Origin of the sequence: Lentibacillus songyuanensis (genome assembly GCF_039548255.1) — a bacterium.
GTDB lineage: Bacteria > Bacillota > Bacilli > Bacillales > Amphibacillaceae > Lentibacillus_C > Lentibacillus_C songyuanensis.
In genome coordinates this window covers 346029-403699 of the sequence record NZ_JBCLVH010000001.1, presented here as the reverse complement: position 1 = coordinate 403699, position 57671 = coordinate 346029, and the positions used below count along the sequence as shown (strand labels likewise).

Below are 57671 nucleotides of genomic sequence, written 5' to 3'. Positions count from 1 at the left end.
TTGTAACCAGCGGTCTGCTTATCTTAAGTGGCATTATTATGCTGGTCGCCTGGTATCGGAGCGAGTATGCAGGGAAACAGGCGCATCGTCGCTTGTCTTCGCATCATAGCTAATATGGATTTTTGCTCCGAACTTTTCATGAGGTGGGCGGGCTCTCTTCCGACCTGACGATGTTCTCTCCCGACTTCGGGGTGCTCTCTCCCGACCCCACAATAGCAATAGACAAAAACGGACACGTCTCAACAGCGTGTCCGTTTTTTTGTTTATAGTTGGCATTTACTATTTTTGTTTGTAATTTGCTTGGTGTTCCTTAAATTCTTTGTCCGAACAATAGACGTAATGACCAGGTGCGATCTCACGCATCGTTACTTCGTCATCCGCTGTATAGTTATGTTCCTCCGGATTATATGTTTGACGCACACGGGTACGTTCATATTCCGGATCGGGTAGTGGAATTGCGGAGAGCAGTGATTGTGTATAGGGATGCATTGGGTTACGATACAAATCCTCGGCAGGTGCAAGCTCCACTAACTTTCCAAAATACATAACGCCAATTCGATCGCTGATATATTTCACCATCGATAAATCATGGGCAATAAACAAGTAAGTTAACTGCTTTTCCTTTTGCAGCTTCTTTAACAAATTGACTACTTGTGCTTGAATGGAAACATCCAAAGCTGATATTGGTTCATCCGCAATGATAAACTCAGGTTCAACGGCTAATGCCCGGGCAATTCCTATACGCTGGCGCTGTCCACCGGAGAATTCATGTGGGTAACGATTAGCATGCTCACGATTGAGCCCGACTGTCTCCAATAGTGAATAGACTTTTTCCATCCGGTCTTTTGATGATTTAGCAAGACCATGAATGTCAATTCCTTCAGCAATAATATCTGTTACCTTCATCCTGGGGTTTAACGACGCGTAAGGATCTTGGAAAATCATCTGCATTTTCCGATGAAGTTCTTTTAATTGGGATTTGGACTTTTTTTCATGGACATTATCTCCACGGTACAAGACTTCCCCACCGGTTGCCTGATATAAGCGAATGATGGATCTCCCAGTGGTAGACTTTCCACAACCGGACTCCCCAACAAGCCCTAATGTTTCCCCTTTATAAATATCAAACGTAATGCCGTCTACTGCGCGAACTTCTTTTGGTTTTCCAATATTAAAATACTGCTTTAGTTTTTTTACTTCCAGCAGCTTTTCCGCTTCCGCCATGTTACTTTTCCCCTTTCCCAGAACCGGCTTGTTTCGCTTGGAACTTAGCCATTCGCTCTTTTACAGCGAGCGGCGGTTCCACTTTCGGCGCATCAGGGTGCAGCAGCCATGTTGCAGCATAATGCGTATCAGAAACTTTAAACATTGGCGGTTCTTCTTCTAAATCAATTTTCATGGCATAAGGGTTTCTGGCAGCAAACGCATCTCCCTTTGGCGGATTTAACAAATCGGGTGGTGTTCCCGGAATAACATACAATTCTTCATCATCCGTATCCAGGCTTGGCATCGAGCTGATTAACCCCCATGTATACGGGTGCTGCGGATTGTAATATATTTCATCCACTGTTCCAATTTCCACGATTTTTCCGCCATACATAACCGCTACACGGTCAGCCACATTAGCCACCACACCCAAGTCATGCGTGATGAAAATGATCGATGTCTCAATTTGTTGCTGCAATTCTTTCATCAAGTCCAATATTTGACCTTGAATGGTTACATCCAAAGCAGTTGTTGGCTCATCGGCAATCAGCACTTTTGGCGCACATGCAAGCGCGATCGCAATAACCACCCGTTGCCGCATTCCTCCTGAAAATTGGTGCGGATATTGTTTTAGACGAATTTCCGGTTTCGGAATACCAACCAATTCCAGCAGTTTGAGAGCCCGCTCCTTTGCTTTATGTTTGCTTAATTTCTGGTGCTTTAATAAAGGTTCCATGATCTGCTTGCCAATGGTCATCGTTGGGTTTAAGGAAGTCATCGGATCTTGGAAAATCATCGAAATGTCTTTTCCACGAATTTTTTGCATTTGTCTTTCCGATGCTTTGGCAAGATCCGCATCATTAAACATAATTTTGCCAGCTTTTATTTCCGAATTACCTGGTGGCAATAAGCGCATAATCGACTTCGTTGTTACCGATTTACCGGATCCGGACTCCCCTACAATAGCAAGTGTTTCTCCTTCATACAGGTCGAAGTCTACACCACGAATGGCCTGTACCTCCCCTGCGAAGGTGTGGAACGATATATTAAGGTCTGTTACTTCCAATAATTTTTTCACATTGTTTCACCTCACTACTTATTAGTCTCGCATTTTAGGGTCAAATGCATCACGGAGTCCATCTCCAATTAAATTACAAGTTATTAGTATAATACAGATCACAATACACGGGATAATCATTAAATGAGGTAAAAATTGAAACGTCTCGTACCCATCTTCAATTAATGTACCCAATGATGCTCTTGGCGGTTGCAGTCCAATCCCGATAAAGCTAAGAAACGCTTCGAAAAAGATCGCACTCGGAATTGTAAACATCGTATTGATAATAATAACGCCAGATAAATTGGGTAATAAATGTTTGCCTAGCAAACGATTATTCTTTGCGCCAAGCGTTCGCGATGCAAGGATATACTCCTGATCCTTCAGCTTTAATACTTGTCCACGAACAACCCGGGCCATACCAATCCAGCCGGTAATAACCATGGCTATCGTAATGGACAAAATTCCAGGTTTTAAAATTAACAGCATCAAAATAACAACGATTAGGTTCGGTATACCAGAAAGTACCTCCAATATCCGTTGCATCACGTTATCCACTCGTCCGCCTTTAAAACCGGAAACCAGTCCGTAAACGACACCAATTGCCATATCGATCAAAGCCGCTAAAAGAGCAATATATAATGATACTCTTGTGCCCAGCCATGTTCTGGTAAATAAGTCACGTCCCAGACTATCTGTTCCAAACCAGTAATTCTCTTCCACATTTTGTTGTTCATACACATCGGTCTTTACGCCGCCAATCTCCTGCGTACCATCAAAACCAAGCCACTCTAAACCGGAAACCTTTGGCGGAAGATTCGCTTTCGTTACATCCTGGGCATATCCATCATATGGCGACAAATGTGGACCAATAATCGCCATGAGCACGATCAGAGCCAACACAACTATACTGACTAATGCACCTTTATTTTTCCGAATACGCAACCAGGCATCTTTGGTAAAAGAAAGCTGCGGCTTTGCAATTTTTTCACTGCTAACATTATCCTTAGGAGCGGGCGCAAATCTATCTTTTTGTATTTCTGTCATTTTTTATCCCCTCCAGCCAGGCGAATCCTTGGATCAATAATTCCGTATAATATATCAATGACTAAGATAATCACAGTCAACAAGAAAGCAAAGAGTATCGTTGTTCCCATGATAATCGGAAAATCATTGGTTTGAATCGACTTAACAAATTGTTCACCAATTCCCGGGACGGCGAAAATTTGTTCAACCACCATGGACCCTGTCATCAGGCTAACAGCCATAGGCCCCAGTACAGTTATCAGAGGAATTAGCGCGTTGCGGATGGCATGTTTGAAGGATACTTCCATTCTAGAATTCCCTTTTGCCTTTGCTAATGTAATATAGTCTGATCCTAACACTTCTATTAACTCTGTTCGCATAAAACGGGCTGCAGTCGCAACAGGAAATATTGCTAATGCAATGGTGGGCATGATCGATGAAGTAAATCCATCCCAGGCTGCAACCGGCAACCACCCCAGCTTAACCCCAATGTAGTACTGCATCACCGCGGCAAATACAAAGGATGGAATCGATTTACCCAATACAGCCAGAAATGTACTTCCATAGTCAATCCACGTATTCTGAAACATAGCAGCCAACATTCCTAGTAATAAACCAACTAAAGTTCCGACAACCATTGCTTGAAATCCCAGTTCCAATGATGGTCCTACGCGATTCATCAAAAGCTGGGTAACTGGTTGATTGTCAAACTGAAATGATACACCAAGATCACCTTTTACAATGTTGACCATATAATTGGCATATTGAACAGGAACAGGCTTGTCCAACCCGTATTTCTCATTTAAAATAATGCGTTGGTCTTCAGACAGCTTTTCTTCATTTTGAAATGGGGTACCAGGCAAAAACTTCATCAAAAAGAATGTTGCAGAGGCTATTATAAACAACGTAATAATCAAGAAGACTACCCGTTTCATAAGATACTTTGCCATCCTGTTTCCTCCTAAATGCGAATAAAAATATAAATTTTCTAATTAAAATCTCTTAAACAAGGGGAAAGAGAGTATTTGTGTAAAATACCCTCTTCTCCAAGTACTTGTTGCCTATCATGTTTTATTTACTTTTCAATTGTAACGTTTTTCAGCGAATAATCAGGACCAAATAGATGCTCTTCCAATCCTTTTACATATGGCTTGATAAGTGTCAAGCGTCCACGCTGATAGATAGGAGCAACAACGGTATCTTCTTGAACCAATAATTTCTCTGCTTCAAGCATTGTTTCCCAGCGTTTTTCAGGATCATTTGCATATTTAACTTTGGCATCATCAATTAATTGATCATATTTATCGCTGGAATAACCAGTATTGTTGTTTGTTCCATCGGTAACATACAAATCAAGGAATGTCATTGGGTCCAAATAGTCTGGTCCCCAGCCATGCATAACAATATCATAGTCCTGATCTGTTGTCTTCTTCAAACGGTTTTTAAATGGCACGTTTTGCAAGCTAAGTTTCAGACCATCAAGATTTGTTTCTAACTGATTTTTGAAGTACTCAGACGTTGTTTTAGCATTCTCTGTATCATCACTCAAGTAGTCAAGTTCAAGTGAATCAACACCTAATTCTTTCAAGCCTTTTTCCCAGTATTCTTTTGCTTTATCTACATCATAACCAATTAAGTCGCCACTTTGTTCGCGGAAATCTTCACCTGATTCAGGATCATTCGCTAAACCTCGTGGCACATAACCATCACTAGGAACGGAACCATTTGCCAGTACCTGATCCGTATACGCTTTTTTATCAAATGCCATTGCTAATGCTTTACGGATATTTTTGTTTGCTAATGGTGTATCTTCGCCATCACGTTTTTGGTTGAATTTCAGATACCAAGAGCTACCTTCTTCAAATGTGGAAGCATTTTCATCGTTTGCATATTGTTTCGCATACTCCGCACTCAATGCAGCTGTACGATCTGCTTTGTCTGTTTCAAATAAGTTAACTGCTGTACTTGGCTTTTTCGAAACCTGTACGTTTACTTGATCCAAGCTTACATTATCTTTATCGTAATACTCATCATTTTTCATATATTTCCAATCTAAACCAGAACCATCCCAATCAGTAAGTACAAACGGGCCATTTGCCAGCATGTTTTCACTGTTTGTTCCGAAGTCATCGCCTTTTTCCTCAACGAATTTTTCGTTTAATGGCAGGTACGTACCAAACGCCAGTAAGGAATTGAGGTAATCAACCGGCTGTTCAAGAGTTACCTTTAATGTATGCTCATCAACCGCTTCTGCCGCTAATTCATCTGGCTTTTTATCACCATTCATAATTTCAGTAGCGTTTTCAATAATTCCAGAGAACATGTATGCATATTCTGATCCAGTATCCGGATCTAATGCGCGTTGCCAAGCATAAACGAAATCATCTGCTGTTACAGGATCACCGTTAGACCATTTCGCATCATCACGCAATTTAAATGTATATTCCTTGCCATCTTCACTTACATCTGGTTCACCATCAGCAATTGCTGGAACCGGATTATCATCCTTATCTAAAATATAAAGACCTTCCATTGTCTGTCCAAATACGATAAAGCTGGCAGCATCTGTCGCTAACGCCGGATCACCAGTTGGGATCTCTGCTGTTTCAATCATATTAAAGACTTGTTCTTCTGAAGATGCGCTATTATCAGAATCCTTTTTGTCACCTTTATCATCTTTGTCGCTTGAGTCTGAACCGCTACAGGCAGATAGTGCCACAGCCACGGCAAGGACAAACGCAATAAAGAGATAATATTTTGACTTTTTCATTCCCCGACCACCCTTTTTTATTTTAATAGTTTTACAATCTTTATTATACAATATTATTTTAAAATGTAAATTGTTTTTTTAAATAATACATGCTATTTTCAACTTTTTTTAGATAATTTGCATTATCTATTTTAGTAAAAACCCTGTTGTTTTGCGGGTTGAGGAGAGGTGAGGTAACCCGAGTCTTTTTACCTAAATTACCAATTTACTAACTATAATAGAAACCATATATTTGTAGCAAACATGTCGGGAAAAGGATTAAATTACATATAAAATCACATGAACAAGTCGATTTCTTTATCGGGCATGCTATAATAAATAGGAAATAATGAGTGAAAAATGAACCTATTAAAGGACGTTGATCGACATGCTAAAAAGACTTTTACCCTGGCTTGTGATATCCCAGTTACTTATTCTGCTACTCTGTCTAACTGTTTATAAACAAATTAGTCTGCTTTCCTACACCAATGTTTCTTTCGTCATTGGCGCCCTGCTGATCCTCGTTTCTTTAGCGGGCTACGTGACAAAAGGCCGTTTTTTTGATATCGTCTTTTTCAGCTTCCAGCATTTTTTCAGCAGCATGGATGATAAAGACCGCCGACCGTTATCAGAACTCGTACCACAAAGCTACTTTTTCCCGTTTCTGACTGGTATCATAAGCCTATTACTTATGCTCTGCACATTGATGTTATACATCTTCTAATGCCATACGTCGGTGTTGACAGGTTGATCGTATGCCCAGAAATGCAATACTTTTCTTAACGACGATTACTTTTTCCCATACCAATGCTCATCCTACATGCATGAGCCTTGAAATGCCTAAGCAGATATGCTACAACTGGTAAAGGCTTATACTATAGAAAGAAAGTGATTATCGTGGGTATTGTCGTTATCGATGTTTGTGACGGAAATGCAATCACCACATTAGATATAGAAGGAATCATTGAGTCCGAATTTCCTGAGGTCTCGGTCATCATTAGTGAGTGTCTGCTGCACTGCGGACTTTGCCGTGTCCGTCCATATGCGCTTGTCAATGGGAAAAAAGTTTATGGGAAAACGCCGGAGGAATGTTTGGATAAGATAAGAGAAGCAATAAAAAGAGAGCTGGCCGTTTATTATTAACGGCCGGCTCTCTTTTATCCTTTATACACAACAACATCCATCTCCACCCGAACATCTTTCGGCAAACGACTAACCTCCACGCATGCTCGTGCCGGGTATGGCTGTTCTAAATAGCTGCCATAGATTTCATTCACCGTAGCAAAGTCATCCATAGATGCTAAATAGATGGTGAATTTAACGACTTGTGAAAAACCAGTTCCTGCTTCCGTTAAAATTGCCTGCAGGTTTTTCAGCACCTGCCCGGTTTGATGCTCAATCCCTTGTTCTACTTCCCCTGTTGCCGGGTTAATTGGAATTTGACCGGATACATAGACAAAATCTCCTGCCTCAATTGCTTGTGAATATGGCCCAATTGCCTCTGGTGCGTTTGCTGTATAAATTGCTTTTCCCATTCTATTGCCTCCCCAACTTTTTGATGTTTATTATTTCATCTTATCATTTCACAAGGATATTTTGTATCATTCTTCCAGCGATTCTTTATATTTCATCACATCACGAACATAATAAATATCCCCATAACAGGCATGATATTGTTTCGCCTCTTCCCGCAAACAGGTATAATTCGATTTATCCGATGCATCTTTGTACATTTTTTTCGAAAAGGCAATCGCCGCTTCCTGGGAATAAGAACCTTTTTCATCCTTCACATAATCTATGAATCCTCTGCCAAAATTATACGATTGGACAGCTAGTTCCACATCCCCTTCTGCAGCATCAATCGTTTTTGAAAAATAATAAACACCCTGTTTGATCGATAGCTCGGGATCATCAATGCAGCCAATTTTGCCACAATAGCTTTCGGAGGATTGCATCGGATCCTTTCCGCGGCCACCTGACTCTTGCATCATCATCGCCAATAATACATCGGTATAATCGATCACGCCATATTTTTCAGCATACTTATCCACAAGCGGTTCATATGCAACCACTTGTTCACTAATCAAGGAACGATCAATGTGAAAATTTGTATCATGGTGTTTGATAGAGGCAATCGAAATAGCTACAAAGATACTACATAACACAATAAAAATACCAAATGCCTGCTTGATGGCCCTTTTCTGCTTTCGTTTCATGTTCGTTCGCCTTTCCTATATTAATAGTTTCATGGAATATGAACACCTTATCCACAGGTATATTCTATATTTTGTATTTACTTTTAGCAAACCCTACAAAATAAGCTTTTATGCACAAGTTTATCCACAGCTGGGGATAAATGTCTAACTCTTCGCTCTTTTTTTGAACAACTCTTTGTTCCGCCATTTCCCATGACGGTAATATAAATAGGCAAAAACACTGCTGATGATAAAGCTTGAGCCCATACCGATAGCAATGCCGAGTTCGCCAAACAGGCTTGCAAAAAGCGCGGATAAAGGATAGCGCAGAATCCAAAATGAAATAATGTTTAGCACAAGCACTTGATACATCGCACCTGAAGCACGCACAATCCCATTAAGAATAAAATTTATCCCCAAAAATGGATAGCACAAAGCAACGATTTGCAAATAGGTTGTGCCAAAGCGGACCGCTTCCTCATCCTGAATAAATAACTGCATGCCAAATGAAGCTAAAAAGAAAACTGCTATTCCAATCGCCAGCATTACCGAAAAGTTATACAGGACGCCAAATTTAGCAATATTACGTACCCTTGGCCAATTCTTCACGCCAATATTTTGGCCAGCCATACTATTTACCGACGTTCCCAATGCATGCGCCGGAAGCATAAGCAAGCTATCCAATCGTTGTGCTGCACTAAACCCTGCTACGACATCTTCTCCAAACCTGGTCACAACACTCATGATGGCTGCTGACCCTGCCGAGATAACGGCCATTTGCAAGCCAGAAGGAATTCCCAGATTTAAAATCAACCCGACCTCCTGCCTGTTTGGCATTGTTGGCAGACGAAACGGTGCCAGCTTGCGATACAGCACGTAGCTAAGACCATAGACAAACGCTAATCCTTGTGAGGCCACTGTTGCAAATGCGGCACCTTCTACTCCCCAGTGAAACACCGCGATAAAGATCGGATCCAGAAAAATATTCAATATCACGGCAAGCAATACAAAGCGTAATGGCGTCTTGCTGTCTCCCAGCGATCGCAGTACCGTACTTATGAAATTGTAGCCAAATAAAAATAAAATACCAAGGAAATTAATCCGTAAATATGCTGCTGCATCGGTCAACATACCCTCCGGCGTCCCCAATAGATTTAATAACGGATTTGCAAGCAGAAAGCCCACTATGCCCAGAATAACCGCCATGCATAGAAGCACAACCACAAAGGCATTTAAATATCGCTTCAGCCCCTCTATACTATCACGGCCTTTTTGCTGTGAAAGAATGGTTAATGCCGCGTTATTTAATCCAATCACAAACGATAACACCGTGAATATAATCGTACTGGAAACCGCCACAGATCCCAGCGCACGCGCTCCAAGCAAATTCCCGACCCATAAGCTATCCGCAAATTGGTAAGAGGTCTGCAATAGATTCGCCAGCATAATCGGACCGGAAAATGCAATAAGCTGTTTCAATATATTTCCCCGGGTGAAGTCATGCTGCTGTTTATTCATAACCTACTCCCTTTCTATCCATGCCTTATTTTATCATGTATAACGATAGATTTCCCTTCATACATTTAATCGAAAAGCAGCAGTACGTTATTTTAAAAAGAATATTAAAAATAGTTACAATTATATGGTACAATATAATCAAATGAGGATAAGGGAGATGGTTGATATGATGCAAACCCCGTTATTAGTAGGTCCTATGCTTGAACATGCTGAAAAGTTTTTCGCAAAGAAACAGGTCATTTCGCAAACCCATGATAAAATCCATACACTGACATATGCCGATATTGGTAAACGAACCCGTCAACTAATGAGTGTATTGGACGAACTAGGTATTCAAAAAGGGGACCGCGTCGGCACCTTAGCTTGGAACCATCACCGACACTTGGAAATTTACTTTGCAGCACCGGGGACGGGAGCCGTATTGCACACCATCAACATTCGCCTTTCACCGGAACATATTGTCCATATCATTAATCACGCCGAAGATAAAATTCTCTTTATCGACGAAGACATCCTGCCACTCGTGGAAAAAATTCAAAACCATTTAAAGACTGTAGAAGCATTCGTTGTAATGACAGACAAATCAGATCTTCCAGAATCAGCACTTCAGCCCCTATACTCCTATGAAGAGATACTTCATACAGGGGATCCCACCCGTGAATTTGCACGTGATATCGATGAAAATGACCCGGCAGGAATGTGTTATACATCAGCAACTACCGGTACACCCAAAGGCGTTATGTATTCACACCGTGGTCTTGTATTACACAGTCTCGCCTTAGGACTGGCTGACACCCAAGGAGTATCTGAATCAGACATATTTATGGCGGTTGTTCCACAGTTCCATGCTAATGCTTGGGGGGCGCCATTCGCCTGCACCTGGTTTGGTACGACCCAGGTCTTCCCAGGGCCACAATTTACACCAAAACGGCTTGCTGAGTTCATTGAACGCTACCGTGTAACCGTTACCGCTGGCGTTCCAACTATTTGGCTTGGATTAATGAAAGAATTAGAAAATGGCAATTATGACACATCCAGTCTGCGCGCCATATTATGCGGGGGATCAGCTGCCCCCGCTGGGTTGATTGATGCATTTGAAACAAAACATAAAATCCCATTCTATCACGCATACGGCGCAACTGAAACGACACCGTTAGCTACATTTTCCCGTCTGAAAAGCTATCAGGATAATTTGACACGAGAAGAGAAATTAAATGAGCGCTCCCGACAAGGCATTCTGGTTCCAGGGTTAGAAATGAAAGTCATGGGTGATCATGGCGAAGTTGCTTGGAACGATACGGAAATGGGCGAATTATACCTGCGTGGTCCATGGATTGCCAGTGAGTATTATAAAGATGAAAGGAGTGAAGGCGCTTTTGTAGATGGCTGGTTCCATACCGGCGATGTTGTTACAGTTGATCAAGAGGGCACGATCAAAATTGTGGACCGGACAAAGGATTTGATCAAGAGCGGTGGTGAATGGATCTCCTCGCTCGATCTGGAAAATGCACTCATGGCACACGATGCAGTCTTTGAAGCAAGTGTTGTTGCGATACCAGATGAACAATGGCAAGAGCGTCCAGTTGCATGTGTGGTATTACATGAAGGCTATACAGAAACAATCGGAAAGGATGAATTAATTGAATTTTTACGGCCGCAATTTGCCAAGTGGTGGTTACCGGATGACGTGCTGTTTTTTGACGAAATTCCTAAAACATCGGTAGGAAAGTTTCTTAAACAACGGTTACGTGAACAGGTAAAAGAGCGGTATCATTTACAAGAATAACTATTCTCAGTGCCAGGTACCGCAATAAGCGGCTGCCTGGCGCTACCCATTATTCTACTTCTTTCACGAGCGAGTCAATAATTGCCTCTGCTGTTTCTTCCTTTTTTATTCCCCCAACGCCCTGCCCGGCCCAGAGGGATTGGTAATCTGGCATCGCGTATTCTTTAGCCGCACCACGGATATCTTTTGTCAGTTCATTTTGCACAGGAAATGGCAACATCGGTACGGAACTATTTTCCACTTCTTGTATAAACCGATTATAAATAGCACGTGCCGGCCGACCGGAAAACGCCTTCGTAATGGCCGTATCCTCGGGTGTAGCTTTTATTAGCGCCTGACGATATGCCTGATTGGTCCCAGCTTCGGTTGCCATTAAAAACCTTGTTCCTAATTGCACACCAGCGGCACCCATTTCTAACAGCCCATCCATTTGTTTCTTCGTATGTATGCCACCCGCTGCAATAATTGGTACCGGAAATGCAGACACCATTTGCTGCACGAGGACCACCAGCCCAATATTGCAGCCATTCGGGAACATTTTCACATCGAACGTGCTACGGTGCCCCCCTGCTTCATAGCCTTGAGCAACAACGACATCATATCCGGCATCGACAAGCTGGGCTGCTTCGTCGACATTAGTAGCCATCCCGATCAATGTAACGTCATGATCCTTTAATTTTTCAATCAATACGGAAGACAGCACTCCAAATGCCGTACTAACGATTGGAATGTTTTCTTCCAAAATTACAGAAACCTTTTCGTGCAGGTAATCGTTCACCTTCACTGCCTGATTTCCATTATCCAAGCGCAGTTCATCCCTAAACCGATTTAATACTGCTTGCATCTCAGCTATTTCCGTTGAAAATGACTCCAGATTGGCTGCAAATAAATTTACCGCAAATGGCTTATCGGTTAATTGTTTGACCTGGTGTATAGCATTTTTCAACGCCGTTGCACTCATGTATCCTGCTCCGATGGTTCCAAGCGCTCCAGCATTGGCAACTGCTGCTACCAGCTTTGGAGTCGTAATTCCTCCAGCCATCCCAGCCTGAATAACTGGATATTGTATGGATAATTTGTCTGCTATACTCACCAACTATCATCCCCCCCTTGTGCATAATTATTAATCTGAGCATATCACAAAGTGAAGAAATCTTTAAGTATATGACAATATAGTAAACATTCTATGAAATCTCTTCTTTTCCTTCCTTTCCTTCTTGACAATATTAAGAAAATTCAATACCATAATAGTTAATTATTAAAGCCAGCCTGTTTTTACATTGTCCATTCAACAGGCGCAGGAGTTACTGTTGGATGCGCAAGTTAATTGTAAAAATTTTTAAATGACTTGGCTATTTTTCTTGCTTTAATTAACTAAAGATTTACATTAGTAAAGTGAACAACCAATAATATGACAAGGAGACCTTTTCTATGAAAGTAAAAATCGCTGTTTTTGGCAGGAAAGAATTAGTAGATCGAGCACTTGTTTATACAGAAGACCAAGAAGATATTGAAATCATGCCTTTCCCGTATACCGATGTCAACGAAATCTATGCATTAATTGAAAAGGCTGTGATGTGTGATATCTATTTATTCGCCGGTCCACTTGCCTACCTATATGCCAAAGATAAAATTAATAAAAAGCGGCTTCCAGTAGTCCAAATTGCCTTTGATGAATATATGGTTCTAACCTCCTTTTATCGATTGCGAAATATGCATAATCAACAGCTGGATCGGGTCTCGATTGACGTACCGGATAAACAGGTTGTGACCGAGGTCAGCTCCGAATTAGCCATGCATGATCATCACATCTTTACCTATAGTTACGGTGAGCAAGCCATGCTGGATATAGACAGGATCGCAGCGCATCACGAGCAACTCATACATGATAGAAAAGTTGATTATGTCCTGACATCCATAGAGGAAGTGGAACAACGATTAAAGATGCGCAATATCACGGTATACTGCATGAAGGTGCCAAAAATTAACATCGAACATGCCCTCCAGCGGGCACGAGTAACTGCGACATTAAACCAATCAAAAAGTGCTCAAATTGTCGCTGGGTTTATCGAAATGAAGGAACATGAAGAGACAGACATCAGCGAAAAGAATGCGGAATCACGTAAACAAACGTTGCATCAACTATTACTGGAGTTTGGAAAACAAACGTGTTCCTCTGTATTCATAAATGGAAACCGATTTGCGGTCATCGGAACGCGTGAAATTTTAAATTACCTAACCAATCATTATCGGGATTTTCCACTATTGCAAGCTATCAAGAAACAAGTGAATATAGACGTTGCTATTGGGTTTGGTCTTGGTTTAACGGTTCAGCAAGCTGAAGCTAATGCGTTATTAGCACTCGATACATGCAAAGACTCGGCAGCCAGTACTTGCTATCTTGTCAATGATCGCAAGGAAACGATTGGACCGTTGGGCGTGGAAAAGCATATTGACACATCCCAGCTATACCGTGCATTGATTCATAAGGCTAAATTAAACAATGAGCTGTCTTATAATTTTATTGATTTTATTAAACTGCGTAACAACGAGCCATTTTCCGCCAATGATATTGCCAACTACTATCGGGTAACAAAGCGGAGTGCAGAGCGCACCATTTATAAATTGCTGTCCGGTGAAGTGATCAAAGTGGTTGGCGAAGAAAAACCGTATCATAAGGGTCGTCCAAGAAAGTTATTTAAAATAACTATTTAAAAATGCTGGGACAAAAGTATTTAGTCATAGAAAATCCGAACGAATGATTCGTTTGGATTTTTTCTTTTTTCATGTCCGTTAAGCAAGATTTTGGCAATGAAGTATCCTAATGTAGATAAAACTTTTAAGATCGGCACGAGAAAACATTACTGCGCAGCGCAGAATCTTTGAAGTGAAACTTCATTAAGTGAGATTTCCGACGAACTCAGACGTTCTAGTGTAGGCCCGAACAGAATCGGACCTTTGTCATGCAGTTGTTCCCACTTATCTTTTTTGGTTTCACCTCAAAGTCTTGAAGTGGAAGTCTTACTGCCCGTTAAGAGTGGGATAAAGGCACTTTGTCTGGAGTTAAACATTGTTTTGGTCCTCATAACAATGATGAAGTCACGAAGGCAGGAAAAATTCCTTCGTTCGTGGCCTCATTGCTTTGATGAAGTCGCCTTGCCTGAAAATTTAGCTTCATTCCAGGTCTCACCATGGGCGGTATTTTCTCCGTTATATGAATGGCGACAACAAAACTCATTATCGAAAATCAACAGGCTCTTACGCAGCATTTTCTACAACTGCTTTTAGTAAAATTCGTCTGAACTTTTCCCATCCTGTAATGGTGTCTTTCGTACTGAAAGTTTCGTTATCTTACAATTGGTAAACTGATTAGGGTCAGATAATCATATACGCTGAATCTTCCTATTGCCACATATACATACCCACCGCTAACTTTGATTATTATTGAACAGATAATCCATGATTTGGTCAAAAAATGAAACGTCATCCGTTATCACAAATACCGGCAACAATACAATTGTAATAACCACTGCTGCATTTGCTACAAAAAACTTACAAACTCCACGAATTACTCTCTTCAATTTGACCATCCCCTTGTTAATATATGGTTAATTTTAGATTTGCCATTACCTTAACCGCAACCATATTTTACTCATTAGTCTGAATATAATCTATATTATACACTTATATTTATCCATTTAAAACCACTTTCTTACATTTTATGTTTAAAACTAACCTTGGAACCGATGCCCAGCATGTAAACATCAAAAAACTGCCAAGCATTATAAGCTTAGCAGTTCCTTTATGTCATCTTCCGTCAAGCTGGAAAGCATTTTTTCACCAGGCTGAATCACTTGGTCAATGAGTTCTCGTTTTTTCTGTTGCAACTCATAAATCTTCTCCTCAATTGTTCCTTCGGTAATCAGGCGAATAACCTGCACCACATTCTTCTGTCCGAATCGATGTGCTCGACCTGTAGCCTGGTCCTCTACAGCCGGATTCCACCATAAATCATAGAGAATGACCGTATCCGCTCCTGTCAGATTCAATCCGGTACCGCCTGCTTTTAGTGAAATAAGAAAGACACTTTTCTCCCCATCATTAAAACGCTCGCTCATTTTCACGCGCTCGTGTGACTTGGTTGCGCCGTGTAAATAAAAATAGTCAATTCCTGCTTCTTCAAGCTTCTTAATGATAATTTCATGCATACTGGTGAATTGTGAGAAAATCAGCATGCGTTTCCCATTTTCAACGGCATTATGAACAGTTTCCATTAGTTGTTCCAGCTTACCAGATGCCCCTTCATAATTCTCAATAAACAAGGAAGGATGACAGCAAATCTGGCGCAACCGGGTTAACCCAGCCAGTATCTTCATTCGATTTTTTTGAAAATCGTTGTCTTTCATCGATTGGGCCGCTTCCTGCTGTAATTGCCGTAAATAGCCAAGATACAATTCCTTTTGCGACTTGGTCAACTCGGAAACATGGACCGTTTCGATTTTGTCTGGGAGTTCCTTTAACACATCCTGCTTAACGCGACGCAGAATAAATGGTTTGGTCAATATGGCAATTTTCTCATGTGATAACTGTCTAAATTCACGCTGATTTGGCATGAGCCCTGGTAAAATCACCTGAAAAATCGCCCATAATTCATCAATTGAATTTTCGATCGGTGTGCCACTTAATGCAAACCGCTTACCTGCCTTTACTTCGCGAATTGCTTTCGATGTTTTGGTTGCATAGTTTTTAATATATTGCGCTTCATCCAGGATTAACGTTTGAAATGTCCGCTCCCGATATAGATCAATGTCCTGTCTCAGCATTGCATACGATGTGATCCACACATCCATATCCCCCATCGTTTCAATCAGCTGATGCCGTTCTGCTGGTGTCCCAGTCATGATCACTGTCTGTAAATCAGGAGCAAACTTATGACATTCATTTTTCCAATTGTATAGAACCGACGACGGGGCGACAATCAAATGCGGTCGTTCCCGGGGTTCGGAAACAATATATGCTATACTTTGTAATGTCTTTCCAAGTCCCATATCGTCGGCTAAAATACCGCCTAAATGATAAGCGCTTAATGACTTGAACCACTGAAATCCTGTCTTTTGGTAATCTCGTAAATTGGCATGCAGCTCATCCGGCAATGGGAAGATCTGCTCTTCAGGTGATGTCAGTTGATTTAACAAGCGTCGAAACGATGGATCATAGTCCTTTTTGGTATGAATCAATTCATCGATTTGAGCACCGCGATAAACTGGCAATTCCACATTGCCATCTTGGATATCCTCCTTATTCAGGTGTAAATCGTCAAACAGATCCTGAACTGAGGTGAACTCCTCTCCTTCCAAGGATAGCAATGCACCACTTTGCAGGCGATAATACCGTTTCTTCTCCATTACCGCATGGAGCACCTGATTCACTTCATCGTCATTTATCCCATCAATGGTAAAGCTTACTTCTAACAAGTTAGCGGAGGATTCCAAACGGACACTTGTTGATGGGGAGGGTTGATTCTCCACAATGAACTGACGAACCTCTGCGGTCAAAAATAGCTCTGCATATTGCTCAAACAATGGCAGGACATGGTATAAAAACTCATATAATGTTTCTTCATCTGCTTCGATATATAGCTCTTTTCCATTGTAATGAAAATTGGCATGTTCAATTAACCGCATGATCTGCTGCTCCGCTGCGATATCGCGGATAATAATGACATCATCCTGTTCACGGCCATTAAACGGATCAATTATATGATCGCCATAATGGTATTCCAGCTTACCGACCACCCATTCATCCTGTACGTCCAGATAGAGTTTGGCCTGCAATGGCACCTGAATTATCTCTGATGCAACATTTTCGGCTATTTGTACATCACCAACCTTTTTTAGCGTTGGCAGGACTTCTGAGACGAATACATCTGCTTTTCGTTTCGTGACAGGCAATTCCTGGTTTTGCATGCCAACTTTGTTCAATTGTTCGATAACCGGTAACTGATCTTTTCCCGGGAAATAAAATATTCCGTTTGAAAACAACAGATGATAATCTTCCAGATACACCACGGAGTCCATCTCATCCATCGATAGCACCATTTCCCCCCGGTCATTTTTAGAAATTGAAAAGGAAAATGGCAGTTTATCCTTAATGATATCCACATGCTCGTAGCTTTTGGTTCGGCTTTCTACAATTAGCTGACGATCATTCAGTTTATCAAGCAACGGCTCAACTAGTAATGGCGGGATAAGCACCGAGCGCTCCGAACGGTCCTGAAAATGATAAAAGGATCGATCCGAGTAAATTTGTTCATTGCGTAACATCGCATTTAGCATCTCAAGTATTTCATAGTCCTGTGTTAAAAAGTAGTGGCTGTCCGGATGATAGCTGAATGTTTTGGTAAAATAATGTTCGTTCCCATTTAACACATGCTGCAAAAATTCGCTTGCATTTTTAACAACATACGGGCGTTTCACTCCGGTCTTAAGTTCAAGTAACAGTAGGTGATCATAGGTCCATTTCAGATAATACTCCACTTGCATCGGCATCCGCTTGCCAATCATTTCTGGCGTATCTGGCTGTTGCATGGACGTAATCGAATCAATCAAATGGTTTGTCATCTGATAATAATTAGCCGTTTGATCCGGCAAACGTGATGATGGATTTTTCGATATGGCAATAAGCGTTGCAACAATATGTTTGCATGTATTATAGGTATCAAAAGCAGGACAGTCACAATACGTACTAATGGATCCGTTGGCAAAATGTTGCATATTTATCTCTACAAAGTACACTTCTGACCCAATTACTTTAGCCGTCCAAATTTGATTGTTTCTATCAAAGATTGGATCACTGACACGGTTCTGTTTATAATATTCCATACCTCGGCGATAGACGGGTGCTGGAAATAGTTTTTGCAAATTGATGTTTTGAATGCTAGCCAAAGCCTATTAACCTACCTTCTGCTATCTCTCTTTTTTATATTGTAAACGAGTTTCGCCTGTTTTTAAACCGTGAACACTTTTTAATAGGATGGGAAATTAATTGTGATTCTATACGTTTAGGGGATTCTTCAGAATCACCCCCATTTTTTTCAAAAACGTGAAGCTACTCAAGGGGAATAACAAAGTACATTGGTTGAGGAGCCGTGGGATATCCTACTATTATGTTCTTCTCTCCTGTTTCGGAATTACCCTCTCGATCTTGCTAAAACTATAAAGTGAAATTTCATTCGTGGAGGTTTCCCTTTCTCCCCCACTAAGACAGGAGAACAGAATCGGGCCTTTGTCATGCTGTTGACCCCCAATTATCTTTTTTAATTGCCCCTCAAAATTTTGAAGTGGGGGTCTTACTGCCCGTTAAGGCGGAAAAAAAGCTCGCCAAACAGAAAAATACTCTGTTTACCGAGTACTAATGCGTTATATGTTACGAGGCGCCACTTTTGTTCCGAGCTCATCCTTTTTCGTTCCTACATTCAATAGCCCAATTTTAGAGTTATTATGAATACATTCTATATAAAAATATAGTTCTCCCGCTTATCAAGAGGTTAAAACCCGGAAAACAGAAAAATACTGCTCCCCGGGCCATTCCCCGCCATCATCCACGCAACTGTTTCTTCGCCCGAACCAACAAAAACACATACAACACCATCGAGAGCACAACCGATCCTGCTCCTGTTGCATAGATGGCACTGTAACCGAACATAAATGCCAGTTGGCCGAATATCATTGCGCCAAGTCCGACACCTAAGTCAAAAAACGAGAAAAACGTAGCATTTGCCATTCCTTTGCGATTGTTTGATGCTTTATCAACCGCCCACGCCTGCAGTGCCGGCTGGACACTCCCAAAGCCAAGACCATAAAATCCTGCTGCAATTAGCATTGTCGTTAAATTTGGCAGCCAGGATAATAAAACCATCGCAATAACAATCATCACCGTTCCTGGCAGAAAGACATATTCATGGCCCTTCTTATCATAAATCTTGCCAGCGAATGTTCTCGAGATCATCAAAAACAAGGCATAGACAAGAAAGTAAAACTCGATTCCTTCGATGTGTTTCTGGGCAGCATATAACGGCAAAAATGAGGCGATCCCGCCAAAGGTAACCGTAATAAAAAACAATAGCACGGATGGCTGTAATGCCGTTTTTTCAAAAATATCAAACTTGACCGTTGTCGTTTTATTTGGTAATTGCTCTACCTTCTTGTAGCGTATTTTGCTTGATAATAAAAAAGCGACCAAACCGATAAAAGCACAAATGAGAAACAAGTGGGTAAATGAAATAATCCCAGCAAGTGTTAAGCCCAATGACGGACCAAACGCAAGCGCCAGGTTTCCAGATAAACCGAAATAGCCCATCCCTTCGCCGCGACGTTTTGGCGGGATAAGGTCGGTGGCGATCGTACCCCCGGCTGTAGTGGAGAATCCCCAACCAACCCCTTGCACCATCCGCATGATAAATAATAGGACAATACTTGCAATAAACGCGTAGGAACCAACAGACAAGACAAAGATAGCAAGACCGACCATATAAACAAATTGTCTGCCCTTCGATTCCAAGGCATGGCCAGCATAGGGCCTTAGTAACAATGCGGAGAATGTAAAAATACCAGTAATAATCCCGATTAATTGATCACTGCCCCCGAGTTCCCTAACAAATAATGGAATGGTTGGCAACGTCATTTGAAAACCTAAAAAAATAAAAAAATTAGCCAGACAAACAAGGACAAAGTCACGCGTCCAAATTTTATCTGGAATACCAGCTGCTTGTATATTTAATTGTGAACTCATACATGCCGTCCTTTCTTCGTTACTCGAAATATATTATACAGGAGCTGGCCTCTAAATGGAATGGATAATGCTTAAAATTTCGAACTTATCCATCACCATGTTAAACGACAATAAAATAAGATGCATTTTTTCATCCTTACAGTTGCTGCCAGAGCATATATACGCCCGTAAATAATAATAAAACATACGTCAAATAGCGAAACACACGCTGATTCATATGCTTAAACAGGAGCTGCCCTGCCACTAATCCAATGAATACAAGCGGTAATGCCAGTGCACTTGTTTGCCAAACTTCCAATGACGTACCAGCGAACATAACTTGAACGATTAAACTGACCAAATAAATAAACAAATAAAAAGCTAACGTAGTCCCGCGCAATGTTTCCTTCGTCGTATTTGTTCCAGAAAAATAAAGCAAAATCGGCGGACCTGGCATCCCAATACTGGTGGTGAAAGCTCCTGACAATGCTCCAATGAAAAAATCCCGACGACCAGTCTGGCGGATTCGAAAATTCAAGATTAATAGCACCGTTAACACGAGAATCAGCAGACTGACACCAACTTTCAAGCCCGTCATATCAATCCATAAAAAGATAGAAATACCGATGGGCAATCCTGCAATACTGCCGATCATGAACCGTTTAAAAATACCAAAATCAATATCTCGTCTAATCTTCCAAATTAATGCACAGGAAATGACGAGTGACAAAATTAAGTTAAGCTGAATGGCCTCGCGTGGCATAAAAAGCATCAGCAAAAACGGGGTTGCCATAATGGAAAACCCAAATCCTGTACTTGTTTGCAGAATCGATGCAGCTAAAATAATTACTGCAAATAAACCTACCGTAACCAAAAAAACACCTGCTTATTTTTAAGATAGTAACCTAAGTTTACCATTTTCAACACAAAAAGAAACTGACTTAGGAATATTCCCAAGTCAGTCTTTATTATCATTTTAAACAGATACAGGATGTTTCGGCTTCTCTTCTTTTCTTCCCCGGTTGACAGTATGATTTTTCAAGAAGCCAAGAACCCATCTGTCCAACCCATATCTTCCGGCATTATATCCTGCAACCAGGATGAACATAGTGGCCAAAATCATTATTCCATTGGTGCTTACAGTTCCACTAAAGAGAAAGGCAAAGTTCATGGTGATCGCCATTAATGCTGCAAAGTTTGTGAACAAGCCGAGTATTAATGCAATCCCCACCAACAGCTCTCCCCACATAACTAAATGACTGAACAGCCCGGCATTTGGTAATGCAAAATGTTCTAAAAACGTTGCCCACCATCCCTGGACAGCCGGGTTTTCACCACCGGCATTCGCGATGGCGCCTTTTATAAACCCGCTAGCATCAAATCCTCCTCCAGTTATTTTTCCCAAACCCGATGTGATCCACTGATATCCAATATAAACTCGTAAAAATGCCAAAACTCCTGCCACTACCTTATTGTTACGAATAAATTCTACAAACATGCTGTCATCTCCTTTGTTTTATTTACTTGATCAGTAATTCACAATATATAATAGATATTTATCTTTATTACGTATCTATCATAACATGTAAAAAGCAAATAACCGTTAATATGTTCAACCTTTCACAAATTGGACGTAAAGTTATGTCTGAATTGTGATAGAAGAAGAGGCCGCTGAAAAAGTACCTTTCATAATCGTTTGGAAGAAAACGGCTTGAAACGTGCGAGAGCAGGCCCGAATCGTGCAAGAACGGACCCAAATCGTGCGGCAGCGGGCTCGAATCGTGCGAGAACAGACCTGAATCGTGCGGCAGCAGACTCGAATCGTGCGAGAACGGGCCTGAATCGTGCGGCAGTAGGCATCAATCGTTGAAGAGCAAGTATGAAATGTGTGAGGTGCATAGGTTTCCAAACGAGTCTATTTCACTTTTTCAGCAGCCTCTTTCCTTCAGCATCTTTTCCATTTAACAACTCATTACTTTTGTCTCACAAACGACAAATCGGGACTTTGAAATCCGCCAGTAATCATTTCATATCCTTGACTCGCCCGTAACACGAGTCCATCCGCAAACCGGTTGCCAGCGATCTGCATACCCACAGGTAATCCATCCTTCGCGATTCCTGCAGGTATGGAAGCTGCTGGAAGTCCGGTCATATTATAGATATGGGTCATCATCCAATCCGAGTCTGCTTCGATTGGTTTACCTTGTATGGTTTCCGGCCCTAATAGCTGGTAATTAAATGCAGGGATCGCCAGCGTAGGGGACATCAGTAAATCGTAATCCTTCAAGTAATGCTGGAGCACATGCCAAACCGTTGCGCGCTTGGACTGATAATTAAGATAATCACTTGTTGTTACCGAAAAGCCCCGTTCGATCATGGTCCGGTATGAAGGGGTGATCAGTTCTGGTGTTTGTTCAAGTACGTCCTTGCCACCGGCTGCTGCGGCTGCATACCACATATTTTTGAAGAAGCCAAGAAACGTATGCAAAGTCATGCCGAATTCCATGGAAACTTCCTCCACGTCACAACCCAACGCACGCCAGACGGCCACCTGCTGTTCCATGATCGCACGTACTTCGGGATCTACTGTATACATGCCAAAATCAGCCGTATACGCGATTTTTATCCCCTCTAATGAACCCTCCATTTGCTCCATCAACGGCTGATCAAAGCGAGGTAATGAAAATGGGTCAGTAGCTGATAGGCCTTGGGTTACATCCACAAACAATGCAGCATCTTTTACCGACCGGGATAAGGCACCATGGTTCACAAACGGGTTATTCGACCCAAACACATTTTGCAGGTCGTTATCCATTGGTATTCTCCCATAAGTTGGTTTGAATCCATATACACCACAAAAACTGGCAGGAATTCGAATCGACCCGCCCCCATCACTGCCTTCAGCAAGTGGTACCATATCAGCGGCAACCGCTGCTGCTGATCCACCACTCGAACCACCAGCTGTCTTTGTTGTATTCCATGGATTTTTTGTTGCGCCAAACAGGGTATTGTCCGTTGTACCTTTATGGCCAAAATCCGGGGTATTTGTCTTCCCAAGGATAATTGCACCAGCAGCTTTTAACCGGTTAACGATTGTAGCATCACGGTCTGGGATATGATTGGCAAATAATTTAGTACCGAAAGTGGTTTTAATTCCTTTTGTGGGGGTTAAATCCTTGATCGCAACCGGCACCCCATGAAGTGGACCGAACTTTTTTCCTTGTTGCACTGCCGCTTCCTTTTCAACTGCCTCCTTTCGAGCATCAGGATTTAATGTAATCATGGCGTTCACCACCGGATTATACATGTCTATTTGTTGAAAATAGTAATCCATCACCTCAACGGGCGAGAGGCTTTTTTCTCTAATTTGTTTAGCAAGCGCAAATGCTGTCATACCTTTTTGCATCCCGGCACCTCCACGTTCGTTTTCTTTTCTTTTATCCTAGCATGGGAACGACAAATTCGCTATTCACAGCCGTCCAATATGTTAAGTACGTAAATCAGCATGTGCACCCACTTATTTACTAAATTGCGCAATAATTTTATCTAATCACTTGCATTCCTTATAAAAATACTGTAAACTGTTTATTTATAAAAATAATATTTCATTTCACGAAGACTCTTTCGCGGTATACCTTGAGCACGTACCCATTCACGCCACCATTATTAATCGTTTCACTCTACTTAATTCTTTAAAATTTGAATGTTCAGCTTTGAACGTGGTCCGTCATTTCAAAACGGTACCATTATTTTTACATTTTTTGTGTAACATGAAAGGGGAAAATATATGCTAACTACTCAAAATATTACAGATGATACGTTAAAACGTGCAAAAGACTATGTCGACAGCGTATTTAAAACCGTCCAAACAAGAAATCCAGGTGAAATGGAATTCCACCAAGCCGCGAAACACATATTTTCATCATTGGTACCGGTCTTCGCCAAGCATCCAAAGTACATGAAAAATGGCATATTGGAGCGTATTTCTGAACCGGAAAGATTAATTACTTTTCGTGTTCCATGGGTAGATGATAATGGGAATGTTCAGGTAAACAGAGGTTTTCGTGTCCAATTTAATTCAAGCATTGGGCCATATAAAGGCGGTACACGCTTTCATCCAACCGTCAATACAAGTATTATCAAATTTCTTGGTTTTGAACAAATTTTTAAAAATGCATTAACTGGACAGCCGATTGGTGGGGGTAAAGGTGGCGCTGACTTCAATCCAAAAGGAAAGTCCGACAATGAAATCATGCGTTTTTGTCAAAGCTACATGACGGAACTTGTCAATCATATTGGTCCAAATGTGGATATCCCCGCTGGAGATATCGGTGTCGGAGCACGAGAAATCGGCTTTATGTTTGGTCAATACAAGCGCTCGCGCCGTGCATATGAACCAGGCGTTTTAACCGGCAAAGATGTACGGTTTGGCGGCAGTCTGGTTCGGCCGGAAGCAACCGGATATGGATTAATCTATTTTGCGAATAATATGATGCACGATCTGGGATTAACCTTTGAGGGCAGTAATGTCGTTGTCTCAGGGGCGGGTAATGTTGCTATTTATGCGATGGAAAAAGCGATGGAACTCGGTGCCAAGGTTGTCGCATGCAGTGATTCAACCGGCTATATTTATGATGAACAAGGGATTAATCTGGAAACAATTAAACGTCTGAAATTTAGCGGGAATGGTCGCGTATCCGCTTATCTCGACGAACACCCACATGCTGTTTTCCATGATAACTGTGCAGAAATCTGGAATGTACCATGTGATATCGCTCTGCCGTGTGCAACACAAAATGAAATTGATGCCGATATTGCAAAAACACTCATTAAAAATGGTGTGAAAGTGGTTGCTGAAGGATCTAATATGCCATCTAATCAAGAAGCAATCGATCTGTTTAATGAAAGCCATATACTATTTGGCCCTGCAAAGGCCGCTAACGCTGGTGGCGTAGCTGTGTCGGCCTTAGAGATGGCACAAAACAGCATGAAGCTCTCCTGGCCTTTCGAAAAGGTAGACAAAAAGCTGCAAGAAATCATGTTCAACATCTATCGCAACAGTATAAACGCAGCAGAAGAATACGGCTATCCCGGCAATTTGGATGTCGGTGCAAATATTTGCGGATTTATCAAAGTCGGCGATGCCATGATCCGTGAAGGTGTTGTTTAAGCATCGTGATGGTTAAGGAGTGGTCGGTTGAGACGCTTTCGTGATGAACGAAATGAGCGAAGACGGCGAGAAATTGGCAAATCAAACAATTGGTTTCATGTTCTCGATTTTTTCATTGACCTCGTTCTGTTTTTCCCTCGAGTAATTTACTGGCTAATACGCCTATGCTCAAGAGCAGTAAGATATCTAATTGATTCCATTTAGAAAGAAGTGCAAATTCTATGTTGCACTTCTTTTTTATTGCCCTTTGAGAAATTCTCTGTTGACTTTTTTGAAACTCAAACATATACTGTGTATAAACATATATACAGTATAACACTAAATGAGGAGGATTTTTTATGAAGGATTGGAAACAGGCCTTTGGATTGGCAACATTCGAGCTAAAGGCCTCTAAAGGGAGCTTTTTAGTCTTGTTCTTATTTTTCCTTTTGATGTTAATATTTTTTTCGACAGTCCTAAATTACGATGTGGATAAAAAAACCGGTCTATTTGATATTTTTGTTTTCTATATCTTTTCATCCTTCATTATGGTGACAGTGAAGTCGAAAGGGTTTCAACTAAGCCAAATGAATAAAAATATCGTGGCTTCTCCAACATTTGTCATGTTACACCAATTGGCAATTAAAAAAGAAACGATTATCAAAAGCAGATTCATTATCCATTTTGTCTATTCCTTTCCATTTCAGTTAGCTTTTTTAATTTGTCTTTATCCGATAACACCAGGTATTCAGCATGCGTTATCCCCTAGTTCCTATATTAGTTTAGCTGTGATTTGGCTGTCATTTGGGTTTTACGCCGGCTACTGTTTCCCGGCGAGTGAGGCCGGTATGAAAAAAGGAAACGTAAAGTCCATGGTGCTGAGCTTTGTATGGATCATGGGCGGCATATTGATCATTGTTGATCTTATTCCACGTTTCACAGAATACAGCATTTTTTATTGGACCGTTATCCTTGCCCAAAAGTGGCCACTCGTCTCAAGCTTAATATCGATCATTTTGGCGGTTTTAGGAATTATCTATTATTTACGTTATGCTCGCAAATCAATGGCTAAATTTGATTATTTGTAGGAGAGGAGGGTGTATTTGTGGAACTGCCAATCCATCTTTCCAAGGACACAAGAGAACCGATTTATCACCAAATTGAGAATCAACTAAAGGCGTTAATTGCTGGGGGACATTTGACCGCGGGTACACCATTGCCTTCCATTCGATCCCTTTCCAAGAATTTGGAAGTCAGTATCATCACAACAAGAAGGGCTTATCAGAACCTCGAACAGCAGGGGTTTATCCGTACTACCCAAGGAAAAGGTACGTTCGTAGCGGATGTGGCGGATGACAAAAAACACCAGGTGAAAATATCCTCGGTCTACCAGACGATCGAACATGCCGTTGAATCTGCCCTGCAATATGACTATTCGCTAGAACAAATTAAAGAAATATTTCACGAAATTCTTGATAGTCACCGTGAGAAAGGAGAATAAACCATGTACGGCTGGTTAGATATTACTCAATTACAGAAAAAGGTCGATGATTTTCGGCTTGGGCCAATCGATTTGTCGATTGAACCCGGAACGATTACGACACTAGTCGGCAATAATGGATCCGGTAAAAGTACGTTACTAAAATTGATCATGAATCTGGTAAATCCGGACACAGGAAATATTAAAGTATTCGACAAGTTTGTCTATGAACCGGATGAATCATGGAAGGACAAAATAGCCTATCAAGCACAAACAACAATTGGTTATGACCCATACACGGGCAGTCAATTACAAGCCTTAATCGCAGACTTATATCCTAACTGGGATGATGCATTATTTACAGAAATGGTCCGTAAATTCGACATACCATTAAACAAACGCTATCAAAAATTGTCGCAGGGGGTACAGCAGAAACTCAACCTTGCTTTAACCATCCCCCGCAATACGCCATTACTGTTGCTAGATGAGCCGACAGCTTTCATGGATATTCTGGCGAAAAAATATCTTATGGATTTCCTGGTTGACTGGATGGATCGTGGTGACCATGCGATTGTTTTTGCCAGTCATCAGGCCGAAGATATGATGAAACTTGCAGACTATTTATGTGTGCTGCGTGATGGAAAATGGCTTGGCACCTATGAGAAGGATGAATTGACAGAGAACTATAAACGCTATTGGCTTCAAGAAGCAATTCCGGAAATACCTGTACCTGGGGAACTCACTAGGGTTAAAAACTATTTAACATCGAATCAGCCCGAAGCGACCGAGCAGTTTCTCCTCGAAAATAATATCGAATGGACGGATCAGGCGGCACTACGGTTAGAAGAAATTATTACGTATCTATTAGCGGAAGGAAGAGATGGATAAGTGGCGATGGAATCGATTGTTTCAGTAAGTAATTTAGGAAAGGCCTTTAAAGACAAACAAATTATTAAAAATATCTCGTTTGACGTCCGAAAAGGGGAAATCATGGCCATCTTAGGTCCGAATGGTGCAGGGAAATCAACGACAATCCGCAATATCATGGGAATCATGTATCCAGATGAAGGAACGATTACTTTCAAGGGACACCAGGATATTCCCAGAAATAGAATTGGCTACCAATGAAGTGCAGTTTCTAGAGCAGCCCTTAAAGCAATTACAGATTCAACAACTGGGGTTATCCGCTGATGAAATGAAGGTCATTCAACATGGCATTACATTTGATTCCGCTCCAATCGGTGAGGCTTCAGCTAATGTGAATGTTACAGAGAACGAACCAAGTATGGCCCGTATTGTACCAGGAGCCTTCGCTGGTATTATTCTATTCTCGATCATGATTACCGGGATGATGATTTTTCAAAGTGCATCACAGGAGAAGAAAGATAAGATAGCTGAAATCATTTTATCATCGTTAACCCCAGCACAATTAATGCAGGGGAAAATCCTCGGTTATTTCGTATTAGGAATTACCCAGGTTGTCGTCTTTTTCTTGTTTGCCCTGCCCGCTTTCATCTGGAAAACCGATATCCCGATCATGGATTATTTAGTAGTACCAGAGCTTATCATCTTAATAGGAATTGCTATTTTGGGTTATCTATTATTTGCCTCCCTGTTCGTCGGGATTGGTGCAACGATTGAAGATATCTCGACATCTGGTAATTTCCAAGGCCTTGTGCTAATGCTGCCATTTTTACCTTTTGTCTTTATCGGACCAATTTTGAGTGACCCAAATGGATTGATAGCACAAATTGGCTCGTATATTCCGTTCACCTCACCTGGTGTATTATTATTACGTCTATCACTTGTAGACGAATGGCCATGGATGCAACTCAGCATAGCATTAGTTGTTTTAATTGTTAGTGTCTGGGTATGTATGAAACTGGCCGGAAAAATATTCAAGACGGGGATTCTATTATATGGAAAAAATGCAACACCAAAAGAGATTTGGAAGTGGATTTGGGCATGATAGATTTATTACATGGATGAATAATCAATTCATCCATGTAATAAGCTAAATAGAATGAGATGTTTGAAGTAAGCAAGTATTGGCTAAACATTTATAGAAGTCCAAAAAAAATATATCATTTTTTAATAAAAGGAGTTCATAATATGCGTAATCAACTAAAACACTTTATTAATGGTGAATGGGTGGCATCTACCGGTTCAGATACCCTCGATGTCATCAACCCAGCAACAGAGGAAGTGATAGGCACGATCAGTCTGGGAACAAAGGAAGACTTGGATAAGGCAGTGAAGGCGGCGCGGGCTGCTCTCCCATCTTTTTCACAAACCACGAAGGAAGAACGTATCGCCCTGCTTGAAAAAATTTCCGCTGAATATGAAAAGCGCAAAGACGATATTATTGAAACGATCACCGACGAGCTTGGTTGCCCGCTTTCTATTTCAAAAAAGGTCCATTACGAAATGGGCTATGCACATTTTTCGCAAGCTGCAGAATCATTAAAAGATTTTTCGTTCATTGAAAAACGCGGTAACCATACACTTGTGAAGGAAACGGTTGGGGTTAGCGGGCTGATTACACCGTGGAATTTCCCTACCAATCAAACATCAACGAAGATTGCCAGTGCGTTTGCTGCTGGCAGCCCAGTTGTACTAAAGCCATCTGAACTGACGCCATTTGCAGCAATCATTTTAACCGAGGTATTTGAGGCTGCTGGCGTTCCAAAAGGAGTCTTCAATCTCGTTAACGGGCTTGGCGATGTCATCGGTGACGGTATTAGTTCCCATCCGGATATTGATTTTGTCTCCTTTACCGGGTCGGTTGGCGTTGGACAGAAGATCATGGAAAATGCTGCAAAGACCATTAAGAACTTTGCGCTTGAACTAGGAGGAAAATCACCGCTTGTTGTACTAGAGGATGCCGATATGGAACAAGCCGCAAAAACAGCTGTATCAAATATAGCGATGAATACTGGACAAGTTTGTTCCGCAGCGACAAGAATACTCGTGCCTTCCTCGACCAAGGATTCATTTGAACAAGCAGTGAAAGACGTGCTTCCGGAGTATCCTGTTGGCGATCCTCGTAAAAAAACATTCATTGGGCCACTTGTTTCCAAAAAACAGTGGGATCGGGTTCAATCATATATTGAAAAGGGTAAGGAAGAAGGCGCAACGCTAATCACCGGTGGAACAGGAAAACCAGATGGACTGGAAACAGGGTATTTCTGCAAGCCCACCGTATTTAGTGATGTAACCAACGATATGCAGATAGCCCAGGAAGAAATATTTGGGCCCGTCATGTCGATTATCACCTATGAAACGATCGATGAAGCAATTGAGATTGCCAATGATACGGTTTATGGTCTGGCGGGATATGTGGTTGGAAAAGACCCTGAAACACTGCGCAAAGTAGCCACCAGCATCCAAGCTGGCCGGATTACCGTAAATAGTGCCGGAAAAGATTTCTCAGCACCATTTGGCGGGTACAAACAATCTGGAATCGGCCGCGAGTGGGGTGATTTCGGTATCGAAGAATATCTAGAAACGAAAGCAATTTTAGGATTGCCTTCCTAAATGTTAGAACAAGGGCATGCGTACATATTAGCATGTCCTTGTCTTTTCTTACCCGCATATATTTCTGATATAACCTGCCATAATCCTCTGTAAAACCAACACAACATCAGCGACTTTTATTTTAATTCCTACAATTAATCTCTAATCATGTAAAAATATTGCCAGGGAAATAAAAATTTTGGTGTTAAGATATAGTCTAATTAACGAAATGTAAAACCATCGCCTGCCTCCCTTACTATAAGATTTTTCTCCAAGCGATCCTTTCATCCATATATTCATTTAACGGGACAAGAAAATCTTGCCAATTTAAACATATGTTCCCTAGTTCTTTTTCATTAATTTATGTAAAATGAGTTTACCAACTGCTTATATTGGATACGATTAAGTAGATACAATTCTATCAACTATTCAGCGGAAGGAGGAACAATATTGAAGAAAATTTGTTTATTCACTTTAGGCATTGGAATGGTTTGGCTTTTATTTTCTTATGCTTCTGTAAGTTATGCTGAAGGCGGACAAACATACGAAGTCGGCGGCTCATCGGTAAATGTCCGAGCGACCCCTTCACATGATGCTGATGTTATCGGACAATTAGACAATGGGGACCAGATCGTTGTATTTCAGGAATCGTTCGGCTGGCTCCAAACCTATTATGATGGACAGGAAGCATGGGTAGCTTCCCAGTTTGTAACTCAGGCGGAGGATAACGACCAATCTCAAGCGACGGAGACCTCAACGGAAACCGTAACCGTAACGTCAGATGATGTACGCGTTCGGACAGGCCCTGGTACAGAATATGACATTATTGGATACACAACAACAGGTGATTCATACACATTACTAGAAACAGGCAACAGCTGGTTTAAGGTCGCCCTGGATAATGGGGAAATTGGCTGGATCGCGTCTTGGCTAACCGATAATGCTTCCGAACAGCAAGCAACAACGAAAAATGAGCAGGAGGTGGCCGCAAAAGCCACAACGAATGGGTCGCTTTCCGGTTACACCGTTGTACTTGATCCGGGCCATGGGGGGAAAGACCCTGGTTCAATTGCACTTGATGGCAGCTTCGAAAAGGAATATACATTATCGACTGCAGCGAAGGTTGCTCAAAAGCTCCAGAATGCTGGAGCAAGGGTAATCCAAACACGGACGAATGATGTCTTTATCCCCTTGCAAGACCGTGTAAACAAAAGTGAAGCAAATAATGCTGATGCCTTTATCAGCTTACATTTTAACGCTTATCCAGAAAATGCAGTTAATGGATTTAGTACGTATTATTATGCAGGTGATGATCACACGCTTGCGCAGGATGTACAAACAGGATTGAGCCGTCATATCGTTCTCAATAGTCGCGGTGTGATGAAGAGCGACTATCACGTATTACGCGAAAACAGTAACCCAGCTATCTTGCTTGAGCTAGGTTTTATTACGAACACTACCGATTTAGCCAACATCCAAACCGATTCTTTTCAAAACGCGGTGGCAGATGGTGTAACAGATGGATTATTGGATTACTTTCAATAGAATTGGTAAAAGGCTGTCCTGATAATGGACAGCCTTTTATAGTTGATAGGACACTATTTTCGGATCGATTCCAACCATCGCAACACAACAGGGTTACAGTACATAATCATCCAACGCACACGGATCATATTCCAGAAGTGATGTAAAGTAACTCATATTTTTTACTAGAAAACTAAATTTATTGTCATTTACTATGACTCCCTCCGATTTCCATCTGTTAACAATTCTGCTTACCGTTTCGCGGGAAATTCCAATGTACTTACTTAGGTCACTGATGACGATTGGTCTGGTAATCCGAATCCCGTGCCGAGTAACAATGCCGTATGTATTGGCATAACGAACAAACATTGATGCAACTGCACCCTCTGAACCAAATGCTAAAAAGTCTCGTGTCTCTGATTTACTAGCCTCAAGCATTTCCGCAATCCATTTCGCAAAATGCAGGGACATTCGCCCATTCGCTTCTAAAATAGACTCGATGGCAGCCTTTTCAATAAATAATAGCAGACTATCCTGCATTGCCTCCGCTGTAGCAAAATATCGATCACCTGTAAATATATCCTCTCCGAAACAATCATTTTTTTCCCGTGTGTAGAGGGTTAGCTCCCTATTTTGGTCCAAGTTTTTAAAAATACGGACCTCACCCTCCTGAATGAAATATAGATACTCTGACAATAAACCTTCTCGATAAATGACTTTCCCTTTTTTCATATGTAACTTTGTCGTCTTTGCCAGTAACCTATCGTAATCCTGCGTTTCTAAACGCAGCATTAAAGGTTCCATCGTCATCACCTTCCTTTTGGTGAGATCATTATATGTGCAGGTAGTACCCTTCCACCATATATATCATCTAAATTATTACCCGAATAGAAAGAAAGTAAACTTCCCTTTCCTTTCTATTGAGAAGAGTCAGACACCATAGGCTATACTTTATCATGCATATAAAGATTAGAAATAGGCAGACTATCATGTTGTGTATGTAGTAGCAGATCGAGGTGTAATTTTGCGAATGAAGAACACGAAAAAGCATAAACGGAATAAGGATCAACCCAAAAAAGCTTTCCATCATCCAGAACTATTTTCAACTAAAGTGGATGAAAATGAAGCCCATCTAAAAAAAATATTTGGTTCAAGTAAAGACATTATTTTTTCTTCATTCCCTATTCATTTTCACGATCAAGATGACATCAAGGCATTATTGGTAGCAGTTGATGGATTAACAGACGAGGATGCCATCCGCGATAATGTATTAAAACCATTAATGAATAGGCCCATCAACCGTCCAGGAGAAGATTTGAAAAGGCTGAAAGAAGAAATTTCTGTTCAGACAATTGAAACAGCAGCAGATGTAGAAAAATCGATCTATCTCATATTAAAAGGACATGTTTTACTTTTAGTTGATGGATACAGCCATGGATTGCTACTCGATTTACCAGCTTATGAAAACCGCTCTGTCGAAGAACCCAAAGCAGAACAAGTTGTTAAAGGGGCCCACGCTGGCTTCATTGAGTCATCAACAACAAACATCGCACTATTGCGCCGTAGAATCCCTCATCCTGCTTTACAATTTGAATCTGTCAAAATTGGTGCATACAGTAAAACAGAAATAACCATCGGATATGTGAAGGATATTGCTGATCCAAACCTTGTTAAACGTGTGAAACAAAGATTACATAAAATTAAATTAGATGCTATCAACAGTTCCGGTGAAATCGAACAATTAATTGAGGATCACCCTTTCGCTATCTTTCCAACCATAGGAAACACCGAACGACCTGATAGTGCAGCTTCATTATTAATGGAAGGCAGAGTTATTATACTCGCAGACGGTGACCCTGTTAGTTTGTATGTACCACTTTTATTTCTTGAAAACATGAAGAACATAGAAGACTATATATCCCGTCCGTATTACAGTTCGTTCATTCGATTACTACGATTTTTGGCATTTTTTGTTAGTATCATTTTACCAGCAACATATATAGCAGTTGTTAATTTTCATAAAGTAATGATTCCAACAGACTTAATTGTTCCACTCATACAAGAACGTGAAACGGTACCATTTCCACTTTCTGTGGAGATTTTAATCATGATTTTAATGTTTGAAGTTGTTCGTGAAGCTGGTATAAGACTTCCAGTGCAAATCGGTTCTGCTTTAAGTATTGTAGGTGCCTTGATTCTTGGAGAAGTATCCGTTACCGCTGGTTTAGTTGGTGCACCTACCATTGTTGTCGTGTCATTATCCTATATAGCCACATTTGTTATTACCCCTATTGCAGATGTTACGGCATTGCTTCGTATAGGATTGTTTATCGCAAGCAGTATGTTTGGGGCATACGGCCTATTTATGGCGTTACTTGGTCTCTTGACACATATGGTTTCACTGACATCCCTTGGTGTCCCATACATGGCGCCGTTTGGACCCTTTTATTTTCGGGATATAAAAGATACATTCATTCGCCTTCCTCTAAGATGGCAAAAACAACGACCTAAAAGCATTCCAACTAAGAAAACAACAAAAATAACATCCTTGCCTAAAACAGGTGATAAATAATGAAAAAAATTCTACTTGTTTTTCCGTGCATATTATTACTAACAGGCTGTTGGAGCAGTCAAGAACTTGATAAATCAATAATCGTTCAGGGGGTTGGCTTGGATAAAGCGGACAATCAATTAAGAATGATTGTCGAAATGATAAAGCCTACTGGTCCAGATACTCAAGGGGAAAGCAGCGGAAGTGAAGTTAGCCAACATATTGTGTTGGAAGGTAAAACAGACTCCTTAATGGATGGAATTCGGGAAATGATTCAGTATACAAAGCGGCGTCTCTTTTTCGAACACAATGAAATATGGGTTGTAAGTGAGAAATTAGCGAAAGATGAAAAATTTCTCACCCCACTTGATTTAGCTGGAAGAGATCAAATGTTTCGTTTAAATAGTTATTTATTCATTACGAAAAATGATCCCGAGGACATTTTTAATACGACGACACTTTATTCTGATCTGTCATCTATAGAAATTGTATCCGCTTTAAATCAAACAAAACATGTGGCTGAGTTTAGTTCAATAAACCTTTACGAGTTTTTCACTTTAATCAATGGCCCAATCCATAGTGCCTATGTTCCAATGGTTTCGAAAAAAAAGGTAGGAAATCAAGAAGTTACTTCATTAGAGGGCACGGCGGTTATAAAGCATAATAAAATGATTGGAAAACTGAATACAGCTGATACAGTCGGATTAAATATACTTTTAAATGAGGCTAAAGGTGGAAGTATCACTATTCCTTTAAAAGACGGAAAAGTTATCGCAATTGAGGTGACAGATTCCGAAACAACCATAACACCAAAATTAGATGGGGAACAACTTGATGTTACTATTGACATAGATATCGAAGGAACGCTCGCAGAAAACTCGATTAAAAACGAAATCAGTGAGCAATCGTTTAAAAAAGCAGAAGAAACAGTATCGAAAGAAGTTAAAAATCGACTCAGACAAACTCTCGAAAAGCTTCAGCATGAGTTGAAAACAGATATTACGGGGATTGGGCTTAAAACGTACCAAGCCTATCCAAAACAGTGGAAAAACATACAATCCGATTGGGATGATATTTTTGCCAATGCGAATATTTCCTGTCATGTTCAGACTGATATCACGCATCCAGGGTTAATAAACAAAAAAACAAAAAACAACCCTTATCAGTGAACAAAGGCGCAAGTGCCGGAACCGGACAAGGCCTATTTTTGCTTGAGCAGAATAGAGCCTGGATTTTTATACTTTCCTTACCTTTTAAAATGTAACTGCTTTGAAGCAAGCATTAGGAGGATGAACATGTTAACCAAGTGGGAGACACTTTCTTTAATAATAATGACACTTCCAATTATGGGACACGTTGTGCTACTCCCTGTATTGCTTGATATCACAGGAAGGGATGCTTGGATTTCTGCTATTTTATCAGCACCGGCAGGATTTTTATTTATCGTTGCCATTTATCGTTTGCGGAGCAAATATCCGAAACAACCTGTTTCGGATATTTTCAAACAAATTTTAGGTCCATTTTTCGGTACCATCATGATGATCATTTTTATTGTCTACTTTTTATTCTTAACGATTTTTTCCTTTTCCATATTGGTTGATTTTGTTTATATTGCCTTTTTCCCTGAAACACCTCGAATAGCGATACTTATTTGGTTTCTCATTTTTTTCATATATGCGGCATTAAAAAGTATAAAGAGAATTGCCTTAACTGCAAGTGTATTAACCCTGATTGCTGCCATATTGGGACCACTCATAACGTTTTTGAGTACCCCTCATAAGGATTGGTCACAACTATTACCGATTTTCGAATATGGTTTTAGTCCAACCCTTTTCGGTGCTTTATTACTTGTGAATTTCTGGATCGAACTGCTTTTTTTATTATGTGTGCCTGTTCAGTACGTACGCGAAAAAGGAATATTTTTATACTGGACCATTGGCATAGCATTAAACTTGATCATGATTTTATCTACTTCAACTGGCGTGATTACGATATTTGGAATAAACTCAGCTGGGGAATTTACATATCCAGCACTAAATATTCTAAGGGTTATTAGCTTCGGTTTTATTGATCGATTTGATATCTACGCGTTGCTTCTCTTGTGCTTAGGTGTGTACATCCGTTGTAGTCTCTTTTTTCGAATTGCCTATACTATAACGACGACAAAAATTTCTTCTAAATGGATAAAATGTAGTTGGTTTACTGGTTTTATTTTACTTATTGTACCATTTACATACTATATAACAGAAGAACATTTCAGGGTGGATTTCGCGACAAACATATACGCATACACGTTTGTTCTATATCCCATTCCGTTTTTGTTGCTTGGTATCTCATATATAAGGGGAAAAGTTTAAAAACCCTCCCTTAGCAATAAAAGAATAGTAAGCGCACCGTATCTTTGAATTGACCCGGACGCCTTCTTGTAAATGTGGGGGTTATTTTAAAGACTGTTAGGCATGGAAAAAGCCTTTATAAAACCAACTATAAATGGTGAGCTATTAAACATATTTTATTTCCCCAAACAGCTTGTAATAACTAATTTCAAATGGATACGTTGCTCTGCTATTTCACATGCATTTCCACTTCTAAGCTATCAACCTGATCCTGGAAAAGCTCCCCGTAACTATTGGCTAGTTCATAGTCGAGTTCATCATCAGTAATGTCTGGATGCTCCTGTTTAATATCTTTGGTCAAGTCATCGACAACCCGATCACGAAGTAAGGAATAGTCCATATATTCATGGATATGTTGGCGGAAATTCTTTTCCCCATATGTGTCTATTAACTTTTGTGCACCCTTGATATCCTCCATACTTTCCGTTAATTCCTTGACCGCTTTATCCAGTTCTTCTGGTGGGTTGTAATAATTCTTTTCCTTTGCAAGAAGTGCCATGGCATATATCTCAATTAAATTCTGCAGTTGTACATTTGTATTTTCATTGTAGGCTATCTGGTCATCCCAATAAGCGTTTCGATCTTCAAGCTCCTTACCATCGAACTTTTCCTGATCAAAATGGCGACCGATCTCCGCTTGAATATTGCGCATTAACGTGTAAAAGGCTAAATCATGGTTATCAAAACTTTTATCATTAATCGTGACAACATCATCGTCGTTACCTGTAGCTTCATTTCCCGTTTTTACTTCTTGTTTTACCTCCTCCGTACCTTTGTCGGATGCATCGTCATCTGTCGCACAGGCTGCAAGGAATCCTGCCAACAGGAAAGCAGCGAGAATCAGCCAAATCCTATACGTTTTCACCTGTCATCACCCTTCACTAACTTCAAATCGAATCTGATCATCGTGCTTCTTGCCATCTTTGTCTGCATTCGTTGCCATGATCCATTCACCACCCATTGGCAGTTCTACTTCGCCAACATACGTCCCGTCGCCATTATCGCTGAAAGAAATTGCTATGGTGCCATGGTCCATTTTTTCCATTTCCATTTCCCCTGTAATCGTTAAACCCTTCACCGGTTCCCCATTATCATCCTCTGCTCGCAGAATAATTTCAGTCGTCTGTTCTCCTTCTTTCATATATGGCTGATTGTCTACAGAAAGCGTAAACCCATTGCTACCGCAACCAGTGACAAACAGCAATAGGATGAAGCCAACTGTGATTCTCTTCATTCCCATTCCCCTCCTAATTTCTTTATCAGAAAATCATCTACTGTGTACTTATGGACTTTTCCACCTTCGAGGAACGCAACATGACTGCATACCTTTTTAATTTCTTCAACGTGATGGGAAGCCATTAATACGGTTTTATCCTCCAGCTTCTGGACAATCCGCAAAATTTGATTGCGACCAATTGGATCCAGTCCGCTTGTTGGCTCATCTAGAATAATCACATCGCTATCATAATAAAGAATCACGGCAAGCCCCAAGCGCTGCAACATCCCTTTGGAGTATTCACTTATTTGCTTATTTCGTTCCTCATAGAGGGAAACAAGTTTTAGTTTTTCCTGAATTTCTGTTGCATCGGCTTTTTTTGTATTCATCTCCGCAAAAAAACGTAAATTCTCTTCTCCAGTCAAATGAGGATAAAGCTGAAATTTCTCTGGCAAATACGATACAAAGCGTTTCCAAGCGTGTTTTTTATTCGAATAGCCAGCTATATCGACTTTTCCTTGTTTATACGGAAGAATGCCGAGCATTGTTTTAATTAAAGTAGATTTCCCAGCACCATTGCGACCAACCAGCGCACAACGTTCGCCTTTTTCGACGGTTAGATTTATTTGATCAAGTACGGTCTTTTTCTGAAACGATTGGGACACGTTTTCCATGTTAATCATAGCTGACACCTCCCCTTCTAACGAACACTGTTAATGCGAAAAATAGGACCGGCCATATGAACATATTCAAGAAAAGGAAGAAAACGGGTTGCACAACCATAAAGTCCTTCATTACGTGCGATAAGTTCGTTAACCCATATAAACCAAGGTCAGTCTCCAGGTAGAAGCGTAGAGAATGAAGCGGATCCAGAAAATAAGTCCAGGCAAACAGTTGAATATTTTCAAAGGAAACCGCAGGAAGTATATACAAAAACACAAGGTCAATCAGGAAGATAAAGATAAACCATGATAATATATTAGCTCCAACGAGTTGCATCCTGGTTTTACATAAAATGCCCAAGAATACTCCGATTTGATTAAAGATAAGCAACAATACTGTGATGACGAGCAAAAATGTTAAAAAGCTTAGCACATGAAATTGCAAAAACAATTTCATGAATATCGCCAAAATGAGAAATGCACCAAGAAAGGCGGAAATCATCACGATTTGCACAGCCATGGATTTTTTTAATAAAAAGGAAAAGAACGATTCCTTTTTCGTTAACAGCATCACTTCCGTTTTCAACTCCTTCTCTTGGAAAATCGAGAAAGACGAAAGGAACAAACTGAACAACGGAATAATATACAAATTCATATCAAACACCGATAATAACATTGCTTCAAACCCCAATTCATCAGGATACGACCGGGCATCAGCAATGATGAATAAGGAAGTGAGCATAAATATACCCAAGCCCAACCATAATCCTTTTCCGCGTATTTGCTCCAGGTATTCCTTCCAGATATAGGCCATTATGCACGCCTCCTTTTTCGAACGTAAACAAATACACTCACAGCGGTAATAATGAGAATCGCACTCCATATGGGTGTATAATGCATGTTGCCATTTGCCATTCTTGGGTACTTATCAAGGGTCATGACTTCCTGGTTTCCTAATAAGGAATTGGCCCGTTCATAGATATGAATCGCTGGACTGCTTAAAAAAAGATAGGCCAACTCATTTTCCTGAAGCAACTCCCCTATGGTAGAACGGTATTCATAGGGCTCATCACCGAATCCATCTCGATCTAAATCCAGCATTGGCTCATCCCAATAATTTCCCTTCCCGTTTTTAAACCATTCATTAAAGGATTCCCCACCAATCGTTACAGCGTTTGTATTATTTTTCGAGAAAATATTATCAAAAAATACTTGTGACGTGGATGAGGTCCACAATTCGATTCCAATTTGATTATGGAAAAATTCATTGCCTTCCATCGTATTACTTGTGGATTGTTCCAGATACAGACCACGCTGATTTTGATAAAATTTGTTGTTTAACACATGAACTTCACGGCTCGTCTGGACAATCAGGCCAAAGGATCGGGATCCCTGGTTGAAGGAAAAATTGTTATTTTCCAGAAGCAAAGAATCCGATTGCATAATTGCCGCACCACCTACATTTCCAACAAAATCATTATCATGAAATTCATTGTCGTCAGAGTACATATAATGAAGTCCATATCTTGTCTTCGTTACGTGATTATTCGTGATTTTATTTCCATTCGAGTATTCAACATAAATGCCGTCCCGGGTTTTTTCTATAAAACTATTTTTAATAACGTTATCGTTGGCACGGACAATATGAATACCATTTCCTTGTTTTGCGAGGGATGCTGAATTTTGTCCAACAATACGGGCATGGTCTATTGTCGTCCCATCAGCTCTGGATAAAAAAATCCCATGGAAAACATCCGTAATGGAAATATTTTTAAGAACGGCATGCTTCCCAATGACACGGATACCGGAATATTCTTCATGGGAGCTCTGATCCATACCACTTCCGGAAACATGCATCATGTCAAGCGTAACACTGTCACTATCAATCTCAATAACCGTTTTTGTTTTGTCACCCTTAATATGGGTCCCTTTTTGGCCGGTAATGGTGATCGGTTTATCGATAATAACATTTCCTTCATATGTTTTACCCTCCAGTTTCAGTACACCATTTGCCGGAGTTTCATCAATCAGCTGTTGTAAAGGGACCTCCTTCGCATGCACAGACATCCCAACAAATGTCATACTACCCAGCACGATGAGTTGAATCAGCAATTTTCGCATTTCGCTTTCGATCCTTCCATAAGGGGAAAATTAACAGAATAAACACGAGTCCAAGTAAATACGCACCATACGTAAAATAACTATGCGTCACGAAGTTGGCAATCGTATTTTCCCCAATAATTGGTGGTACAAAGGGATCTAAATCAATTGGCGCTTTTGGATCCAATTGGGTACCAAACTTTTGCAACCAACGATACATATCAACTATTCCCACCGCTCCTAATACAACATAAATTCCTGCCGCTCCATATAAGACGCGTTTATTTCGAAGTAGTGCAACGACCAGGAATAGCACAGCAACACCAATAATAATATAGGACATATATTGAAGTTCAGGGAATGACTCGGTACTAAAGTTTTTCATACCAATATAGTGGTTTAATGAATTGATTTGATCTATTTCTCCATCAAGAGAGGTTGGCGAAACGATGATATTTAATCCCTCTGGATATTGGGGAGCATAGAACTTCATTTGCCACCATGGAACAAATATTGTCATAACAAGAACAATTGCCGCACCAATAATACTATACATTGATGTTTTTGAAAGATTCTTCTTCACTTCCATCCACTCCTAATATGGAGGAAGCAGGTGAAGCTTCAGCCCCTCACCCACTTTTTCCATATTTTATATTGCGATTAACTACTACTTTGCCGGTTCAACAAGCAAATATCCATTCATCTCCTGGTGTAGAGCAGAACAGAAATTGGTGCAATAAATTGGGAATGTACCCGCCTTATCTGCAACAAACTCTAACGTATTCGTTTGACCTGGCTGCATTTCCATATTCAAATTGTAATCGAGAATACCAAATCCATGGGTAATGTCCTGATCAAGGTCAATGTTGGTCATATGGAAGAACACGTGGTCTCCCTCGTTTACCGTTACCGCATCAGGCCGGTCTGAACTTGCATCAAAGAAGAATTTTGACCGCACCGCTGTACCGTATATATGGACTTCATTGCCATCGCGTTCGATATGCGCATCATCATTATTCCACACAGCATTTTCCCTTGACTCATCCTTTTCATATACCTTGATTGGATTAATTTTGTCTGCTTTGATCATTTGTGAATAGTGTGGTTCTGGATCTGTCGGTACTGCCATAATATGTTCCATCTTCTCACCTGAAATATCATATAAATCCATCGATTCCGGATGGGATGGGCCTACTGACAAGAAGTTGTCTTTCGCCAGTTTGTTACCGGCAATGAGCCAATTACCGTCTGGATTAACCGTATCTCCGCCTGCAGCAGTCGCATGCCCCGGTGAAAAGTAGGATGGCTGCCGGTCAATCACTTCACCTGAATCAATATTCCATTTCACAACTTCAGAAGAAATGAACATCGTGTTAAATGCATTGCCCCGATCATCAAATTGGGTGTGCAATGGTCCAAGTGCTCCAGGTGGATCGACTTCCCGTTCCATGACCTCTTCATATGGCAAGGTTTTAATGCCGAACTTTTCATCATCAAAGTTGTCATTCTCAATGGCTTTCATTGCTTTTTCAAACGAGAATACTGTCATCATCGGTGCTAGTTTTCCCGATGCAATAAAGCGTTTCCCATCAGGGGTGAAATCAACTCCATGCGGTGACTTCGCAACAGGTATTGCATAAATTGCTCCTTTTACATCACGTGGGTCAATTAATTTTTGTCCCTCAAAATCATTGTAATTTCCCTTTTCAACTTCTTTTTCGAGCTTCTTCCAATTAATCATGACAATGTAGTCCCGGTCGTTTTGTGATGCATTAATTTCCATGTTCGTCGTTGCAAATTCTGTATTATATGTGGTCATAACAAGCCAATCATGGGACTCTTTTTTGCCTGCATCAGATAAATCATATGACCATGGCGGAAGAGCGATTTGATACGCTAAATCAAAGTCCTTTGCTTTCCGGTCAAATTGCACCATGGAAACGACACCCTTATATTTTTCTTTATAATTATCAAGTGATTCGTATTCACCACCCAACGGACGGGAAAAGCGTGTTGGCATTGCAATATACTCGGTATTTTCTGTTACGAAGACACCAGCATGCGGCCCACCCATATTAGGCAGTTTCATGATATCAACTGTATGGAACGTGCTTAAATCAACAGCTGCAATACGATTATTTCCTACGTCATTGGCAAATAAGAATTCACCATCATAATCACCTTTCGTTTCAGAGATTGCCGGATGGTGGAAGTCTCCCCATGTATAGCCGTCAAGCATTTTCTTCGTTTCCTTATCAAATCCATACCCCGTTGCTGGATCAGGGGTAAATACAGGAACGGTTCTTATTTTCCGCATGGATGGGACCCCATACACGAATAATTGCCCCGAATGCCCTCCAGAAGCGAATAAGTAATAATCATCCAGTTCACCGTAAGGAACATAAACTTTTTCTGCCTTTGATTTATTATCAGCTGAAGAAGCTTGTTCTTTGTGGTTCACATCAGCAAAGAATAAAAACGCAACAAGTAATCCCAAAGCAATCCCCAACACACCCGACATCGTTCGTTTCCAAATCATTTCTGGTTCACCTCCAAATTATTTTTCTGATGCTGCTTTTAATGCTTCAACAATTTGCGCCCTTTCTTCATCGGATAATGGATTATCGCCAATAACCGTTGACATGACCGCTGAAGTAGGATCCTGCAAAAATGTGTCTAAATCTTTCCCGCGCTTACCCTTCACTTCCTTATAGATATTCGACAAATCCGGCCCCGTCGTTCCTCCCTCTGCTCCAAGGGATTCTACTGCATGACAGGATAAGCAGTTATTCGTACTTAACGGTTCTGCCTCGGCTGGAACAGAAGCTTCTTTTGCAGTTTCTGTAGATGCATCCGATTCTTCTTCATCTGTTGAAGAATCTTCTGCTGTACTTTCATTACTGGTTGCCGTCTTAGCATCAGAAGCTGTACTGCTGTCTGTACCACTAAAAGCAAAATAGCCAATGCCAAGAGCGAAAATAAATCCTATAACAAAAATAAGACTATTAACCTTCAATGTTCCCACCTCCTTTACTTGATTACAAGTTCATCATATCACATAAAATCATACTTAAATGTGAATACTTCCTGCATAAACTGTTAATGTTCGATGACTATATCATGTATAATTTGTGAAATAGTGATCAATTATTACTGTAAAAATGTTATTTAGCATGAATACCGTAAAAACGCTTCAAACATAGGTTATTAACGCATATTGGGTTCTTATGATGCAAGTTGTTTCCGTTGCTAACCCCCCATACCCTCCACACCATAACGCATGCTGCTTCACTAAACTTTATCTTATCAATATATATAAGTATTCGATATCACTATTTTAATACTTAATAATTTATTTTTATCACTAATGAGCGTACTATAATAAGTGAAGGGAGCAAGATAACAAGTTAACACTTCCTTCCACACATCTTATGTGGCCGCATGGATGTTCATTTCCACAAAAATATTTGGAGGTGACTCACATGTCAAGTAATAAAACGACAATGGTTGAACAATTAGCCAATTGGGCGGCAGATGCTCACTGGGAAGACCTTTCGGAGGAGGCAGTTGCCGCGCTGAAGGGACGTCTGCTTGACAGTATTGGTTGTGCGATTGGTGCTCTTGAAGGCAAACCGGTTCAAGCAATCCGTCAACTGACAACCGATTTGGGAGGAAAGCCACTGGTAACATTAATTGGTGGTGGGAAAACCACTCCAGATCATGCAACATTTTACAATGGAGCAGCCATTCGCTACCTTGATTTCAATGATTCTTATTTAGCAAAAGATGAAACCTGCCACCCATCCGATAATATCGCACCTGTGCTGGCAGCGGCTGAATATGCGAATGCTAGTGGAAAAGATTTTTTGCTTGCACTTGGTATTGCTTATCAAATCCAGTGCCGGCTGTCAGATGTGGCGCCAGTCAGAAAACACGGATTTGATCACACTGTACAGGGGGCATATGGTGCCGCGGCAGGTGCCGCACGTGCGATGGGGCTTGATGCAAGCCGTGTTGCCAATGCTGTTGCGATTGCAGGAACCAGCTATAATTCTTTAAGGGTGACAAGAACCGGTGCGCTCTCCCATTGGAAAGGGCTTGCCTATCCAAATACCGCAATGGGAGCCGTTCATTCCGCACTGCTTGCCTGTTACGGTATCACTGGTCCGCGGGAAGTATTTGAAGGAAACAAAGGGTTTATGGACGCTATTTCCGATCCCTTTGAAATAGACTGGAGCAACGAAGACCTGAATCGCGTCACAGATACCATTATCAAACGATACAACGCCGAAATTCATTCCCAGTCATCTATCGAAGGCCTTTTAGAACTACGTAATCGGGAAAAGGTTCCTGCCGATGCTATCAAAGCGATTCGCCTTTATACATTCGATGTCGCTTACAACATCATTGGCGGTGGAGAAGAAGGTGGCAAAAAGCAAATCAGATATAAAGAAGAAGCCGATCATTCATTACCTTATATGTTGTCTGCTGCATACCTGGACGGCCAGGTTATGCCCGATCAATATCGCCCAGATCGAATCACGCAGAATGATATCCAGCAACTATTGCGAAAGGTGGATGTGATACCAGATGCACAATACAGCAGTCGTTTCCCTGATGAAATGGCCTGCAGGATTGAACTGGAAACAAAAGATGGCCGCATTCATCCTATCGAGAAACGAGATTATCAAGGCTTTAAAACACAGCCTGCCAGTTGGGAAGTACTTCAGGATAAATACAACGGCCTGACTAAGGGTATTAATCGTGAACTGGCAGTCCAAATTGCCAATACAATCCAAAATATAGAACATGTAAATGTCAATGAATTAACATCGTTACTTGGTCAAATCAAAATTGAGGAGGAGAATAACCATGAATAACGAAAGAGCTTTCCAAAAAATCCGTATGAACAATCGTCAGGAAAAACCACGAAACCTTGGAATCACTGAAATCCGCGGACCATATTATTCCGTTATGGGCAAACGTTATCTCCAGGATATTTTAGAAACCATGGGGAACTATGTAGACATCTTAAAATTTTCCGGTGGATCGTTCACACTGTTTCCAGAAGATAAACTACGTGAACTGCTTGATTTGGCACATGCTTATGATGTCAAAGTATCGACAGGCGGTTTCATGGAAACAGTTCTAACACAGGGACCAGAAGCAGTCGATCATTACATCAATGAATGTAAACGCCTTGGCTTTGACATCATTGAAATTTCAACGGGATTCATCACGATGCCTACCGATGACATTATCCGTCTCGTTGAAAAAGTCCAGCATGCCGGCCTGCTTGCCAAACCGGAAATTGGTGTCCAATTCGGCGCTGGCGGCACAAATACGATTGAACAAAATGAAGCCGAGGGAATTACCGACCCATCCCAAGCAATCGAAGTCGGAAAACGCTGTCTGGATGCTGGTGCATATATGCTGATGATCGAGTCGGAAGGCATCACCGAGAGCGTCAAAACTTGGCGGACCGAAATTGCAACACAATTTGCAAGTGAACTCGGAACGGAAAAAGTGATGTTCGAAGCAGCAGATCCAAGTGTATTCGAATGGTATGTGAAAAATTACGGCCCCGAAGTAAATGTATTCGTTGATCACAGCCAAATTGTCCAACTTGAAGCGCTTCGCCGCGGCATCTGGGGAACCAACGATCTTTGGGGAAGAGTTTTAACGTATGGCGCAAAATAGATCCTTCTGCCGGGCTAGAATGACAATTTTAGCCCGGTTTGTCTTACTATAAGAAAGCAGGAAGAAATATAGAATAACAAAGATGGATACATGCTCCGGACAATAGTGGCGACGCTCCCACGTATTATTCGAAGCATGTATCCATCTCATTTGTTCACTTTCTTAGAAAAGAAGACTGGGTTCCGTTATACCCATTACCAGTGATATTCCGCGGAGCCTGATGTGTTTTCTCCAATATAAGGAGGTAATTTCTGTGAATAGCCCTGCACACGCTATAAATCATGAAAATTGCAATTAAGATCTGTACAATCATAAATACATAAAATAATACATGAGGAGCCTGTTCATTTAGAAAAATAGGAATGAGAAACAACAAGGCTTGAACGAAAAACATTATTTTTGACCGTAGTATAATGGACATCGTAAAACCAATCAAAGCCAACATAAACCATATAACGGGAGTCAAAGAATCAAAATTTATCACCGTGAGCAAGTACGTATTAAACATTATCATCACCTCTTTGCTCTTGTTCCTCCTCATCATTCTTAAATACTACTGGATCAAGCTTTTTTTCATCATAATCGTATAAGAGTATCCCCCCGCCAAGTCCCTCATTTATCATGCGATCCACTCCCAAATAATTAACTATGACACTAGCCTCCATGGTAATCCCCTCCTTGTTTTTATTGTCTTATAGGTTTGTGCTTCATTCTTTGACACAGATCAATTTTTTCAAATTTAGGGAGAGTTGATCGCATTTATCAAAAAAATAGAGGAGGCATATACCCTCCTCATTACTTTTCTGCATATATCATACTTAAAATATCATTGAACTGGTGAGTCTCTACCGCATAACCATTTTCCTCCAACCAATTAACCAGCTTTGAACGATTCGCGTAAAATTCATCTTTTATTGCGTTAACCGCCTCGTCATTTCCAGCCGCACGAAATGAATGGATTACTTGTTCACGCTGGAGGTCATCTGCGAACATCAAGTCGACAATACATATTTGTCCATTATCACATACCACACGATCCATTTCCGCTAGCGCAAGCAGTTTTTGCTCATCCGGAATATGATGCAGTGCATAGCTTGTCACTACCCCCTCTACTTGGTTATCGAGCAGTGGCAGTGCAAGAAAATGTCCTTTACGTGTCTCAATCATTGGATGTTTCTCGTTACATTGTTTCAACATTTCCTCTGATTGATCAATGCCAATAACATTGATCCCCTGCTTCAAAAACTGTGAGCCAAGGTTACCCGTGCCGATTCCAATGTCTACACAGCAATCACCCTGGTTCAACTGCATTGTACCAACTGCTTTGGCTAACGCCTGTTCATAATCCTGATGAACATTAAAACGATACCCATGCATCTTAATACTTTGATCATAGTCGAGTGCCTGCTGATCAAAACTCCATTTGTCTTCCCAGTTTTTTCGAATATGTTTCATCGCTTTTAAATGCTGCGCCAACGTATAAATATCTTCCGTAAAGTCTTCTCCTTCCGTTTGCATTAACATCCGATCAATCGTTCCAATCATATCTTTCATTTCCAGCCATTTTTCAAAAAGAACGGAACGTTGTATGTTCAAGTATTCTTTCATACTTAGGTTTGGGTTTTCTAGCAGCCGCTGTATGTCGCGAACAGAAACACCTACTTCCCGAAGTGCTAAAATCGTACTCAATCGTAACAAATCTCCGTCATGAAATATTCGGTAATCATTTTCCACATCCTTTTCAGGAAAAATCAGTCCCCTTTCTTCATAAAAACGTATCGTTCGAGCTGTGGTGTTTAATCGTTTTGCAACTTCATTTATGTGCATCTTCAAGCCTCCTTACCTATACTATAAACGTTAACGTTAGGTTAAGGTAAAGGGATTTTTCGAACAAAAAATTAGCGGCGCATTCCCCTTAAAAATCTTTGACTTAGTGGGAGCGGTCACTAATTTCTTCCGTAACCCTGTTCTGCGATATATTTTTTTATTATATCTATTCAACGGCTGTTTCCGTGTTCATTTTCGTCGAATGCCAATGTATTTGGCAGGATGATCAAGAAAATGAAAGCATTTCTTTTGTAAAAACTTTATATTGTTTACATTTTAACGTATGATGCACCAACGTTGTATAACTTGAGTATTTAACGAAATGCTATGAACAAAAGCACAAACGTCTGATTCGCAAGTACAAGCGCTTCAAAGAAATATTGTTACGTGCCAAGGGAAGCCGACGTGTGGCAGACTGTTTGTTTCTTATTGGCCTTCTTTTGCCCGCGAAACGATATGTATTTAATCTTCTTGATGGAGTTTTGGCTATGGCTTTAGCGCTAAAGCCGGACGAGGATGTCTTAACAATAGCACCTGCAGTTTTATACTTTTTACAAAGGGATGAACCAAATGAAAGCAAAACTAATTGACTGGCCGACTTTTATCGGCGCACTTATTTTGATACTGCTTGTTTCGATTCCACTAATGCTCTTCCCGGAACAAGGAGGAAAAATAGTGGATATAGCAAATGAATTTATGACAGGAAATTTTGGTGTGTTATATTTACTTGTCGGTCTTTCCTCTTTTTCATTCTTGTTATTTGTCGCCTTTAGCAAGAATGGGCATGTAAAGCTTGGAAGCGAAAAAGAAGGAAAGGAATTTGGCACTTTTTCCTGGGCAGCCATGCTGTTTGCCGCGGGAATTGGCTCAAGTATTCTTTATTGGGGTATGATCGAATGGGCGTATTATTATCAAGGGCCACCATTTGGAATTGACCCGGGTTCAAATGAAGCGATTGAATGGGCATCCACCTATGGGATGTTTCATTGGGGACCGATCGCATGGGCTATCTATACTTTACCAGCATTACCAATTGCTTACTTCTATTATGTACGAAAAAAACCTGTGCTTAAAATTAGTGAAGCAGTCCGGCCAGTTATTGGACGGTTCGCCAATGGTCCACTCGGTGTGATTATTGATGTGTTGTTTATGTTTGGCCTCATGGGTGGTGCTGGTACAACGCTTGCTCTTGGTGCACCATTGATTGCAGAAGGAGTTCACGATCTAACTGGCATTCCAATCACGATTGGTTTAAAAACAATAATTGTTCTTTTTTGTACCATCATTTTTGCAATAAGTGCATACTCCGGGCTTAACCGTGGCATTAAAATACTCAGTGATGTTAACTTGTGGCTGGCTATTTTTATCCTGGTATTTATTTTTCTGTTTGGACCAACCTTATTTATCAGCCAAACAACCTTCACAAGCCTTGGATTGATCATTGATAACTTTTTCCACATGGCAACGTGGTTAGAACCATTTGACAATCTTGCCGGATTTACCAAGACTGGATTTCCGGAGTCATGGACCATTTTTTATTGGGCATGGTGGGTGGTTTATGCACCTTTTGTCGGGCTGTTTGTTGCCAGAATATCCCGAGGAAGAACGATCAGGGAAATGATTCTTGGAACCATGATCTACGGTACGATCGGCTGTGTTCTATTCTTTGGTATTATGGGGAACTTCGGATTATATTTACAATTAACCGGAAATTTTGATGTGATCGGATTTATGAATGACAATGGTGCTCCGGCGGCAATCATTCAAATATTGCACCAGTTGCCAATGCCAACAATCATGGTTATCTTATTTACCATTTTGGCGATTGTCTTTTTGGCCACTACATTTGATTCCTCTTCCTTTATATTGGCCGCTGTCGTGCAAAAAGAAGTACAGTCCGAGCCATTACGCTGGAATCGATTGTTTTGGGCGTTTATGCTATGCTTGTTGCCTTTGGTTTTAATGTTTGTAGGGGGATTAAAAACCTTGCAAACAGCCAGTATCGTCGCTGGGTTTCCAGTTATTTTTATTATGTTCCTGCTAGCATGGTCCTTTATGAAGGCTTCTAATATGGATATTAAGGAATCGAATAATTATGAAGCCCCTACCATTCATATTAACCGAAAAGAAATTCTGGATCAGATTCGAAAGCGCAAGCGAGAACGTTCTGCATTAGAAGCATTGGAGAACAAAAATTTGGATGAGGATTAAACAAAGAAACCAGTGACTCCTTTATCGTTGGAGTCGCTGGTTTCATCGATTCATCCTTGAAAAGAAGTCACCTAGCGGATTATCTTCTTCCTCTTGTTCCATCTGCGTTGATTCCAGTTCCATATGATCTAAGTTATCCATTGTTACATCACCAAGATCATCTTCACGCTCCGGTGACGATTCTTCCACCTGGTCTTTAGGAGAATCCGGTTGGACAGGAATTGTTGCCGCAGCTGAATCTTCCTGGAGATATAACGCCTCATCAATATTAACACGGTTACTATTTAAGGCCGCCAACAGGGAAGTTGCTCGCATTGGATCATTGATTAACTGGTACATAATACTTCCAATCAATGCTTCCGAGTGCTCATGTTTCAACCAGCTCCGTTGCTCCTTCGACAACTGTTTGGGAAGCGGAATCGTTACTGTTTCACGTTCTTTTGAGCATGTTTCATTAATTCCTTTGAGAACAAATTGGGCAATTTCACTGGAAAAGTTCCGGCGTTCGGTTTCTTTAAGCCTTTGCAATTGTTTCAACAGATAATCAGGTGTATCAGAAGGGACACGAAAAGTAATCGACTGTCCCCGCTGTATACTTTTTTTCTCCCCCATCTTATCACCCTATTTTTCTTTCACTGCTACTTTTGCTTCTTCCCTTTTTCCTTGCTTTTGCCCCGATGCTTGCCCCTTATTCTGGCTGTGCATATGCTCCGAAATTAGCTTGTAATACGCATTAGCCATCATCCAAATACTTTCATTTTCGTTTTCGAAAAACTCAATATTATACCCATCAAGTTTATTGTTTAACGCCTTCAAATAATCCTTTAGCACGGCGGAACCACCGCCAACAAAATAGCAAATTTCAGATTGTGAGTTCTTTGCCCAAACATTTCGAAGGAAACGATATTCTTTTTTTGCTAATTCCAAAAGAATATGGTCCGTTATATCATGCACATTGGTTCTGCTGCCTTTGACCATAATATGGTGACGGTTGTTTTTTCTTGTGATAATATCCACTACATCACGGCGACTATCCAATTCTATACCATGCTTTTTCCGAATTTCTTCGCGAATCGATTCCAATGATTCAGCAACACCAAGATTGAATCCTTGTGCTTTATCATCATCAACATTACGATTTCGAATAACCGCTACGTCTGTTGATAACCCACCAATATCCTGAATTAGAATTTGTTTATCAATTAAGTCTTTATTAATAACCTTTAGATCATTATCCATAATAAGGTTTACATATGCAGCAAAACCTTCGGGGTACACCTTTACTTCATCGAATTTAATATTTACCTTTTTCCCTTGATAACGCGGAGTAACTAAAAATTCAACCTGGTGCACAGACCCTAATAGCTTGGATCGATAGCCAACATCTTTTCCTTCTTTGACCTCTCTCAATGGTAAGCCTGTACCTAGTATGTAATTTGCATCAATCACATTTTCTTTTGATTCATCAAACACTCCACAGCCGGCAGCATCCAAAGCAATCGATGCAAAAAGCATAATCAGCGTTTGATCTTCTTCCGATTTGCTGCTCCCCGGATCCAGTTCTGTTGAATTATCCGTTTTTGTTGCCAAGTTCCCTACCCGATAGATCACATTATTCTCCTCTAGGGCAGGAGAGTGAATCCGAATATGCAGGTTATCGATTGGATTCTTTTCATCTAATTCCTCTATACCAATGACAGGGCGATCTTCCACATCCTGCGCAATTACATTCGGGATATATAATTCATTTTCTAGTTTTCCAAAGTTTGCTTTCACTGCGTCATTACCAACGTCTACCGCTGCAACTCTTGTTTTTGCCATATATATTTTCCCTCCTAATCAAATCTATTACTCTTAATTAGAATAGTAGATTTACCAAAAATAATCAATCCAACTTTTTTCATATTTTCACACATGTTTACTTGCACACAATTCGCAAACCTTGAATTATATATTTGTACACACTTCCGTAAACATGCACACATTTTTTTGTGTTCATGTTTACTTATACACAAAAACGCATACATTAAAGTGCTTGCTATAAATTATAGATAATGCTCTTTATATTTATTATATTCCATCTGAAAACGACAATAATTTCAGACAAAATATATTCTATTAAGAACTGAAAAATTGCAACGTCTCAATGACATCTTAGGGAAACACTTTCAATTAAGGAAGGGATAATAATACCACAAACGAGAAGACAGATTTCAACAATCACCGTGTTATGCCGTTAACGACAGATTTTTCCACGAATGCACTATAATCCGAAACTAAGCAAATCGCAATTCATTTCGACACTTTCCTCAAATTCAGAATCTGTTGCGTAATTTGTTAGTTATTGTAAATATGTTCTTTTACAAACTACTTGTATTTCTTTCTATTGTTATCCTTATATAACGTTAATGGCTGACATATTCTTTGTGTTTTAAACTTCTTACTATTATTACTTTAAAATAAAATTCATGTATCCAGTAATCCTTATTCATTAAACTAATTTCGCCGAAAAAGTACAAAATGCAATAAACATTCATACATAGGCGGTTATCACCCCATCGTTTCATGCCGATTATAAAGTGTGACTTCTATTCAGCGAGAGGTTCCCTTCCTACAACTCCGCTAAATATAGAAATAAAGTCTGAACAAAATTAGATCCTGGTCATGATGTCCCCTCCCCTTACCGTTTTTGCTTTTCCTCACAATCGTAAAGCAGGAAAATTACTATGCGTTAAAATTAACATTTTGCATCTCTAATTCCTTTGCAGTAAGAAATACATAATAGAATATTTTTGACAGAAATTCATTTCTTATAATCACTTGTATCTCCACAATCTAATAAAGACTTTTGTTACGTATTATAAAAATCTCTCAAAAGCAAAACAATTCATGTTGTTGCTTTCAACCAACTGTATTATATCACTAAATTATATATCTTGTTTTTTATTTGTATACATATTAGTTTACATGTGTGCAATTAGAAAACGTTGTTAAATCAATATGTACACGTATTTGCATACATGAAAACATTATTGCATATATCATGTAAACATTATGTATTCTTGTATGCAAATACGTAAACAAATAAATCTTAGCTTCTAACAATAAAGTAAAACCTCATTTAGTGGGGGGTTTCGACGCACTCAGACGTGCTAGTGCAGGCGAAGGCATAAGGGGACGTGACGGTTTTAGCCTGCCCTTTCTCCCCCACTGAGACAGGATAACAAAGGCTAAAAGCGTAACGTCTTAGTTGCAACGCCTTTGTGACCTGCATCGTGCAGGCTGAGAACAGAAACGGACCTTTGTCATACAGTTGACCCTCACTTATTTTTTGTTCTACCTCAAAATCTTGAAGTGGGGGATTTACTGCCCGTTAAGGCGGGATAAACCTCATTCCTCTTTCACAGAGGCTAGTTGTAAATAATAATCAGGAAACAATACCGTCGATCTGCGACACGCATTAGAAACTCTACATCCTTGACCTTTTAAGCATTTGATTACAAAAAGCGGTCACAAGTCAAATCAAACTTGTGACCGCTTTTTACCAATTAATTAAAGTACATGTTCCAACTGTTCCACTTGTCGATCCCAATACCGATGCGCAGCGATTGCATCAACAAAATGGTCGACAAACTGATTTACATTATCATCTGTTACAATTCCTGGACTATTACAGATACCAAGTTGCTTTAACCACTGTTTCCCCTCTTGAGAGCCACCTATTGGTTTGTAATGGGAAAATGATTCCCGAATAAAGTAAGCAGCATCCTGCTTAAAAGTCTCATTTGTATGATTACCACCTCCTACAACATAGACAGCATCAAACAGTACCGAATCCCCTGTCAAAAAGGTTTCTTCTACTTCAAACTCTACTTGATCGGTACCCTTAATAATACCTTGTTGTTCACCTAGAATCACAGGATGAACGCCATTTGTTTTCAAACTGTTTATTACACCTTTTACAAACATACCATCGAACCCATCTGAAAGCAGTACAGCAACTTTACGTGTATTTGGCTTTCTCGCCATATTCTTCTGGCTCAAAGCAGGTGAGGCTTTTGTTATTGATGATCCTCCATTTTCTGGTGCAGTCACACCAACATTATGGGCGACAAATTGCGCCAGCTGTAAGTTTACATTAGCAAACATATCTACCACTTGCTGTCGAATAGATTTACTCTTCACCATCCCTAACTCGAAACTAAATGCATCCTTGATGTGTTCTTTTTCAACATCACTCATGCTATTCCAAAACAGAACAGCCTGGGAGAAATGATCTGTAAAACTATTGCTGCGCGCTCTTATCTTGTTTCCCTCTACTTTTTCCTGATAATGTGTATATCCGCCCTCTTCTACATTTGCCGTATCTGGCATGTTATTAGCCAGTGAGTTATTGCGGTAGCTTACTTGGCCTTGGTTGATCGTTTGACGTCCGTAGCCATCGCGCTGATTATTATGGAACGGACAGACAGGACGATTAATTGGAAGCTCATGGAAATTTGGACCACCCAGTCGAATTAGCTGGGTATCCGTATAGGAGAATAGCCGTCCTTGCAATAATGGATCATTGGTAAAATCAATACCTGGTACTACATTACCGGGATGAAAGGCTACTTGCTCGGTTTCTGCAAATACATTATCAATATTCCGGTTTAACGTCATCTTACCAATGATTTGAACAGGAATATCTTCTTCTGGCCACAGTTTTGTAGGATCTAAAATATCAAAGTCAAAGTTGAACTCATCTGATTCTTCAACGATTTGCACCCCTAACTCAAACTCCGGATAGTCTCCACTTTCAATGGATTCGTACAAATCTTGTCGATGGAAATCCGGATTTTTTCCGTTCAATTTTTGCGCCTCGTCCCACACGACAGAATGTGCCCCTAACACAGGCTTCCAATGGAATTTTACATAATGAGATTTCCCGTTATCATTAATGAATCGAAATGTATGAACACCAAACCCTTCCATCATTCGAAAATTTCTTGGAATAGCTCGATCAGACATGGCCCACATGACCATATGTGCTGTCTCTTGGTTATTCGCAACAAAGTCCCAAAAAGTGTCATGAGCCGTTGCCGCCTGTGGTATTTCATTATGTGGTTCCGGTTTTACAGCATGGACAAAATCAGGGAACTTGATCGCATCTTGAATAAAAAATACTGGCATATTATTACCGACTAAATCATAGTTTCCTTCCTCTGTATAAAACTTGGTCGCAAATCCACGCACATCTCGTGCTAATTCACCTGACCCTTTCGATCCTTGTACAGTAGAAAACCGTACAAACACAGGCGTCTTGGCACCCGGTTCTTGTAAAAAATTTGCTTTCGTATATTCCTTCATTGATTTGTAAAGTTCAAACTCTCCATGGGCGCCATATCCACGCGCATGGACAATTCGTTCAGGAATTCTTTCGTGATCAAAATGGGTCATTTTTTCACGAAAATGGAAGTCCTCCATCAATGTTGGACCCCGCTTACCCGCTTTTAATGAAAACTCATCTTCAGCCATCTTTAATCCTTGGTTTGTAGTTAACTTCTTATCAGAATCATCTGTTCGAAACAGATCCAACTGTTCTTGTTTACGCTCACCATTGATTTTACGTTTATTTCCCATCTATTGTACCTCCTTTAAACTCGCTTCTTTTTGTTTCTTTCCCGATTGAACAAATAAACAAACGGACAATTAGCTCCTAACACAAGCACTCAAAAAATCGTTAACTATCCGTCTTTATCTCTATTTAATGTTTGGATAAAAAAAATCGAACGAGTTCAAATTTCAGTGAAAGAAATTTGAATCCTCGTTCGATCTTCTCAATAAGCGCAATACTGTGTGTTTATCCACTTATTCATTACGTTTAACTATATATTTGCTTCGTATTCCGACCGGTACATAACACAGCCAAATAGACATGCTGCATGTTAACCAACATTCTTTTTAATTTGTTTACTGCGCAATTGTCCACATGCGGCGTCAATATCCGCTCCATTTTCCCAGCGTACACCACAGTTTATTCCGTGCTTCTTCAGTGTTTCAAAGAACGTCTGGATCGTTTCTGACTCACTTCGCTGATATTGATTATGCTCATCGACTGGATTATATGGAATTAAGTTCACATACGTCAAATGCCGCTTATCTTGAAGTAACCTGGCAAGCTGTTCCGCTTCTTCCTTATGGTCATTTACATCCCGCAGCATAATATATTCATACGTAATCCGGCGATTAGCCTTTTCTAAATAATAATCGACAGCCTTCATCAATTTTTCAATTGGGAACGCTTTGTTAATTTTCATTATTCGTGTCCGCAATTCATTATTTGGTGCATGCAGGGAAATCGCCAAATTCACTTGCAGGCCAGTATCAGCAAATTCATATATTTTATGGGCCAGCCCACTAGTTGACACCGTAATATGTCTGGCACCGATACAAAGTCCTTTATCATCGTTAACGACACGCAGAAAATCAATTAAATTCGTAAAGTTATCAAACGGCTCACCAATCCCCATGACAACAATATGGCTTACGCGTTCTTCCTTTCCTTGCTCATCGAGATGCTTTTGCACATTCATGATTTGCTCGACAATTTCCCCGCTTGTCAGATCTCGATTTTTGCGCAATAAACCACTGGCACAAAACGTACAGCCAATATTGCAGCCAACTTGTGTCGTCACACAGACCGATAAACCATAGTTAAATCGCATTAGCACGGTTTCAATCAGATTCCCATCCTGCAATTTAAACAGAAACTTTTTCGTGCCATCCGTTGACTCCTGTCTAATCTCTTCTTCTAACGTATGCAGTACAAAGTGTTCTTCCAATAATGCCAGGCAATCCTTGTTCACATTTTTCATCTCAGAAAAGTGTGTTACCCGTTTTTTATATAACCAATTCCACACTTGCTGCGCGCGGAACTTTCGTTGTCCATGCTCCACCAGCCAGTCTGTCAGCTGGTCAAAAGTTAACCCGTAAATGGATGGTTTATTCATTGTGTACCCTCATTTCAGAACGTTACATATGCTTACCACTA

General features: G+C 40.5%; 50 protein-coding genes (1 of these 50 only partly in view). 20 read left to right on the top strand and 30 right to left on the bottom strand.

Features of this window, described 5'->3' with window-relative positions; all coding sequences use genetic code 11:
* Window positions 1–113 carry the end of an MFS transporter gene (locus tag WMZ97_RS01885; protein ID WP_343270382.1) on the top strand. The gene continues 1096 nt to the left of window position 1, outside the view, so the window shows 113 of its 1209 coding nt (coding positions 1097–1209); its start codon lies beyond the left edge, outside the window; its stop codon occupies window positions 111–113.
* A 166-nt stretch (window positions 114–279) separates the two neighbouring features.
* Here WMZ97_RS01885 and WMZ97_RS01880 read toward each other — a convergent pair whose 3' ends face one another.
* From WMZ97_RS01880 to WMZ97_RS01860, 5 genes are all read right to left on the bottom strand, one after another.
* Window positions 280–1224 carry an ABC transporter ATP-binding protein gene (locus WMZ97_RS01880; RefSeq protein ID WP_343270349.1) on the bottom strand — a complete coding sequence of 315 codons (945 nt, stop codon included), beginning with the start codon at window positions 1222–1224 and terminating at the stop codon, window positions 280–282.
* Window position 1225: 1 nt separating this feature from the next.
* Entirely contained in the window at window positions 1226–2284 is a 1059-nt protein-coding gene (locus WMZ97_RS01875) for an ABC transporter ATP-binding protein (RefSeq protein ID WP_343270348.1), read from the bottom strand.
* 21 nt (window positions 2285–2305) lie between these two features.
* Window positions 2306–3310 carry an oligopeptide ABC transporter permease gene (opp3C, locus tag WMZ97_RS01870; protein ID WP_343270347.1) on the bottom strand — a complete coding sequence of 335 codons (1005 nt, stop codon included), beginning with the start codon at window positions 3308–3310 and terminating at the stop codon, window positions 2306–2308.
* Complete coding sequence (gene opp3b, locus WMZ97_RS01865; protein ID WP_343270346.1) at window positions 3307–4239, bottom strand: oligopeptide ABC transporter permease; 933 nt, start codon at window positions 4237–4239, stop codon at window positions 3307–3309. The genes opp3C and opp3b overlap by 4 nt, the downstream gene beginning before the upstream one ends.
* Before the next feature lie 125 nt (window positions 4240–4364).
* Window positions 4365–6059 carry a peptide ABC transporter substrate-binding protein gene (locus WMZ97_RS01860; RefSeq protein ID WP_343270345.1) on the bottom strand — a complete coding sequence of 565 codons (1695 nt, stop codon included), beginning with the start codon at window positions 6057–6059 and terminating at the stop codon, window positions 4365–4367.
* A gap of 367 nt (window positions 6060–6426) precedes the next feature.
* Between WMZ97_RS01860 and WMZ97_RS21870 the strand changes: the two genes are divergently transcribed.
* Together WMZ97_RS21870 and WMZ97_RS01855 are read left to right on the top strand one after the other, a co-directional pair.
* The gene (locus tag WMZ97_RS21870; RefSeq protein ID WP_405027643.1) at window positions 6427–6762 is read left to right on the top strand and encodes a DUF3899 domain-containing protein; all 336 of its coding nucleotides are present in this window, start codon (window positions 6427–6429) and stop codon (window positions 6760–6762) included.
* 173 nt (window positions 6763–6935) lie between these two features.
* A complete protein-coding gene (locus WMZ97_RS01855) occupies window positions 6936–7181 on the top strand; it encodes a DUF1450 domain-containing protein (RefSeq protein ID WP_343270344.1) in 246 nt (81 codons plus the stop codon).
* 14 nt (window positions 7182–7195) lie between these two features.
* Here the strand turns inward: WMZ97_RS01855 and WMZ97_RS01850 are convergent, their stop codons facing one another.
* From WMZ97_RS01850 to WMZ97_RS01840, 3 genes are all read right to left on the bottom strand, one after another.
* Window positions 7196–7573, bottom strand: coding sequence for a RidA family protein (locus WMZ97_RS01850; RefSeq protein WP_343270343.1), 378 nt, complete (start codon window positions 7571–7573; stop codon window positions 7196–7198).
* A gap of 66 nt (window positions 7574–7639) precedes the next feature.
* Entirely contained in the window at window positions 7640–8254 is a 615-nt protein-coding gene (locus tag WMZ97_RS01845; protein ID WP_343270342.1) for a lysozyme family protein, read from the bottom strand.
* A 144-nt stretch (window positions 8255–8398) separates the two neighbouring features.
* On the bottom strand, window positions 8399–9751 hold the full coding sequence (locus tag WMZ97_RS01840; protein WP_343270341.1) for an MATE family efflux transporter: 1353 nt from the start codon (window positions 9749–9751) through the stop codon (window positions 8399–8401).
* A gap of 166 nt (window positions 9752–9917) precedes the next feature.
* On the opposite strand from WMZ97_RS01840, the gene WMZ97_RS01835 reads away from it, so the two are divergent.
* A complete protein-coding gene (locus WMZ97_RS01835; RefSeq protein ID WP_343270340.1) occupies window positions 9918–11537 on the top strand; it encodes a long-chain fatty acid--CoA ligase in 1620 nt (539 codons plus the stop codon).
* Window positions 11538–11586: 49 nt separating this feature from the next.
* Here the strand turns inward: WMZ97_RS01835 and WMZ97_RS01830 are convergent, their stop codons facing one another.
* Window positions 11587–12630 (bottom strand): NAD(P)H-dependent flavin oxidoreductase, encoded by a 1044-nt coding sequence (locus WMZ97_RS01830; protein ID WP_343270381.1) that lies wholly within the window; start codon window positions 12628–12630, stop codon window positions 11587–11589.
* A 338-nt stretch (window positions 12631–12968) separates the two neighbouring features.
* Here WMZ97_RS01830 and WMZ97_RS01825 point away from each other — a divergent pair, with 338 nt between their 5' ends.
* On the top strand, window positions 12969–14252 hold the full coding sequence (locus tag WMZ97_RS01825; protein WP_343270339.1) for a hypothetical protein: 1284 nt from the start codon (window positions 12969–12971) through the stop codon (window positions 14250–14252).
* Window positions 14253–14965: 713 nt separating this feature from the next.
* On the opposite strand, the gene WMZ97_RS01820 is transcribed toward WMZ97_RS01825, so the two are convergent.
* The 5 genes from WMZ97_RS01820 to WMZ97_RS01800 all read right to left on the bottom strand — a co-directional run bounded on the left by WMZ97_RS01820 (window position 14966) and on the right by WMZ97_RS01800 (window position 21804).
* On the bottom strand, window positions 14966–15118 hold the full coding sequence (locus WMZ97_RS01820; protein WP_343270338.1) for a hypothetical protein: 153 nt from the start codon (window positions 15116–15118) through the stop codon (window positions 14966–14968).
* Window positions 15119–15319: 201 nt separating this feature from the next.
* Window positions 15320–18481: a DEAD/DEAH box helicase gene (locus WMZ97_RS01815; protein WP_343270337.1), complete on the bottom strand. Its 3162-nt coding sequence runs from the start codon at window positions 18479–18481 to the stop codon at window positions 15320–15322.
* A gap of 652 nt (window positions 18482–19133) precedes the next feature.
* Entirely contained in the window at window positions 19134–20327 is a 1194-nt protein-coding gene (locus WMZ97_RS01810) for an MFS transporter (RefSeq protein ID WP_343270336.1), read from the bottom strand.
* Window positions 20328–20463: 136 nt separating this feature from the next.
* Window positions 20464–21180: a sulfite exporter TauE/SafE family protein gene (locus WMZ97_RS01805; RefSeq protein WP_343270335.1), complete on the bottom strand. Its 717-nt coding sequence runs from the start codon at window positions 21178–21180 to the stop codon at window positions 20464–20466.
* A gap of 102 nt (window positions 21181–21282) precedes the next feature.
* Window positions 21283–21804, bottom strand: a complete 522-nt coding sequence (locus tag WMZ97_RS01800; RefSeq protein WP_343270334.1) for a DoxX family protein — start codon at window positions 21802–21804, stop codon at window positions 21283–21285.
* Between the two features lie 213 nt (window positions 21805–22017).
* Between WMZ97_RS01800 and WMZ97_RS01795 the strand changes: the two genes are divergently transcribed.
* Window positions 22018–22176 (top strand): hypothetical protein, encoded by a 159-nt coding sequence (locus WMZ97_RS01795; RefSeq protein WP_343270333.1) that lies wholly within the window; start codon window positions 22018–22020, stop codon window positions 22174–22176.
* A gap of 102 nt (window positions 22177–22278) precedes the next feature.
* On the opposite strand, the gene WMZ97_RS01790 is transcribed toward WMZ97_RS01795, so the two are convergent.
* On the bottom strand, window positions 22279–23712 hold the full coding sequence (locus WMZ97_RS01790) for an amidase (protein WP_343270332.1): 1434 nt from the start codon (window positions 23710–23712) through the stop codon (window positions 22279–22281).
* A gap of 381 nt (window positions 23713–24093) precedes the next feature.
* Here WMZ97_RS01790 and gdhA point away from each other — a divergent pair, with 381 nt between their 5' ends.
* From gdhA to WMZ97_RS01750, 8 genes are all read left to right on the top strand, one after another.
* Window positions 24094–25476 carry an NADP-specific glutamate dehydrogenase gene (gene gdhA / locus WMZ97_RS01785; RefSeq protein ID WP_343270331.1) on the top strand — a complete coding sequence of 461 codons (1383 nt, stop codon included), beginning with the start codon at window positions 24094–24096 and terminating at the stop codon, window positions 25474–25476.
* A gap of 338 nt (window positions 25477–25814) precedes the next feature.
* Window positions 25815–26543 carry a hypothetical protein gene (locus tag WMZ97_RS01780; RefSeq protein WP_343270330.1) on the top strand — a complete coding sequence of 243 codons (729 nt, stop codon included), beginning with the start codon at window positions 25815–25817 and terminating at the stop codon, window positions 26541–26543.
* Window positions 26544–26560: 17 nt separating this feature from the next.
* Entirely contained in the window at window positions 26561–26956 is a 396-nt protein-coding gene (locus tag WMZ97_RS01775; protein ID WP_343270329.1) for a GntR family transcriptional regulator, read from the top strand.
* A gap of 3 nt (window positions 26957–26959) precedes the next feature.
* Entirely contained in the window at window positions 26960–27823 is an 864-nt protein-coding gene (locus WMZ97_RS01770; protein WP_343270328.1) for an ABC transporter ATP-binding protein, read from the top strand.
* A gap of 6 nt (window positions 27824–27829) precedes the next feature.
* Window positions 27830–28063: an ATP-binding cassette domain-containing protein gene (locus WMZ97_RS01765; protein WP_343270380.1), complete on the top strand. Its 234-nt coding sequence runs from the start codon at window positions 27830–27832 to the stop codon at window positions 28061–28063.
* Window positions 27999–28904, top strand: coding sequence for an ABC transporter permease (locus WMZ97_RS01760; protein ID WP_343270327.1), 906 nt, complete (start codon window positions 27999–28001; stop codon window positions 28902–28904). The genes WMZ97_RS01765 and WMZ97_RS01760 overlap by 65 nt, the downstream gene beginning before the upstream one ends.
* 143 nt (window positions 28905–29047) lie before the next feature.
* A complete protein-coding gene (locus WMZ97_RS01755; protein WP_343270326.1) occupies window positions 29048–30472 on the top strand; it encodes an aldehyde dehydrogenase family protein in 1425 nt (474 codons plus the stop codon).
* Between the two features lie 429 nt (window positions 30473–30901).
* Window positions 30902–31996 (top strand): N-acetylmuramoyl-L-alanine amidase, encoded by a 1095-nt coding sequence (locus tag WMZ97_RS01750; protein ID WP_343270325.1) that lies wholly within the window; start codon window positions 30902–30904, stop codon window positions 31994–31996.
* A 93-nt stretch (window positions 31997–32089) separates the two neighbouring features.
* Here the strand turns inward: WMZ97_RS01750 and WMZ97_RS01745 are convergent, their stop codons facing one another.
* Complete coding sequence (locus tag WMZ97_RS01745; protein WP_343270324.1) at window positions 32090–32779, bottom strand: Crp/Fnr family transcriptional regulator; 690 nt, start codon at window positions 32777–32779, stop codon at window positions 32090–32092.
* Between the two features lie 226 nt (window positions 32780–33005).
* On the opposite strand from WMZ97_RS01745, the gene WMZ97_RS01740 reads away from it, so the two are divergent.
* From WMZ97_RS01740 to WMZ97_RS01730, 3 genes are all read left to right on the top strand, one after another.
* Entirely contained in the window at window positions 33006–34547 is a 1542-nt protein-coding gene (locus tag WMZ97_RS01740) for a spore germination protein (RefSeq protein WP_343270323.1), read from the top strand.
* Window positions 34547–35695: a Ger(x)C family spore germination protein gene (locus tag WMZ97_RS01735; RefSeq protein WP_343270322.1), complete on the top strand. Its 1149-nt coding sequence runs from the start codon at window positions 34547–34549 to the stop codon at window positions 35693–35695. The genes WMZ97_RS01740 and WMZ97_RS01735 overlap by 1 nt, the downstream gene beginning before the upstream one ends.
* Window positions 35696–35821: 126 nt before the next feature.
* Entirely contained in the window at window positions 35822–36883 is a 1062-nt protein-coding gene (locus WMZ97_RS01730; protein WP_343270321.1) for a GerAB/ArcD/ProY family transporter, read from the top strand.
* A gap of 208 nt (window positions 36884–37091) precedes the next feature.
* Here WMZ97_RS01730 and WMZ97_RS01725 read toward each other — a convergent pair whose 3' ends face one another.
* From WMZ97_RS01725 to WMZ97_RS01690, 8 genes are all read right to left on the bottom strand, one after another.
* Complete coding sequence (locus tag WMZ97_RS01725; RefSeq protein WP_343270320.1) at window positions 37092–37787, bottom strand: hypothetical protein; 696 nt, start codon at window positions 37785–37787, stop codon at window positions 37092–37094.
* Between the two features lie 6 nt (window positions 37788–37793).
* On the bottom strand, window positions 37794–38156 hold the full coding sequence (locus tag WMZ97_RS01720; protein ID WP_343270319.1) for a FixH family protein: 363 nt from the start codon (window positions 38154–38156) through the stop codon (window positions 37794–37796).
* Entirely contained in the window at window positions 38153–38821 is a 669-nt protein-coding gene (locus tag WMZ97_RS01715; protein ID WP_343270318.1) for an ABC transporter ATP-binding protein, read from the bottom strand. Before WMZ97_RS01715 ends, WMZ97_RS01720 begins: the two co-directional genes overlap by 4 nt.
* Window positions 38814–39614, bottom strand: coding sequence for an ABC transporter permease subunit (locus tag WMZ97_RS01710; protein ID WP_343270317.1), 801 nt, complete (start codon window positions 39612–39614; stop codon window positions 38814–38816). Before WMZ97_RS01710 ends, WMZ97_RS01715 begins: the two co-directional genes overlap by 8 nt.
* Window positions 39614–40921: a nitrous oxide reductase family maturation protein NosD gene (gene nosD, locus WMZ97_RS01705; RefSeq protein ID WP_343270316.1), complete on the bottom strand. Its 1308-nt coding sequence runs from the start codon at window positions 40919–40921 to the stop codon at window positions 39614–39616. Before nosD ends, WMZ97_RS01710 begins: the two co-directional genes overlap by 1 nt.
* Complete coding sequence (locus tag WMZ97_RS01700) at window positions 40884–41483, bottom strand: hypothetical protein (protein WP_405027642.1); 600 nt, start codon at window positions 41481–41483, stop codon at window positions 40884–40886. Before WMZ97_RS01700 ends, nosD begins: the two co-directional genes overlap by 38 nt.
* Window positions 41484–41567: 84 nt before the next feature.
* The gene (gene nosZ / locus WMZ97_RS01695) at window positions 41568–43436 is read right to left on the bottom strand and encodes a Sec-dependent nitrous-oxide reductase (protein ID WP_405027647.1); all 1869 of its coding nucleotides are present in this window, start codon (window positions 43434–43436) and stop codon (window positions 41568–41570) included.
* A 21-nt stretch (window positions 43437–43457) separates the two neighbouring features.
* Window positions 43458–43925 (bottom strand): c-type cytochrome, encoded by a 468-nt coding sequence (locus WMZ97_RS01690; RefSeq protein WP_343270313.1) that lies wholly within the window; start codon window positions 43923–43925, stop codon window positions 43458–43460.
* A 457-nt stretch (window positions 43926–44382) separates the two neighbouring features.
* Here WMZ97_RS01690 and WMZ97_RS01685 point away from each other — a divergent pair, with 457 nt between their 5' ends.
* Together WMZ97_RS01685 and WMZ97_RS01680 are read left to right on the top strand one after the other, a co-directional pair.
* Window positions 44383–45780 (top strand): MmgE/PrpD family protein, encoded by a 1398-nt coding sequence (locus WMZ97_RS01685; protein ID WP_343270312.1) that lies wholly within the window; start codon window positions 44383–44385, stop codon window positions 45778–45780.
* A complete protein-coding gene (locus WMZ97_RS01680; protein ID WP_343270311.1) occupies window positions 45773–46600 on the top strand; it encodes a phosphosulfolactate synthase in 828 nt (275 codons plus the stop codon). Before WMZ97_RS01685 ends, WMZ97_RS01680 begins: the two co-directional genes overlap by 8 nt.
* Window positions 46601–47100: 500 nt before the next feature.
* On the opposite strand, the gene WMZ97_RS01675 is transcribed toward WMZ97_RS01680, so the two are convergent.
* Together WMZ97_RS01675 and WMZ97_RS01670 are read right to left on the bottom strand one after the other, a co-directional pair.
* On the bottom strand, window positions 47101–47265 hold the full coding sequence (locus WMZ97_RS01675; protein WP_343270310.1) for a hypothetical protein: 165 nt from the start codon (window positions 47263–47265) through the stop codon (window positions 47101–47103).
* 130 nt (window positions 47266–47395) lie between these two features.
* Entirely contained in the window at window positions 47396–48427 is a 1032-nt protein-coding gene (locus WMZ97_RS01670) for a MerR family transcriptional regulator (protein ID WP_343270309.1), read from the bottom strand.
* A 570-nt stretch (window positions 48428–48997) separates the two neighbouring features.
* Between WMZ97_RS01670 and WMZ97_RS01665 the strand changes: the two genes are divergently transcribed.
* Complete coding sequence (locus WMZ97_RS01665; RefSeq protein ID WP_343270308.1) at window positions 48998–50638, top strand: BCCT family transporter; 1641 nt, start codon at window positions 48998–49000, stop codon at window positions 50636–50638.
* Between the two features lie 42 nt (window positions 50639–50680).
* Here the strand turns inward: WMZ97_RS01665 and WMZ97_RS01660 are convergent, their stop codons facing one another.
* From WMZ97_RS01660 to rlmN, 4 genes are all read right to left on the bottom strand, one after another.
* Window positions 50681–51250 carry a hypothetical protein gene (locus tag WMZ97_RS01660; protein ID WP_343270307.1) on the bottom strand — a complete coding sequence of 190 codons (570 nt, stop codon included), beginning with the start codon at window positions 51248–51250 and terminating at the stop codon, window positions 50681–50683.
* Between the two features lie 9 nt (window positions 51251–51259).
* Complete coding sequence (locus WMZ97_RS01655) at window positions 51260–52459, bottom strand: ParM/StbA family protein (protein ID WP_343270306.1); 1200 nt, start codon at window positions 52457–52459, stop codon at window positions 51260–51262.
* Window positions 52460–54190: 1731 nt separating this feature from the next.
* Entirely contained in the window at window positions 54191–56260 is a 2070-nt protein-coding gene (locus WMZ97_RS01650) for a catalase (RefSeq protein WP_343270305.1), read from the bottom strand.
* 305 nt (window positions 56261–56565) lie between these two features.
* Entirely contained in the window at window positions 56566–57630 is a 1065-nt protein-coding gene (gene rlmN, locus WMZ97_RS01645; RefSeq protein WP_343270304.1) for a 23S rRNA (adenine(2503)-C(2))-methyltransferase RlmN, read from the bottom strand.
* Window positions 57631–57671: the final 41 nt, after the last annotated feature.

What these genes read in the sequence shown, in the direction of transcription:
- WMZ97_RS01745 (WP_343270324.1), bottom strand. Translation starts at nt 32,779, where the DNA reads ATGGAACCTTTAATGCTGCGTTTAGAAACGCAGGATTACGATAGGTTA.
- WMZ97_RS01660 (WP_343270307.1), bottom strand. Translation starts at nt 51,250, where the DNA reads ATGGGGGAGAAAAAAAGTATACAGCGGGGACAGTCGATTACTTTTCGT.
- WMZ97_RS01730 (WP_343270321.1), top strand. Translation starts at nt 35,822, where the DNA reads ATGTTAACCAAGTGGGAGACACTTTCTTTAATAATAATGACACTTCCA.
- WMZ97_RS01715 (WP_343270318.1), bottom strand. Translation starts at nt 38,821, where the DNA reads ATGATTAACATGGAAAACGTGTCCCAATCGTTTCAGAAAAAGACCGTA.
- gdhA (WP_343270331.1), top strand. Translation starts at nt 24,094, where the DNA reads ATGCTAACTACTCAAAATATTACAGATGATACGTTAAAACGTGCAAAA.
- rlmN (WP_343270304.1), bottom strand. Translation starts at nt 57,630, where the DNA reads ATGAATAAACCATCCATTTACGGGTTAACTTTTGACCAGCTGACAGAC.
- WMZ97_RS01835 (WP_343270340.1), top strand. Translation starts at nt 9,918, where the DNA reads ATGATGCAAACCCCGTTATTAGTAGGTCCTATGCTTGAACATGCTGAA.
- WMZ97_RS01710 (WP_343270317.1), bottom strand. Translation starts at nt 39,614, where the DNA reads ATGGCCTATATCTGGAAGGAATACCTGGAGCAAATACGCGGAAAAGGA.
- WMZ97_RS01880 (WP_343270349.1), bottom strand. Translation starts at nt 1,224, where the DNA reads ATGGCGGAAGCGGAAAAGCTGCTGGAAGTAAAAAAACTAAAGCAGTAT.
- WMZ97_RS01800 (WP_343270334.1), bottom strand. Translation starts at nt 21,804, where the DNA reads ATGTTTGTAGAATTTATTCGTAACAATAAGGTAGTGGCAGGAGTTTTG.
- WMZ97_RS01650 (WP_343270305.1), bottom strand. Translation starts at nt 56,260, where the DNA reads ATGGGAAATAAACGTAAAATCAATGGTGAGCGTAAACAAGAACAGTTG.
- WMZ97_RS01770 (WP_343270328.1), top strand. Translation starts at nt 26,960, where the DNA reads ATGTACGGCTGGTTAGATATTACTCAATTACAGAAAAAGGTCGATGAT.
- WMZ97_RS01810 (WP_343270336.1), bottom strand. Translation starts at nt 20,327, where the DNA reads ATGAGTTCACAATTAAATATACAAGCAGCTGGTATTCCAGATAAAATT.
- WMZ97_RS01735 (WP_343270322.1), top strand. Translation starts at nt 34,547, where the DNA reads ATGAAAAAAATTCTACTTGTTTTTCCGTGCATATTATTACTAACAGGC.
- WMZ97_RS21870 (WP_405027643.1), top strand. Translation starts at nt 6,427, where the DNA reads ATGCTAAAAAGACTTTTACCCTGGCTTGTGATATCCCAGTTACTTATT.
- WMZ97_RS01665 (WP_343270308.1), top strand. Translation starts at nt 48,998, where the DNA reads ATGAAAGCAAAACTAATTGACTGGCCGACTTTTATCGGCGCACTTATT.
- WMZ97_RS01685 (WP_343270312.1), top strand. Translation starts at nt 44,383, where the DNA reads ATGTCAAGTAATAAAACGACAATGGTTGAACAATTAGCCAATTGGGCG.
- WMZ97_RS01825 (WP_343270339.1), top strand. Translation starts at nt 12,969, where the DNA reads ATGAAAGTAAAAATCGCTGTTTTTGGCAGGAAAGAATTAGTAGATCGA.
- WMZ97_RS01860 (WP_343270345.1), bottom strand. Translation starts at nt 6,059, where the DNA reads ATGAAAAAGTCAAAATATTATCTCTTTATTGCGTTTGTCCTTGCCGTG.
- WMZ97_RS01680 (WP_343270311.1), top strand. Translation starts at nt 45,773, where the DNA reads ATGAATAACGAAAGAGCTTTCCAAAAAATCCGTATGAACAATCGTCAG.
- WMZ97_RS01760 (WP_343270327.1), top strand. Translation starts at nt 27,999, where the DNA reads ATGAAGGAACGATTACTTTCAAGGGACACCAGGATATTCCCAGAAATA.
- nosD (WP_343270316.1), bottom strand. Translation starts at nt 40,921, where the DNA reads ATGCGAAAATTGCTGATTCAACTCATCGTGCTGGGTAGTATGACATTT.
- opp3C (WP_343270347.1), bottom strand. Translation starts at nt 3,310, where the DNA reads ATGACAGAAATACAAAAAGATAGATTTGCGCCCGCTCCTAAGGATAAT.
- WMZ97_RS01755 (WP_343270326.1), top strand. Translation starts at nt 29,048, where the DNA reads ATGCGTAATCAACTAAAACACTTTATTAATGGTGAATGGGTGGCATCT.
- WMZ97_RS01675 (WP_343270310.1), bottom strand. Translation starts at nt 47,265, where the DNA reads ATGGAGGCTAGTGTCATAGTTAATTATTTGGGAGTGGATCGCATGATA.
- WMZ97_RS01790 (WP_343270332.1), bottom strand. Translation starts at nt 23,712, where the DNA reads ATGCAAAAAGGTATGACAGCATTTGCGCTTGCTAAACAAATTAGAGAA.
- WMZ97_RS01780 (WP_343270330.1), top strand. Translation starts at nt 25,815, where the DNA reads ATGAAGGATTGGAAACAGGCCTTTGGATTGGCAACATTCGAGCTAAAG.
- WMZ97_RS01845 (WP_343270342.1), bottom strand. Translation starts at nt 8,254, where the DNA reads ATGAAACGAAAGCAGAAAAGGGCCATCAAGCAGGCATTTGGTATTTTT.
- WMZ97_RS01720 (WP_343270319.1), bottom strand. Translation starts at nt 38,156, where the DNA reads ATGAAGAGAATCACAGTTGGCTTCATCCTATTGCTGTTTGTCACTGGT.
- WMZ97_RS01670 (WP_343270309.1), bottom strand. Translation starts at nt 48,427, where the DNA reads ATGCACATAAATGAAGTTGCAAAACGATTAAACACCACAGCTCGAACG.
- WMZ97_RS01850 (WP_343270343.1), bottom strand. Translation starts at nt 7,573, where the DNA reads ATGGGAAAAGCAATTTATACAGCAAACGCACCAGAGGCAATTGGGCCA.
- opp3b (WP_343270346.1), bottom strand. Translation starts at nt 4,239, where the DNA reads ATGGCAAAGTATCTTATGAAACGGGTAGTCTTCTTGATTATTACGTTG.
- WMZ97_RS01655 (WP_343270306.1), bottom strand. Translation starts at nt 52,459, where the DNA reads ATGGCAAAAACAAGAGTTGCAGCGGTAGACGTTGGTAATGACGCAGTG.
- WMZ97_RS01740 (WP_343270323.1), top strand. Translation starts at nt 33,006, where the DNA reads ATGAAGAACACGAAAAAGCATAAACGGAATAAGGATCAACCCAAAAAA.
- WMZ97_RS01765 (WP_343270380.1), top strand. Translation starts at nt 27,830, where the DNA reads ATGGAATCGATTGTTTCAGTAAGTAATTTAGGAAAGGCCTTTAAAGAC.
- WMZ97_RS01840 (WP_343270341.1), bottom strand. Translation starts at nt 9,751, where the DNA reads ATGAATAAACAGCAGCATGACTTCACCCGGGGAAATATATTGAAACAG.